This window comes from Ruegeria sp. HKCCD4884 (genome assembly GCF_013110855.1).
Lineage (GTDB): Bacteria > Pseudomonadota > Alphaproteobacteria > Rhodobacterales > Rhodobacteraceae > Ruegeria.
Genome location: NZ_WVRJ01000004.1, coordinates 173015 through 228019 on the forward strand (window position 1 = coordinate 173015; position 55005 = coordinate 228019).

63 protein-coding genes (2 of these 63 only partly in view) are annotated in these 55005 nt (G+C 58.0%); 34 read left to right on the forward strand and 29 right to left on the reverse strand.

Annotation, left to right across the window (positions count from 1 at the left end; translation table 11 throughout):
* Nucleotides 1–225: the 5' end (the start) of an AzlC family ABC transporter permease gene (locus GS636_RS07885; RefSeq protein ID WP_171669070.1), read on the reverse strand. 489 nt of this gene lie to the left of the window's left edge; the window shows 225 of its 714 coding nt (coding positions 1–225); the start codon lies at nucleotides 223–225; the stop codon falls past the left edge of the window.
* Nucleotides 226–274: 49 nt separating this feature from the next.
* On the opposite strand from GS636_RS07885, the gene GS636_RS07890 reads away from it, so the two are divergent.
* From GS636_RS07890 to GS636_RS07910, 5 genes are read left to right on the forward strand one after another with little or no spacing between them, the layout of a single operon-like run.
* On the forward strand, nucleotides 275–1165 hold the full coding sequence (locus tag GS636_RS07890) for a formate dehydrogenase accessory sulfurtransferase FdhD (RefSeq protein ID WP_171669188.1): 891 nt from the start codon (nucleotides 275–277) through the stop codon (nucleotides 1163–1165).
* On the forward strand, nucleotides 1158–1814 hold the full coding sequence (gene mobA / locus GS636_RS07895; RefSeq protein ID WP_171669071.1) for a molybdenum cofactor guanylyltransferase MobA: 657 nt from the start codon (nucleotides 1158–1160) through the stop codon (nucleotides 1812–1814). The genes GS636_RS07890 and mobA overlap by 8 nt, the downstream gene beginning before the upstream one ends.
* Nucleotides 1811–2302: a molybdopterin-guanine dinucleotide biosynthesis protein B gene (mobB, locus tag GS636_RS07900; RefSeq protein ID WP_171669072.1), complete on the forward strand. Its 492-nt coding sequence runs from the start codon at nucleotides 1811–1813 to the stop codon at nucleotides 2300–2302. Before mobA ends, mobB begins: the two co-directional genes overlap by 4 nt.
* A gap of 20 nt (nucleotides 2303–2322) precedes the next feature.
* Nucleotides 2323–4368 carry a gephyrin-like molybdotransferase Glp gene (gene glp / locus GS636_RS07905; RefSeq protein ID WP_171669190.1) on the forward strand — a complete coding sequence of 682 codons (2046 nt, stop codon included), beginning with the start codon at nucleotides 2323–2325 and terminating at the stop codon, nucleotides 4366–4368.
* Nucleotides 4365–4958 carry a GNAT family N-acetyltransferase gene (locus GS636_RS07910; protein WP_253762692.1) on the forward strand — a complete coding sequence of 198 codons (594 nt, stop codon included), beginning with the start codon at nucleotides 4365–4367 and terminating at the stop codon, nucleotides 4956–4958. The genes glp and GS636_RS07910 overlap by 4 nt, the downstream gene beginning before the upstream one ends.
* On the opposite strand, the gene GS636_RS07915 is transcribed toward GS636_RS07910, so the two are convergent.
* The 3 genes from GS636_RS07915 to GS636_RS07925 form a co-directional block, all read right to left on the reverse strand.
* A complete protein-coding gene (locus GS636_RS07915; protein WP_171669073.1) occupies nucleotides 4955–5950 on the reverse strand; it encodes a hypothetical protein in 996 nt (331 codons plus the stop codon). The genes GS636_RS07910 and GS636_RS07915 overlap by 4 nt on opposite strands.
* A gap of 14 nt (nucleotides 5951–5964) precedes the next feature.
* On the reverse strand, nucleotides 5965–6435 hold the full coding sequence (gene greA, locus GS636_RS07920; RefSeq protein ID WP_171669074.1) for a transcription elongation factor GreA: 471 nt from the start codon (nucleotides 6433–6435) through the stop codon (nucleotides 5965–5967).
* 234 nt (nucleotides 6436–6669) lie between these two features.
* Nucleotides 6670–7050: a VOC family protein gene (locus GS636_RS07925; RefSeq protein ID WP_171183909.1), complete on the reverse strand. Its 381-nt coding sequence runs from the start codon at nucleotides 7048–7050 to the stop codon at nucleotides 6670–6672.
* A gap of 83 nt (nucleotides 7051–7133) precedes the next feature.
* On the opposite strand from GS636_RS07925, the gene soxR reads away from it, so the two are divergent.
* From soxR to GS636_RS07945, 4 genes are all read left to right on the forward strand, one after another.
* On the forward strand, nucleotides 7134–7589 hold the full coding sequence (gene soxR, locus GS636_RS07930) for a redox-sensitive transcriptional activator SoxR (RefSeq protein ID WP_171647400.1): 456 nt from the start codon (nucleotides 7134–7136) through the stop codon (nucleotides 7587–7589).
* Between the two features lie 136 nt (nucleotides 7590–7725).
* Complete coding sequence (locus GS636_RS07935; protein WP_171669075.1) at nucleotides 7726–9375, forward strand: electron transfer flavoprotein-ubiquinone oxidoreductase; 1650 nt, start codon at nucleotides 7726–7728, stop codon at nucleotides 9373–9375.
* 146 nt (nucleotides 9376–9521) lie between these two features.
* A complete protein-coding gene (locus GS636_RS07940; RefSeq protein ID WP_171669191.1) occupies nucleotides 9522–11192 on the forward strand; it encodes a tetratricopeptide repeat protein in 1671 nt (556 codons plus the stop codon).
* On the forward strand, nucleotides 11182–12003 hold the full coding sequence (locus tag GS636_RS07945; protein ID WP_171669076.1) for a 4-(cytidine 5'-diphospho)-2-C-methyl-D-erythritol kinase: 822 nt from the start codon (nucleotides 11182–11184) through the stop codon (nucleotides 12001–12003). The genes GS636_RS07940 and GS636_RS07945 overlap by 11 nt, the downstream gene beginning before the upstream one ends.
* Here GS636_RS07945 and GS636_RS07950 read toward each other — a convergent pair.
* Complete coding sequence (locus tag GS636_RS07950; protein ID WP_171183916.1) at nucleotides 11996–12994, reverse strand: polyprenyl synthetase family protein; 999 nt, start codon at nucleotides 12992–12994, stop codon at nucleotides 11996–11998. The two genes, GS636_RS07945 and GS636_RS07950, sit on opposite strands and share 8 nt — an antisense overlap.
* 56 nt (nucleotides 12995–13050) lie before the next feature.
* Between GS636_RS07950 and GS636_RS07955 the strand changes: the two genes are divergently transcribed.
* From GS636_RS07955 to GS636_RS07965, 3 genes are all read left to right on the forward strand, one after another.
* Nucleotides 13051–13266 carry a DUF2007 domain-containing protein gene (locus GS636_RS07955; RefSeq protein ID WP_152456800.1) on the forward strand — a complete coding sequence of 72 codons (216 nt, stop codon included), beginning with the start codon at nucleotides 13051–13053 and terminating at the stop codon, nucleotides 13264–13266.
* Nucleotides 13263–14027, forward strand: a complete 765-nt coding sequence (locus GS636_RS07960) for a tRNA1(Val) (adenine(37)-N6)-methyltransferase (RefSeq protein ID WP_171669077.1) — start codon at nucleotides 13263–13265, stop codon at nucleotides 14025–14027. The genes GS636_RS07955 and GS636_RS07960 overlap by 4 nt, the downstream gene beginning before the upstream one ends.
* Nucleotides 14028–14158: 131 nt before the next feature.
* Nucleotides 14159–14323 carry a YdcH family protein gene (locus GS636_RS07965; protein ID WP_083445267.1) on the forward strand — a complete coding sequence of 55 codons (165 nt, stop codon included), beginning with the start codon at nucleotides 14159–14161 and terminating at the stop codon, nucleotides 14321–14323.
* On the opposite strand, the gene GS636_RS07970 is transcribed toward GS636_RS07965, so the two are convergent.
* From GS636_RS07970 to GS636_RS08015, 10 genes are all read right to left on the reverse strand, one after another.
* The gene (locus tag GS636_RS07970) at nucleotides 14320–15186 is read right to left on the reverse strand and encodes a DMT family transporter (RefSeq protein ID WP_171669078.1); all 867 of its coding nucleotides are present in this window, start codon (nucleotides 15184–15186) and stop codon (nucleotides 14320–14322) included. The two genes, GS636_RS07965 and GS636_RS07970, sit on opposite strands and share 4 nt — an antisense overlap.
* Entirely contained in the window at nucleotides 15183–16130 is a 948-nt protein-coding gene (locus GS636_RS07975) for a transcriptional regulator GcvA (protein ID WP_171669079.1), read from the reverse strand. The genes GS636_RS07970 and GS636_RS07975 overlap by 4 nt, the downstream gene beginning before the upstream one ends.
* A 298-nt stretch (nucleotides 16131–16428) precedes the next feature.
* Nucleotides 16429–17151 (reverse strand): acetoacetyl-CoA reductase, encoded by a 723-nt coding sequence (gene phbB, locus GS636_RS07980; protein ID WP_171093728.1) that lies wholly within the window; start codon nucleotides 17149–17151, stop codon nucleotides 16429–16431.
* 187 nt (nucleotides 17152–17338) lie between these two features.
* Nucleotides 17339–18514 carry an acetyl-CoA C-acetyltransferase gene (locus GS636_RS07985; RefSeq protein WP_171093726.1) on the reverse strand — a complete coding sequence of 392 codons (1176 nt, stop codon included), beginning with the start codon at nucleotides 18512–18514 and terminating at the stop codon, nucleotides 17339–17341.
* 188 nt (nucleotides 18515–18702) lie between these two features.
* Complete coding sequence (locus tag GS636_RS07990) at nucleotides 18703–19536, reverse strand: EAL domain-containing protein (protein ID WP_171669080.1); 834 nt, start codon at nucleotides 19534–19536, stop codon at nucleotides 18703–18705.
* A gap of 111 nt (nucleotides 19537–19647) precedes the next feature.
* The gene (locus GS636_RS07995; RefSeq protein WP_171669081.1) at nucleotides 19648–19836 is read right to left on the reverse strand and encodes a hypothetical protein; all 189 of its coding nucleotides are present in this window, start codon (nucleotides 19834–19836) and stop codon (nucleotides 19648–19650) included.
* Nucleotides 19837–19928: 92 nt separating this feature from the next.
* Nucleotides 19929–20900, reverse strand: a complete 972-nt coding sequence (locus GS636_RS08000; protein ID WP_171183929.1) for a sterol desaturase family protein — start codon at nucleotides 20898–20900, stop codon at nucleotides 19929–19931.
* The gene (locus GS636_RS08005) at nucleotides 20897–21283 is read right to left on the reverse strand and encodes a hypothetical protein (RefSeq protein WP_171093718.1); all 387 of its coding nucleotides are present in this window, start codon (nucleotides 21281–21283) and stop codon (nucleotides 20897–20899) included. Before GS636_RS08005 ends, GS636_RS08000 begins: the two co-directional genes overlap by 4 nt.
* Before the next feature lie 59 nt (nucleotides 21284–21342).
* Entirely contained in the window at nucleotides 21343–21672 is a 330-nt protein-coding gene (locus GS636_RS08010) for a hypothetical protein (RefSeq protein WP_171179097.1), read from the reverse strand.
* A gap of 90 nt (nucleotides 21673–21762) precedes the next feature.
* On the reverse strand, nucleotides 21763–22329 hold the full coding sequence (locus GS636_RS08015) for a TlpA disulfide reductase family protein (protein ID WP_171669082.1): 567 nt from the start codon (nucleotides 22327–22329) through the stop codon (nucleotides 21763–21765).
* A 21-nt stretch (nucleotides 22330–22350) separates the two neighbouring features.
* On the opposite strand from GS636_RS08015, the gene argH reads away from it, so the two are divergent.
* From argH to GS636_RS08040, 5 genes are all read left to right on the forward strand, one after another.
* Nucleotides 22351–23739: an argininosuccinate lyase gene (argH, locus tag GS636_RS08020; RefSeq protein WP_171183934.1), complete on the forward strand. Its 1389-nt coding sequence runs from the start codon at nucleotides 22351–22353 to the stop codon at nucleotides 23737–23739.
* Entirely contained in the window at nucleotides 23739–23936 is a 198-nt protein-coding gene (locus GS636_RS08025; protein ID WP_171093711.1) for an argininosuccinate lyase, read from the forward strand. Before argH ends, GS636_RS08025 begins: the two co-directional genes overlap by 1 nt.
* Nucleotides 23937–24023: 87 nt before the next feature.
* The gene (locus GS636_RS08030; RefSeq protein ID WP_171669083.1) at nucleotides 24024–24179 is read left to right on the forward strand and encodes a hypothetical protein; all 156 of its coding nucleotides are present in this window, start codon (nucleotides 24024–24026) and stop codon (nucleotides 24177–24179) included.
* A 61-nt stretch (nucleotides 24180–24240) separates the two neighbouring features.
* Nucleotides 24241–25506, forward strand: a complete 1266-nt coding sequence (gene lysA, locus GS636_RS08035; protein WP_171669084.1) for a diaminopimelate decarboxylase — start codon at nucleotides 24241–24243, stop codon at nucleotides 25504–25506.
* A 91-nt stretch (nucleotides 25507–25597) separates the two neighbouring features.
* On the forward strand, nucleotides 25598–28090 hold the full coding sequence (locus tag GS636_RS08040) for a TIGR02302 family protein (RefSeq protein WP_171669192.1): 2493 nt from the start codon (nucleotides 25598–25600) through the stop codon (nucleotides 28088–28090).
* 2 nt (nucleotides 28091–28092) lie between these two features.
* Here GS636_RS08040 and GS636_RS08045 read toward each other — a convergent pair whose 3' ends face one another.
* Entirely contained in the window at nucleotides 28093–28818 is a 726-nt protein-coding gene (locus tag GS636_RS08045) for a zinc-ribbon domain-containing protein (RefSeq protein WP_171105495.1), read from the reverse strand.
* Between the two features lie 181 nt (nucleotides 28819–28999).
* On the opposite strand from GS636_RS08045, the gene GS636_RS08050 reads away from it, so the two are divergent.
* Genes GS636_RS08050 through GS636_RS08065 form a run of 4 tightly spaced genes read left to right on the forward strand, consistent with a single transcriptional unit; the run spans nucleotide 29000 to nucleotide 31905 of the window.
* Nucleotides 29000–29677, forward strand: a complete 678-nt coding sequence (locus tag GS636_RS08050) for an ATP-binding cassette domain-containing protein (RefSeq protein WP_171093705.1) — start codon at nucleotides 29000–29002, stop codon at nucleotides 29675–29677.
* On the forward strand, nucleotides 29674–30573 hold the full coding sequence (locus GS636_RS08055) for an ABC transporter permease (RefSeq protein ID WP_171183941.1): 900 nt from the start codon (nucleotides 29674–29676) through the stop codon (nucleotides 30571–30573). Before GS636_RS08050 ends, GS636_RS08055 begins: the two co-directional genes overlap by 4 nt.
* Entirely contained in the window at nucleotides 30573–31313 is a 741-nt protein-coding gene (locus GS636_RS08060) for a 1-acyl-sn-glycerol-3-phosphate acyltransferase (protein WP_171183943.1), read from the forward strand. Before GS636_RS08055 ends, GS636_RS08060 begins: the two co-directional genes overlap by 1 nt.
* Nucleotides 31300–31905, forward strand: coding sequence for a pyridoxamine 5'-phosphate oxidase family protein (locus GS636_RS08065; protein WP_171669085.1), 606 nt, complete (start codon nucleotides 31300–31302; stop codon nucleotides 31903–31905). Before GS636_RS08060 ends, GS636_RS08065 begins: the two co-directional genes overlap by 14 nt.
* Nucleotides 31906–32041: 136 nt before the next feature.
* Here the strand turns inward: GS636_RS08065 and lpdA are convergent, their stop codons facing one another.
* From lpdA to mdh, 10 genes are all read right to left on the reverse strand, one after another.
* Entirely contained in the window at nucleotides 32042–33430 is a 1389-nt protein-coding gene (gene lpdA, locus GS636_RS08070) for a dihydrolipoyl dehydrogenase (RefSeq protein ID WP_171669086.1), read from the reverse strand.
* 69 nt (nucleotides 33431–33499) lie between these two features.
* Nucleotides 33500–33910 (reverse strand): MAPEG family protein, encoded by a 411-nt coding sequence (locus GS636_RS08075; protein WP_171669087.1) that lies wholly within the window; start codon nucleotides 33908–33910, stop codon nucleotides 33500–33502.
* An 85-nt stretch (nucleotides 33911–33995) separates the two neighbouring features.
* Nucleotides 33996–34265, reverse strand: coding sequence for a hypothetical protein (locus GS636_RS08080; protein ID WP_171669088.1), 270 nt, complete (start codon nucleotides 34263–34265; stop codon nucleotides 33996–33998).
* A 2-nt stretch (nucleotides 34266–34267) separates the two neighbouring features.
* On the reverse strand, nucleotides 34268–35779 hold the full coding sequence (odhB, locus tag GS636_RS08085) for a 2-oxoglutarate dehydrogenase complex dihydrolipoyllysine-residue succinyltransferase (protein ID WP_171669089.1): 1512 nt from the start codon (nucleotides 35777–35779) through the stop codon (nucleotides 34268–34270).
* Between the two features lie 3 nt (nucleotides 35780–35782).
* Nucleotides 35783–38740: a 2-oxoglutarate dehydrogenase E1 component gene (locus tag GS636_RS08090; protein WP_171669090.1), complete on the reverse strand. Its 2958-nt coding sequence runs from the start codon at nucleotides 38738–38740 to the stop codon at nucleotides 35783–35785.
* Nucleotides 38737–39276 (reverse strand): DUF805 domain-containing protein, encoded by a 540-nt coding sequence (locus GS636_RS08095; protein WP_171183952.1) that lies wholly within the window; start codon nucleotides 39274–39276, stop codon nucleotides 38737–38739. Before GS636_RS08095 ends, GS636_RS08090 begins: the two co-directional genes overlap by 4 nt.
* A gap of 41 nt (nucleotides 39277–39317) precedes the next feature.
* A complete protein-coding gene (gene sucD / locus GS636_RS08100) occupies nucleotides 39318–40199 on the reverse strand; it encodes a succinate--CoA ligase subunit alpha (RefSeq protein ID WP_171669091.1) in 882 nt (293 codons plus the stop codon).
* Between the two features lie 13 nt (nucleotides 40200–40212).
* Nucleotides 40213–41040: a glycosyltransferase family 25 protein gene (locus GS636_RS08105; RefSeq protein WP_171669092.1), complete on the reverse strand. Its 828-nt coding sequence runs from the start codon at nucleotides 41038–41040 to the stop codon at nucleotides 40213–40215.
* Nucleotides 41041–41137: 97 nt separating this feature from the next.
* Nucleotides 41138–42331 (reverse strand): ADP-forming succinate--CoA ligase subunit beta, encoded by a 1194-nt coding sequence (gene sucC, locus GS636_RS08110; protein ID WP_171183956.1) that lies wholly within the window; start codon nucleotides 42329–42331, stop codon nucleotides 41138–41140.
* Between the two features lie 309 nt (nucleotides 42332–42640).
* The gene (gene mdh, locus GS636_RS08115) at nucleotides 42641–43603 is read right to left on the reverse strand and encodes a malate dehydrogenase (protein ID WP_171669093.1); all 963 of its coding nucleotides are present in this window, start codon (nucleotides 43601–43603) and stop codon (nucleotides 42641–42643) included.
* A 161-nt stretch (nucleotides 43604–43764) separates the two neighbouring features.
* Between mdh and GS636_RS08120 the strand changes: the two genes are divergently transcribed.
* Nucleotides 43765–44520, forward strand: coding sequence for a sulfite exporter TauE/SafE family protein (locus tag GS636_RS08120; protein WP_171669094.1), 756 nt, complete (start codon nucleotides 43765–43767; stop codon nucleotides 44518–44520).
* Here GS636_RS08120 and GS636_RS08125 read toward each other — a convergent pair whose 3' ends face one another.
* Nucleotides 44521–44826, reverse strand: coding sequence for a hypothetical protein (locus GS636_RS08125; RefSeq protein ID WP_171669095.1), 306 nt, complete (start codon nucleotides 44824–44826; stop codon nucleotides 44521–44523).
* Between the two features lie 169 nt (nucleotides 44827–44995).
* Here GS636_RS08125 and GS636_RS08130 point away from each other — a divergent pair, with 169 nt between their 5' ends.
* The 12 genes from GS636_RS08130 to GS636_RS08185 all read left to right on the forward strand — a co-directional run bounded on the left by GS636_RS08130 (nucleotide 44996) and on the right by GS636_RS08185 (nucleotide 54137).
* Nucleotides 44996–45853: a CoA ester lyase gene (locus GS636_RS08130; RefSeq protein WP_171093673.1), complete on the forward strand. Its 858-nt coding sequence runs from the start codon at nucleotides 44996–44998 to the stop codon at nucleotides 45851–45853.
* Nucleotides 45854–45859: 6 nt separating this feature from the next.
* The gene (locus GS636_RS08135) at nucleotides 45860–46414 is read left to right on the forward strand and encodes an NnrU family protein (protein WP_171669096.1); all 555 of its coding nucleotides are present in this window, start codon (nucleotides 45860–45862) and stop codon (nucleotides 46412–46414) included.
* A 12-nt stretch (nucleotides 46415–46426) separates the two neighbouring features.
* The gene (locus GS636_RS08140; RefSeq protein WP_171093669.1) at nucleotides 46427–46633 is read left to right on the forward strand and encodes a DUF1737 domain-containing protein; all 207 of its coding nucleotides are present in this window, start codon (nucleotides 46427–46429) and stop codon (nucleotides 46631–46633) included.
* Nucleotides 46633–47661, forward strand: coding sequence for a MaoC family dehydratase (locus GS636_RS08145; protein ID WP_171669097.1), 1029 nt, complete (start codon nucleotides 46633–46635; stop codon nucleotides 47659–47661). The genes GS636_RS08140 and GS636_RS08145 overlap by 1 nt, the downstream gene beginning before the upstream one ends.
* Before the next feature lie 54 nt (nucleotides 47662–47715).
* Entirely contained in the window at nucleotides 47716–48378 is a 663-nt protein-coding gene (locus GS636_RS08150) for a DUF1194 domain-containing protein (RefSeq protein WP_171669098.1), read from the forward strand.
* Between the two features lie 215 nt (nucleotides 48379–48593).
* Nucleotides 48594–48980, forward strand: coding sequence for a succinate dehydrogenase, cytochrome b556 subunit (gene sdhC / locus GS636_RS08155; protein WP_171669099.1), 387 nt, complete (start codon nucleotides 48594–48596; stop codon nucleotides 48978–48980).
* A gap of 13 nt (nucleotides 48981–48993) precedes the next feature.
* Nucleotides 48994–49365: a succinate dehydrogenase, hydrophobic membrane anchor protein gene (gene sdhD / locus GS636_RS08160; RefSeq protein WP_050604070.1), complete on the forward strand. Its 372-nt coding sequence runs from the start codon at nucleotides 48994–48996 to the stop codon at nucleotides 49363–49365.
* Between the two features lie 18 nt (nucleotides 49366–49383).
* Complete coding sequence (gene sdhA / locus GS636_RS08165; RefSeq protein ID WP_171620958.1) at nucleotides 49384–51189, forward strand: succinate dehydrogenase flavoprotein subunit; 1806 nt, start codon at nucleotides 49384–49386, stop codon at nucleotides 51187–51189.
* 95 nt (nucleotides 51190–51284) lie between these two features.
* A complete protein-coding gene (locus tag GS636_RS08170) occupies nucleotides 51285–51911 on the forward strand; it encodes a sulfotransferase (RefSeq protein WP_171234941.1) in 627 nt (208 codons plus the stop codon).
* A gap of 31 nt (nucleotides 51912–51942) precedes the next feature.
* Complete coding sequence (locus GS636_RS08175; protein WP_152456842.1) at nucleotides 51943–52722, forward strand: succinate dehydrogenase iron-sulfur subunit; 780 nt, start codon at nucleotides 51943–51945, stop codon at nucleotides 52720–52722.
* Between the two features lie 122 nt (nucleotides 52723–52844).
* On the forward strand, nucleotides 52845–52985 hold the full coding sequence (locus GS636_RS08180; RefSeq protein WP_171093657.1) for a hypothetical protein: 141 nt from the start codon (nucleotides 52845–52847) through the stop codon (nucleotides 52983–52985).
* Between the two features lie 288 nt (nucleotides 52986–53273).
* Complete coding sequence (locus tag GS636_RS08185; protein WP_171669100.1) at nucleotides 53274–54137, forward strand: DUF1989 domain-containing protein; 864 nt, start codon at nucleotides 53274–53276, stop codon at nucleotides 54135–54137.
* A gap of 33 nt (nucleotides 54138–54170) precedes the next feature.
* Here the strand turns inward: GS636_RS08185 and deoD are convergent, their stop codons facing one another.
* Nucleotides 54171–54881, reverse strand: a complete 711-nt coding sequence (gene deoD / locus GS636_RS08190) for a purine-nucleoside phosphorylase (protein ID WP_171093653.1) — start codon at nucleotides 54879–54881, stop codon at nucleotides 54171–54173.
* An 18-nt stretch (nucleotides 54882–54899) separates the two neighbouring features.
* On the reverse strand, nucleotides 54900–55005 hold the 3' end of the coding sequence (locus GS636_RS08195) for an H-NS family nucleoid-associated regulatory protein (protein ID WP_171093651.1). It continues 212 nt past the right edge of the window; the window shows 106 of its 318 coding nt (coding positions 213–318); its start codon lies off the right edge, out of view; it ends in the stop codon at nucleotides 54900–54902.

Genomic DNA, 55005 nt, shown 5'->3' on the forward strand with positions numbered 1-55005 from the left:
CAACACGATTATTGTTGGAGTTTGATCCTGTAAAAGTTGCAGCGCCGTGAACTGGGCGGCTCCGGCAAAAACGGTCGCCGAAAAGGCGATGGTTTGAACAATATCCAACCCGGCTTCGGTCGCGAAAACGCCGAACAACAGACCAAACGGGACGGCGACAAAGACAAAGGGCGTCCCGTCCCGAAAACCTTTCCAGAAGTACGACTTGGATGTGGCAGTGGCCATGGCTAAATCCTATGGTGACGCATGCAGCAGTAACTGTCTTGAGAAGGGGTTGCAATTGGCCACGGAACTCGACCTGTCAGACTATCTTATCGCGCCCGATCCCGGCGCCGCTCGCCTGACCCGTGCGGTTGTGGGTGTGGACCAGAACGGCGAGGTCAGCCAGATCTCGGTGGTCGAGGAACGCCCGTTGACGATCTTCCTCAATTCTCAGGAAATCGTGACGGCTATGACGATTGGTGACTATCCCGAATATCTGGCGCTGGGCTTCCTGCGCAATCAGGGGATGCTGCTTGCGGATGATCAGATTACCCGTGTGGAGTATGACGACGAGCTTGAGACCGTTGTTGTGCGAACAGCGCGCGAGACATCATACGAAGACAAGCTGAAGAAAAAGACCCGGACCAGCGGCTGCGCCGTCGGAACGGTGTTTGGCGACATGATGGAGGGGCTTGAGGACGTGCAGTTACCGCAGGTTCAGGTGCGAACCTCATGGCTCTACGATCTGGCCTCTAAAATCAACCGCACGCCGTCGCTGTATCTTGAGGCGGGGGCAATTCACGGCACGGTCCTGTGTAATGAAAACCGCCCGCTGGTCTACATGGAGGATGTGGGCCGCCACAACGCCGTCGACAAGATCGCGGGTTGGATGTTGTCCGAAGGCGAGGGTGCGGCGGACAAGATCCTTTACACTACAGGTCGCCTGACATCCGAGATGGTGATCAAAACAGCTATGATGGGTATCCCTGTATTAGCGTCTCGTTCGGGTTTCACCGCTTGGGGCGTCGAGATCGCGCGCGAGGTTGGGCTGACCCTGATTGGCCGGATGCGCGGACAGCGCTTTGTCTGCCTGTCGGGCGAGGACCGCCTGCTGCGCGACGTGGATCCGTCAACCGTTGCGGTCGAAGACAAGAAGCATCGTCGGAAGAGTGCCAATGAGTGACGTGGAAGAAAAGCCTTTGGGCGTCATCCTCGCAGGCGGGCTGGCGACCCGGATGGGCGGCGGTGACAAGGGCCTGTTGCAGATCAATGGGCAAAGCTTGCTCTCACATGTGATTGACCGTTTGTCCCCACAGGTCAGTGGGCTGGCTCTGAACGCCAACGGCGACCCCGAGCGGTTTTCCGATCTGAACCTGCCTGTGCTTCCTGACACAATCGAAGGGTTTGCGGGGCCTTTGGCCGGGGTTTTGGCCGGGCTCGACTGGGCGGCAGAGCAAGGCGCGGACAGCATTGTGACCGCTGCTGCTGACACGCCGTTCTTCCCACGCGATTTAGTGGTGCGGCTGCAAGATGCAGCAGCGGGGCAAGTACACCCTCTGGTTCTGGCCACAACCCCGCGCACCGGGGACGAGGCGCTGAAATCCGGCGGTGGCAAGCGGGTTAACCGGCATCCAACCTTTGGCCTCTGGCCTGTCGCGCTGCGCGACGATCTGCGGGTGGCGCTGACGGACGGGCTGCGCAAGGTGGTGCTGTGGACCGATAAACATGATGGGCGAGAGGCTTTGTTCGACGCCGACCCGTTTGACCCGTTCTTCAACGTCAACACGCCGGCAGATCTGGATCGCGCCCGAACATTGTTGGAGCAGGCATGAGGGTCTTTGGCGTCACCGGCTGGAAGAATGCTGGCAAAACCGGACTGATGGAACGGCTGGTGGCCGAGATCACAGGCCGGGGCGTTACTGTGTCGACTGTCAAACATGCGCATCACAATGTCGATGTGGATCAACCCGGCACCGACAGTCACCGCCACCGCGTCGCAGGGGCCAGTGAAGTTCTGCTTGCCTCAGGTCAGCGCATTGCCGTGATGCAAGAGCTGCGCGGCACGCCAGAGCCCCCTTTGGCCGATCTTTTGGCCCGGCTTTCACCGGTTGATCTGGTGCTGATTGAAGGTTTCAAGCGCGAAGACCATCCAAAAGTTGAAGCTTTCCGCGCTGAGGCGGGCCATGCGCTGATGGCCCCAAAGAACAAGACTATTCGGGCCGTGGCCAGCGACACTCCGCTAGATCTGGACCGCCCGGTTTTCGACTTGGACGACACTGCCGGAATTGCCGACTTCATCCTCAAAGAGGTCGGTTTGTGAGCCTGTTCCAGACTTTTGCCATGGTGGATTGGTCTGGTGGAAACGACACCGGGCCGACCCCGCGCAAAGATGCGATTTGGGCCAGCATTGTGCGCGAAGGGCACGTTTTGCAACCCGAATACCTGCGCAACAGGGAGGTCGCCGAACAGTGGCTTGAGACTCTGATCCGTACCGATCTTGAGGCCGGTCGCCGCCTGTTTCTGGGGTTCGATTTCCCGTTTGGCTATCCGGCAGGGTTTGCCCGGGCGGTGACGGGTTCGGACGACCCGCTGGTTTTGTGGGACTGGTTCGAGCGGCATATTGAGGATACGCCCAAGGCGAATAACCGATTTGATCTGGCAGGCCGGATCAACTTGAAATTTGGCGGAAAAGGCCCGTTCTGGATGAACGGTTTGCGTCGTGACATCGACGGTCTGCCACGCAGAAAAGCGGACTATTCTAATCCTTTCCCGGACCGCCGCGATGTAGAAACCTTGGCCAGGGGTAGCTTTACCTGCTGGCAGATGGCAGGTGCGGGGGCTGTTGGCGGGCAGGTGATGATGGGGCTTCCGGTTCTGAACCGCCTCCGCCACCTTTTCGGGGGAAAGATCGCGGTCTGGCCGTTTGAAACACTGGATAAGCCAGTTGCTTTTGTGGAAATCTGGCCCTCGCTCAACTTAGGCAAACCTCCGAAGGGAAGGATCAAGGATGCCTGGCAGGTCGAACAGGTCGCCTTGACTCTGTCACGTTTGACAGAGCAGGAGTTGGATGCGCAATTGAATGTCTCAGCGGCAGAGGAAGGTTGGATATTGGGTGTAGCTCAGGACAAGCCGAACATAGCCCCGCCGCCATTGCGAAACGATTGTTTCGCGTTGCCTGCCGGGGTGGAGTGGACACCTGTAGACGAGGCGTTGGCCTATCTGCGCGACAGATTGCATCTGATCACGTCAGTGGAAACGCTTGAGCTGTCCAAGGCAAGTGGCCGCATTCTGGCCGAGGATGTGATCGCCCAACGCTCAAATCCGCCCCAGCCCAACACGGCAGTGGATGGGTTCGGGTTTGCGGGCCCCGTCCCGGAAGGCGCTCAGGTCATGCCGTTGATTGATGGGCGCGCGGCGGCAGGGATTCCGTTTGATGGTCACGTGCCCGACGGCCTGGCCTTGCGTGTCCTGACGGGCGCAGCACTGCCTGATGGTGTGGATACGGTTATTCTGGAAGAGGATGTCACGGTCAAAGACGGGCATATTGCCTTCCGCGGTCCGCTGAAAAAAGGCGCGAACACGCGGCGCGCGGGTGAAGATGTGATGGCAGGTGATGTGGCTTTGCCCGCCGGGCGTCGGTTAACTCCTGCCGATCTCGCGTTGCTGTCTGCTGTGGGTATCGCGCAGGTGAATGTGCGTCAGCCGCTGCGTGTGGCGGTGATCTCGACCGGTGATGAATTGATCGAACCCGGAGAAAGCGCAGGTCCGGGACAGATTTTCGATGCCAACCGCCCGATGCTGCTTTCGTTGATCGAACGCATGGGATTTGTGCCTGTTGACATAGGGCGTGTTGCAGATGACCGGAATGCTTTGCGGGAACGGTTGGATCAAGCCTCAGCACAGGCTGATGTGATCCTGACCAGCGGAGGCGCATCAGCAGGCGATGAAGATCATGTGTCTGCCTTGTTGCAAGAGGCGGGGGCGATGCAGCACTGGCGGATCGCGTTAAAGCCGGGGCGCCCGCTGGCTTTGGGTTTGTGGTCAGGCGTGCCGGTGTTTGGCCTGCCGGGCAACCCGGTTGCTGCCATGGTCTGCACGTTGATCTTTGCGCGTCCTGCACTGGGCTTGATGTCAGGCGAAGGCTGGACGGAACCGCAAGGATTTGACGTTCCTGCCGCGTTTGAGAAACGCAAAAAACCGGGCCGCCGTGAATACTTGCGCGCCCGGATGCGGGATGGGCGGGTCGAAGTGTTTCATTCGGAAGGCTCGGGCCGGATCAGTGGCCTCAGCTGGGCCGAAGGGCTGGTCGAAATCGAGGATGGCGCGCGGCAGATCAAACCGGGCGATACCGTGCGTTTCATACCGTATGGGAGCTTTGGTATTTGAGCATCGCGATTTCATCCGGCTTCGCTGATCACGAACGCGCGCAGGCAGCGGCGCTGTTCTGGCAGGCGTTTTCGGCCAAGCTGCATAAGGTCATGGGGCCAGAAGAAAAAGGTTTGGCCTTCTTTGAAATCGCTTTGAACCCGAATTTCGCGCTCGTCGCGCGCGATGACGCGGGTCATATGTTGGGGCTGGCGGGGTTCAAAACGCGCGACGGCGGTTTGGCTGGTGGCAGGATGTCTGATCTCGCCGGAACCTATGGCTGGTTCGGGGCCGTGTGGCGCGCCTGCATATTAAGCCTTCTGGAACGTGAACTGAAACCGGGAGTGTTTCAGATGGATGGCATATTTGTCGCTGCTGATGCCCGTGGCAAAGGTGTGGGTACGGCCCTTTTGAATGCCATTAAACAAGAGGCTCGCGATCAGGGCATGTCCGAGGTTCAGCTGGATGTGATCGATACCAACCCGCGCGCCCGGGCCTTGTACGAGCGCGAAGGGTTTCGGCCAGTGGGTGAGGAAAAAACCGGGCCGCTCAAATACCTCTTCGGCTTTAGCAGCGCGACCAAGATGTCTTGGCCTGTGGCACATTCCTAGTCGAAGGTTCCTGCCACGCGACCCAGCAACATAAAGGCCCTTGCAGTACGCGTTTCACCCAGCGCGCTGAGTTCCGCGTCGCTTGCGGTGGGTTCAAACTCGGCCATCATCTTGTCAAAACGACGCAGGAAATGATGGGCAGCGTCGCGGAAAATCGGGTCCTGTTTCATCCGTGCTGCTGTCAGCGCCAGTGAGGACCTGTCGCGGACACCTCCTAACGCGGCCACTGCGCGGCCGCGTGTGCCTTGGGCGAATTGGCGCCAGATTTCTGGCCGGGCCATGTCGGGACGCAGGTCATCCATATAGATGCCTTCCTGGCTGAGCAGAGTCAGAACGTCCTGCGAGGCTTGTACAAGCTGCGCTGTCTTGCGGTCTTTCAGCGCGACACGCAATGCGTTGAAGCCTTCGGTGTCATCCTGCGTTTCCGGGAAGTTCAGAGCACGGATGAAAATGGCTGTGCTGAGCGGCGGCGCGATGTCTTCCGCAGGTGTTCCCAGCTCCAGCGAGGTTTGGTCGCCAGGGGCAGAGGCCTGCGTCGCACTGGCGGTCGGACTGGTGCGCTTGGTTGAAAACGTCGCCAGCGCGTTTTCCGTTTTCCGGGTGGCCGCTGCGATTTCGTCCAGCTTTTTGCTCACAGCTGGCTCATAGGTGCTCGAGGCCCGCTGCTGCTGCGCCACATAGGCCTGCCGGATGGCATCAATCGCAGTTTGCAGCCGTGCGCTTTCTTCGCGCATGACCCGGCTGGCACGCATTGCCGTGGCCGCAACCCAGATCATGGCCACGGGCATAAACACCGCCAGAAAGGTGACGATGAACCCACCGCTTTGACCCTGTTCCGGAAGCACCAGGAAGACAACCGACACCACCAGCCAGATCAGGCTGAGCACCAGTGCGGCAATCTCAATTTCAGTCAAAGCCGGTGCCTTTGGGCGATCATAGATGCCCAGCGAGGTCGGTTTTTCAGTTTCCGGGTCAGGTTTGGGCCCCGACATTACATGCGCTCCGGTCAGGCGTACTCGATACTCAGAATTTCATAAGAACGCACGCCGCCGGGTGTGCGCACTTCAACACTGTCGCCTTCGTCCTTGCCAATCAGGGCACGAGCGATGGGGGACTTGATGTTCAGCAGGCCGGCTTCAATATTGGCTTCGTACTCGCCAACGATCTGCCAGGTTTTCTCTTCATCAGTGTCTTCGTCGACCAGGGTCACCTTTGCACCGAACTTCACTGCCCCAGACAGCTTTGCCGGATCAATGACATCGGCCAGCGACAGAATGCCTTCCAGCTCTTTGATGCGACCTTCGATGAAACCCTGCTTTTCACGGGCCGAGTGATACTCGGCGTTTTCCTTCAGGTCGCCCAACTCGCGTGCCGAGGCAATCGCTTCGATGATCGCCGGGCGTTCAACGGATTTGAGGTTCTTCAGCTCAGCCGCAAGCGCGGCATTGCCCGCAGGCGTCATCGGGATCTTTTCCATACTCTCTACGTCCACGTATAAATTGAGTCGCCCCGCCGCACGGAAGCGTCGGGGCGAATGTAGGGTTGGCAGTTACCTGACCCAAATACTGCGTGAATTGCAAGAGGGGACAGCAGTTGCAGCGATCAATTCGCGACTTCGCGCCGTCGTGTGGATTTTGGCTGCGGTCTGTGGCGATGATCAGGGTGCCGGGATCTGTGCCATCGCTGCGAAGGGGTGCAAAGCCACATCATCTCAATCATATTGTACAACCTCGAACTCGATACCGTTATCGTCACGGAAGTAGAACCTGCGCCCCGGTTCGTAATCTGCGTGGTTATGAGGCTCAAACCCTGCTTTTCGAACTTTGGCTTCGGTCGCATCGATATCTTCCACCAACACGCCCACATGATTGAGGCCGCCAACAACGTCATAGCTGCTGTTGGCCAGGGGTTTGGGGTCTTGCGGCGCATACAGCGCCAGATATGTATGCGTACTGCCCACATGGACAGTGTAGCCACCCAAGGTTGCCGGCCCTTCCCAGCGGGTTTTCCAGTCAAAGACCTGCTCCATCCATGCGGCTGAAGCCTGCGGGTCGCGGACAGTGAAGTTGGTGTGTTCAAGCGTTGCCATCATGGGATCTCCTGTTTTTAGGCTTGTCCCGACTCAAGCTAATTTCTAAACCTAACTTTAGGTCAAGGTATTTTTTTGAGGATGTGATGGCTGTTTCAGAAGGGCTGGCAATCGGTGCACTGGCCCGGCGTACCGGGCTGGCGGTGTCAGCTATCCGTTACTATGAGGCGCAGGGCTTGATCTCGCCATGGCGCAACTCGGGCGGACAGCGGCGCTATCAGCGCGCAGATATCCGACGGTTGAGCTTTGTGATGATTGCGCAGCAATTTGGTCTGACCCTGCCCGAAATCCGCGAGGTGCTGTCGGGTCTGCCTGGAAACCGCACCCCAACGCCGCAGGATTGGAAGGCCATAAGCGTGCAGTTGCGCGCTCATCTGGATCAGCGAATCGATACGCTGACGCGGTTGCGCGACAATCTGGATGGGTGCATCGGGTGTGGGTGTCTCAGCCTGCCAAAATGTGCGCTTTACAACCCCGATGACCGGGTAAAATCCAATGGTAGCGGTCCCAGGTATCTGATGGGGGACACACCAGAGGCTTGAAGTGTCGAATAGCGGCATTGTTACGCCGTGTTTCGATTGACCAAGGTCTTTGCAACCATGTAATCAGCCGTGAAACAAAATTGCGCCGACCGCATGTAGAAAGCGCCAATTCGGAAAGTTAGCTAAGGAGCCCGCGATGGCCGAGATTGAACGCGAAGCGATGGAATACGACGTGGTGATCGTGGGTGCAGGCCCCGCGGGCCTGTCGGCGGCCATCCGTCTGAAACAGCTGGATGCCGACCTGAACGTCGTGGTTCTGGAAAAAGGCTCGGAAGTTGGCGCGCATATCCTGTCTGGTGCGGTGCTTGACCCCTGTGGTCTGGACGCGCTGATCCCTGATTGGAAAGAAAAGGGCGCACCGCTGAACGTGCCTGTGCACGAAGATAACTTCTACATGCTGGGCGAAGCTGGCAAGCTGCGTATCCCCAACTTCCCGATGCCGCCGCTGATGAACAACCACGGCAACTACATTGTCTCGATGGGAAATGTCTGCCGCTGGATGGCGGAACAGGCAGAAGAGCTTGGCGTTGAGATTTTCCCGGGCATGGCGTGTTCGGAACTGGTCTATGGCGAAAATGGCGAAGTCAAAGGCGTTGTCGCCGGTGTCTTTGGTCTGGAAGCTGACGGCTCGTACGGGCCTAACACTGAGCCGGGCATGGAGCTGCATGGTAAATATGTCTTCCTGTCGGAAGGCGTGCGCGGCTCGCTGTCCAAAGAAGTTATTGCCAAATACGATCTGCAAGCTGGCAAAGAAGTGCAGAAATACGGCGTTGGCATGAAAGAGATCTGGGAGATCGACCCGGCCAAGCACAAAGAAGGTTCGGTCACGCACACAATGGGTTGGCCGCTGGGCAGCAACGCGGGTGGTGGGTCGTTCATCTATCATCTTGAAAACAATCAGGTCTATGTCGGTTTCGTGGTTCACCTGAACTACAAGAACCCGCACCTGTATCCCTACATGGAATTCCAGCGCTTCAAGCACCATCCAATGGTGGCCGACCTGCTGAAAGGCGGCAAGCGCGTGGCCTATGGTGCGCGTGCGATCACCGAGGGCGGCTATCAGTCGATGCCTAAGCTGGTGGCACCGGGTGTGGCGCTTCTGGGTTGCTCGGCGGGCATGGTCAACGTGCCGCGCATCAAGGGTAACCACAACGCGATGCTGTCAGGTAAGGCTGCGGCAGAGGCCGCGTTCGACGCCATCAAGGCCGAGCGTTCGGGTGATGAGCTGGCCGCATACGAGACCGAAGTGCGCGATGGTCCCATTGGCAGCGACTTGAAGAAGGTCCGCAACGTCAAGCCGATCTGGTCGAAATGGGGTCTGACCGCATCGCTGATGCTGGGCGGTCTGGACATGTGGACCAACACGCTGGGCTTCTCGCTGTTCGGGACGGTCGGACACGGCAAGAACGATGCAGACTCGACCGAAGATGCCAGTAAGCACGCGCCCATCGACTACCCGAAGCCTGACGGTGTGCTGTCATTTGATCGCTTGACCAACGTGTCTTTCGCGGCGACCAATCACGAGGAAAGCCAGCCCTGCCACCTGCGCCTGGCCGACCCCGAAGTGCCGGTCAAGGTCAACCTGCCCAAGTTTGACGAACCAGCGCAGCGCTATTGCCCAGCTGGCGTTTACGAGGTGGTCGAGGATGAAACGGCGGGCCCGCGATTCGTCATCAACTTCCAAAACTGCGTGCATTGCAAAACCTGCGACATCAAGGATCCAAGCCAAAACATCACTTGGACCACGCCGCAGGGTGGGGACGGTCCGAACTATCCCAACATGTAAGCAAAAAACTGGGCACTGGCAGGGTCGTGAAGGCTCTGCCATTGCCTCTTGCCAGCCAAAGCCCTAGCTTGTTTGTCAGTCAACGATAGCAAGGCAGGATTTCGGTGGTTTCCCTGGTTCGTCGCGCGGCTCTGTCCGTGCTGCTCATGTCGTCGGTCGCAGTCCCGGCATTCTCAGACTCGGGCGCAGGGTCGTATCTGGCCGGGCGGCAGGCAATTTACGAAAGTGATTATACCGCTGCCGAACGGTATTATGCACAGGCGCTGAAGTTCGATTCACAGAACCCGTTGCTTTTGGAAAGCGTTGTGGTGGCACGCCTTGCGCTGGGCGAGATTGAACGCGCCTTACCTGTTGCCGAGCAGATCGAAGAAGCGAACCTGCCCAGCCAGGCCGCGCGCATGGCGATTGCGGCCAATTTAGTTGCAGATGGCAAGTATGACGTCCTTTTAACGCGCAATCCGGAAACTCAGGGCGTTGGACCGCTGGTGGACGGGTTGATGGTCGCCTGGGCCCATTTGGGCCAGGGTGAAATGACCAAGGCGATGCAGCAGTTCGATACGGTAGCCACGCAAGACGGCCTGAAAGAGTTTGCGTTGTATCACAAGGCCATGGCATTGGCCTCGATCGGCGATTTTGAAGGGGCCGAGGCCATCTTTGCAGACAATGACGGTGCGGTGGCGCGTTTCACGCGTCGGGCGGCTTTGGCGCGAGCCGAAGTGCTGTCCCAGCTGGATCAGAACGAAGACGCCCTTCAGTTTCTTGAGGACGTCTTTGTTGCTGGTAGCGACCCGACCATCGAAACCTACACCAGCCAGCTGGAGGCGGGCGAAACACTCCCCTTCACCCATGCCCGCTCGGCGCGGGATGGCATGGCCGAGATTTTCTTTACCGTTGGTGCCGCGCTGAACTCTGAGGCGTCGCCGGACTACGTTCTGCTCTATACACGATTGGCCAGTTTTCTACGCCCTGACCACGTGGATGCCATTCTGTTGAGCGCCGATCTTCTGGATCAACTGGAGCAATATGATCTGGCGGTTGCGGCGTATCGTTTGGTTCCAGCAGACAGCAACGATCATCACGCGGCCGAGTTGGGTCGGGCCGAAGTACTGGACCGCTCAGGCAAAACCGATGCCGCCGTTGAGGTTTTGCAAAACCTTGCAGCACAAGACCCTGACCTTCCGGGTGTGCACGTGGCTTTGGCCGATCTGCAGCGACGTCAGGAAAACTATCAGGCGGCAGTGACGTCTTATGACACGGCAATCGGGCTGACGGACAACGCAGCGGGCGGCAACTGGTTCTTGCACTATGCCCGTGGCATCAGCCATGAGCGGCTGAAGCAGTGGGATCAGGCCGAAGCTGACTTCCGACGCGCACTTGAGTTGAACCCTGATCAGCCGCAGGTTCTGAACTATCTGGGCTATTCGCTTGTCGAGCGTAAAGAGAAGCTGGACGAGGCACTGGACATGATCCAGCGCGCCGTCGCGGCCCGCCCGGACAGCGGCTACATCGTTGACAGCTTGGGCTGGGTCCTGTTCCGTCTGGGTCGTTATGACGAAGCTGTTGAGCAGATGGAACGCGCCGTTGAGCTGATGCCTGTCGATCCGGTGGTGAACGACCATCTTGGCGATGTCTACTGGGCCGTAGGCCGTGCGCGCGAGGCTGAATTCCAGTGGAAACGGGCGCTGTCCTTCATTGATCCCGAAGATACGGATGGCGAAGCAGACCCAGAGCGCATTCGCCGCAAGATCGAAGTTGGGCTGGATGCCGTTTTGGCCGAAGAAGGTGCAGAGCCTTTGAAGGTCGCTAATGGAAATTAAGGCGTTTGCGCCAGCCAAGATCAACCTGACCCTACATGTGACCGGCCGCCGGACAGATGGCTATCACCTGTTGGATTCATTGGTGGTTTTTGCTGATTTGGGCGATCAACTGACGTTCAAACCCGGCCCTGCATTGTCCATGAATGTGCGCGGCGAGTTTGCCGATGGCGTCCCCGCGGACAGCCGCAATCTGGTGTGGAAAGCTGCCGAAGGTGTGGGTTGGACCGGGCATATCGATCTCAGCAAATCCTTGCCCCACGGAGCGGGCATTGGGGGCGGCTCGTCAGATGCTGCGGCCACGCTTGGGGCTTTGGCTGGGCAGGGTTATGACGCTCCGCCGGATCTGCCCCTGTCACTTGGGGCAGATGTGCCCGTCTGTCAGGAAGGCCGAGCGATCAGAATGCAGGGCGTTGGTGATCAACTGGGTGCTGTAAACCTTCCGCCCTTGCCCGCGTTGTTGGTCAACCCGAATGTGCATGTGCCAACGGGGGCCGTTTTCAAGGCACTGGCCAGCAGAGACAATCCGCGGATGCCTGAGCATATCCCTGAGTTTAAAAACGCCACCGACTGCGCCTTGTGGCTAAGTGATCAGCGTAACGACTTGGAAGTGCCTGCAATCGGCGCTGCGCACGAGATTGAACAGGTTCTGGACACAATGCAAACGACAAATCGCGCCCTCATCGCGAGAATGTCGGGGTCAGGGTCAACCTGCTTTGCGCTGTATCCGACGATGAAAGACGCGCATTTCGCAGCCTATGAGATCGGCGCAGCGCATCCTGATTGGTGGTGCCGCGCCACTCAGCTTAATTGAGACGCGAGACCACGTAGTCTGCCAGTTCACGCAGCAGGCTGCGAATTTCGTGATCCGGCAACACATCCAGCGACGCCTTGGCCTTGTTCGCCCAACCCAAGGCGTCCTGCCGGGTCTCTTCCAGCGTGGCGTATTTGCCCATCAAGCGCAGCGCATGATCCAGATCGCCCTCCTGTTGACGGCCTTTTTCAATCGTCCGCTCCCAGAATGCGCGCTCGTCCGGTGTTGCTTGGGCCACGGCTTTGATCACCGGTAGGGTCAGCTTGCGCTCGCGGAAATCATCGCCCACGTTCTTTCCGGTTGCTTTGCTGTCGCCCTGATAGTCCAGCAGGTCGTCTGCGATCTGGAAGGCAATCCCCAATGAATCGCCGTAATCGAACAGAGCTTTAACTTGTTCTTCCGAAGCGCCAGCGATCACACCACCCACTTCGGTTGCGGCGGAAAACAGGGCGGCTGTCTTGCCGCGAACGACCTGCAGATAGACGCTCTCATCCGTACGCAGATCGGTAGCTGCTGTCATCTGCAGCACTTCGCCTTCGGCAATCGTGGCCGAGGCGTTGGCCAGAATGTCCAGCACCCGCAGCGAGCCGGTTTCGACCATCAGCTGGAAGCTGCGTGAAAACAGGTAATCGCCGACCAGAACGCTGGATTTGTTGTCCCACAGCAAATTTGCAGTGGGACGACCGCGCCGTTGGGCGCTTTCGTCTACCACATCGTCATGCAGCAGCGTCGCGGTATGGATAAATTCGACCGTGGCCGCAAGCCGCACATGGTGATCACCGGTATACCCAAACAAGCGCGCCGCCGCCAATGTCAGCATCGGACGCAGTCGCTTTCCGCCCGCTTCCACAAGATGTTGTGTCACCTCTGGGATTCGTGGCGCATGGTCCGACGCCATCCGCGTGCGGATCAGGCCGTTCACGGCCTCCATCTCGCCCGCCAACAATTCGGCGAGGCGCTCATGCGGTTTTGAAATCATGTCGACGGTCATCAAACTCCTGATACAAGGCTCGACTTCCGCCTCGCCTTGCCCTTACATCCATCCCCATGAAAGAACTATTGCGCAGTACCGATCCGACAATCCTGGCCTTTGCATCCGCTCTTCTTGAAGGCGAGGATATAGACTGCTTTCAGATGGACGTAAATATGAGCATCCTCGAAGGTGGTATCGGAATCTTTCCGCGCCGCCTGATGGTGCGGTCCGAAGATCTGACTCGCGCCGAACGTGTGATGCGCGATAACGAGATTCCGCTGGGCCGATGACCCGCTTTGAAGACAAAGAACTGACCCGTAACGATTTCCTGGGTGGCCGGGTTCGACTGCTGCAACCCGAAGCCGGTTATCGCGCTGGCGTAGACCCCGTTTTTCTGGCCGCGTCAGTGCCTGCCCGGACCGGCCAGTCGGTGTTAGAGCTGGGCTGTGGCGCGGGGGCCGCTATTCTGTGCCTGTCCGCTCGGGTGCCGGGTCTTAAGCTGACCGGGGTCGAGTTACAGCCCGCCTATGCAGATTTGGCGCGTCGGAACGCAGAAATGAACGGTGTAGATCTGGATTTGGTCGAGGCAGACCTGACAGCTTTGCCAACAGCCATTCGGCAGCGTCAGTTCGATCACGTCATTGCCAATCCCCCCTATTACCGGGCCGGAGCACATAGTCGCGCCAACGACACCGGCCGCAGCATCGCGTTGGGGGAAGACACACCTTTGCAGGACTGGATTTCAGTGGCGGCCAAACGTCTGGCTCCGCAAGGGTATCTGCATATGATCCAAAAGGCAGATCGCCTGCCGGATATGATAGTGGCCTGCACGGGCAGGCTGGGGTCGGTTGAAGTGTTGCCTCTTAGTGCGCGTACAGGTCGTGAGGCCGAACTGGTGATTTTACGGGCGCGCAAAGGCGGTCGTGCGGCATTTCGCCTCCACGGCCCTTTGATTCTGCACAAGGGTGAACGCCATGAAACGGATGGTGAAAGCTATACCGAGCAGGTTTCTGCGGTGCTTCGGCAAGCCGCCCCATTGCCCCGGTTCTGACGTCAATCGGCAATGACCAGCCGATTTTGTCGGATTTATTACAGATTCTGTGCTTGTGCAGCGTGACAGGGTGGAAACGATGTGGTCAACTTCTTACGTGAACTACAGACACGTAAACAAGGAGGATCGCAATGAGCGTGAGCGCACATCTGACGGAACTGAAGAAAAAGCACGAATCTCTCGGTCTCGAAGTGGAACAAGCCCAACGCTCGCCGGGCATTGATGATCTCCATATTGCTCAGTTGAAGAAACAAAAGCTTAAACTGAAGGAAGAGATCGAACGCCTGTCTGCCTAAGACTTCAGGCTGGCGCGGGCCGCGATCAAGGCCCCGCCGGTGATCAGCAAGGCCGCGATCGCAAGCCCCCAGGACGGGGCGGCGATCCCGGCCACAACCAAAGCCAGCGTTGACAATAAAGGGGCCGCGTAAGACGAGGTTCCCAGCATTTGAATGTCGCCTTGCTTGACACCGATGTCCCACACATAGAATGCAAGCCCAACAGGCCCAAGGCCAAGCGCCAGAACCGAGGCCCAGCCAAGGGGTGTGACCGGAAACGCTGTGTCTTCCAAAAACACGTGCAGCAGGCCAGACGCCACTGCGGCTGCAAGGCAAAACACTGCGACCGAACTAGTGGGCGTGTCGCCCAGCTTACGAGACAGAACGGAATAGCCTGACCATGTCAGAGCGCAGAGCAGGGCCAATGCATATCCGGGCAGGTGTTGGGCCTGAAAACCAGCGCCGCCGCCACCTGCGATGATTACGGCCGCACCTGCAAAGCCAAGACAGGCCCCGATCATATGCCCGATGCGTAGATGCTCGCCGGGTAGCAGTCCCGACATGAGCACGATGAGCAAAGGCCAGAGATAGGCGATCAGACCAGCCTCGGCAGCCGGGGCCATGCGCAGGGCAGAAAAATAAAGGGCGTGATACCCGAACAGACCCAAAGCACCAAACAAGTAGGTGGTCCAGGGAACGCGTTTCAAACTGCTCAACCCGCCCGTGGCAGCGGCCCAGATCAATCCAAGTGTGCCACCAATCGTAAAACAGATTGTGTTCAGCAATAGGGGCGGCGTGGGAGCAGAACCGACCGTGAATAAAGCCAGCAAAGCCCACAGCAAGACGGCCACAAAACCGATAGCCGTTGCGCGCATTTTGGTCATCGGTTGGAAACCTCTTCAATCGGTATGATCTTGAACTCATCCGATATATGCGCGGTTTTTTCAATCTCGGTCAGGAACCAATCGCGAAACGCTGCGATCTGAGGTTTCTTCTCGGCCCCTGGTAGGCAAAGAAACCGGAACCGCCCCTGTGTTTCCAAAGCCACCTTGAACGGCGCGACCAAGCGGCTTTCGGTCAAGTCCTTGAGGATCATTGCGCGTCGTCCAAGCGCCACGCCGACACCAGCGACGGCGGCATCAATCGCGTGATCGGCATTTGAAAAATGCGCGCCGTGAGTCGGGGTGAAATCGACTCCTACAGCACGGAACCAAGCTGGCCAGTCGCAGGGCGGGGTCAGGAAATTGATCGAATCGTCATGGATCAACGGGGCGTGCCGTAGGCTTTCCGGAGTGGCGAATTGTTCTGCCAGTTCCGGTGTCATGACCGGGGTTAGCCATTCCTTTCGCACAGGGACGGAATACAGCCCTTCGTCCGCGGAATTGCCAAAGCGGATGGCGACATCCACATCGTCCCGCTCAAGGTCCATATTGCGCAGAGTGGCCGAGAACTTCAGATCGATCTCAGGGTGTGCGCGGGCAAACTCGTAAAGCCGCGGTGCCAGCCATTTGGCTGTCAGCGCGGGACCGGCGGTCACAGTCAGGCTGGTGTCATCTTCCTGCCTGCGCACGGCGCGCCACGCGGCTTGCAATGTAGCAAAGCCTTCGGCAGCACCGGGTGCCAGAGCGCGCCCGGCCTCTGTCAGCTCTACGGCCCGATTCAGGCGGCGAAACAACGGTCGGCCCAGATGTTCCTCAAGCGACTTGATCTGAAAGGACAGGGCCGCTGGCGTTACATGCAGCTCTGCCGCGGCTTTTGCGAAAGACATATGCCGGGCCGCGGCGTCAAACGCACGGAGCGCGGTAAGCGGGGGAAGATAGTCGCTCATAGTGAAGTAAATCTTAACTGAACACCCAAGAAAGCTCGTTTGTAGCTTTACCACGTAACCCTCATATTCATCTCAGGTCAAACAAAACTGATTTGAATAGGAGACAGCCATGATCGAGATGACGACAAATCCCGCCGCCCAGATGGCGATCCTGCGCGCCCACCAAGAACGCAGCCGTGTGGTTTGGCAGTTTTGGAAACGTATTTTCGGTTCCCGCTGATCGCAGCGCGCGCGATCTTACGGGATAAAAAAGGGCCGGTCCAAAAGGACCGGCCCGTTTTTTCTTCTGATAAATGGATCAGACGAAGAACTGCGCACCGTTGGCCGAGATGGTCGAGCCGTTAATGAATTGGGAATCGTCCGAGGCCAGGAACGCCACACAGCGTGCGATTTCTTCGGGCTCACCCAAACGACCTGCTGGGATCTGGCCGATGATGGATTCGCGGACCTTTTCTGGTACGGCCATGACCATTTCAGTTGCGATGTAGCCGGGGCAGATCGCGTTTGCTGTGATACCCGCGCGCGCACCTTCCTGCGCCAGGGACTTTACGATGCCCAGGTCGCCAGCTTTGGTCGCGGCATAGTTCACCTGAGCAAACTGACCTTTCTGACCGTTGATCGAGCTGATGACGATGACGCGGCCAAATTTACGCTCGCGCATACCGGGCCACACAGGGTGAACTGTGTTGAACACGCCGGTCAGGTTGGTGTCGATCACGTCTTTCCACTGATCGGGTGTCATTTTGTGGAACGGTGCGTCACGTGTGATACCCGCGTTGGCGACAACGATGTCGATGGGGCCAACCTCGGCTTCGACTTTTTCGATGCCAGCTTTGGATTCGTCATAGTCGGCGACGTTCCACTTGTAGGTCTTGATACCGGTTTCTTCGGTGAACTTCGCGGCGGCTTCGTCATTGCCTGCATAGGTGGCGGCAACATTGTATCCTTCGGCTTTGAGCGCCTTGGAAATTGCTGCGCCAATGCCGCGGGAACCGCCGGTGACGAGTGCTGTACGTGCCATTTATGACTCCTTCAATTTTAGTCGTCTTGGTAATGCTGTTACTCTGAGAGGTGATCGTGCGCAATATTGTTTCGTCGTGGAATTGGTTTTTTCGGGTGACAATATCGTCGCATCCAAGGGGTATGAGCCTTTTGTAACAAAAAAGGGCGTCCGACGGACGCCCTTTGATATTTAGGTTTCAGTGCACTTAGTCGCGCTCCACACACAGCGCGACACCCATGCCGCCACCGATGCAGAGGGTCGCCAGACCCTTCTTGGCGTCCCGGCGCTTCATTTCGAACAGAAGCGTGTTCAGGACACGGCAGCCCGACGCGCCGATCGGGTGGCCAATGGCGATAGCGCCGCCGTTGACGTTTACGATCGACGGATCCCAGCCCATGTCCTTGTTCACGGCGCAGGCTTGCGCAGCAAAGGCTTCGTTGGCCTCAACCAAATCCAGATCGTCAACCGACCAGCCTGCCTTTTCCAGCGCCTTGCGCGAGGCGTAGATCGGACCAACACCCATGATCGACGGGTCCAAACCGGCGGTTGCGTAGGACGCGATGCGGGCCAAAGGCTCAATCCCACGTTTCTCGGCATTTTCAGCGGACATCAGCAGGGTCGCCGCCGCGCCGTCGTTCAGGCCGGAAGCGTTCGCCGCAGTAACCGAACCATCCTTGGTGAAGGCTGGGCGCAGTTTGGCCATGGCTTCCATGGTTGCGCCGTGGCGGATGTATTCGTCCTTGTCCATCACGATGTCGCCTTTGCGGGTCTTGATGGTGAAGGGCACGATCTCATCCGCGAACTTGCCTGCCTTCTGGGCGGCTTCGGCCTTGTTCTGTGAAGCAACAGCAAATTCATCCTGCATGTCGCGGCTGATCTGCCATTTTTCGGCAACGTTCTCGGCCGTTTGACCCATGTGATAGCCGTTGAAGGCGTCCCACAGACCGTCGCGGATCATGGTGTCGATGTACTTCATGTCACCCATCTTGTGGCCTGCGCGCAAAGCGGCGGCGTGGGGCGAAAGGGTCATGTTTTCCTGGCCACCTGCGGCAACGATCTCGGCGTCACCCAGCTGGATGTGCTGGGCACCCAGCGCGACAGCGCGCAGACCCGATCCACACACTTGGTTGATGCCCCAGGCTGCGCTTTCCTGCGGCAAACCGGCATTGATGTGCGCCTGGCGTGCAGGGTTCTGGCCTTGGGCGGCTGTCAGAACCTGACCCATGATGGTTTCGCTAACCTCGCCTTTGTCCACGCCGGCGCGTTCGACAACAGCTTCCAGGACGGCGGCGCCCAGATCATGTGCTGGGGTGTTCGCAAACGAACCACTGAAGCTGCCGACACCTGTACGTGCGGCGGATGCGATTACTACGTTGGTCATATGATCAGTCCTTTACCGTCATGGGCCAGCGGAATTTCTGACGGCGCAGGTCGAGAGGAGCCCCCCGAAACAAGAGCGCCCCGTGTTCCCCGCTCAAGTACTCATGCAATAGCGTAATGCTGCACTTGCAGCAACGGACAGCTTGTCTCAGCGTTGAAAATGCACGATTTTTGCCGACTAACCCAAGGTCAACTTCCTGTTTTTGAAACGCTTTCCTGTTTCCAGGGGGCAGCGACACTTGGCGCGCCAAACAGGTAGCCTTGCAGGCAATCCACGCCGCTGGAGGTCAAAAACGCGGCGTCGTCCTGTGTTTCAACCGATTCGGCGGTGATCAGAATTTCAAATTCACGGGCGACAGCGATCAAAGCGCGCACCAGTGTCTGATTGTCGGGGTTGTTGCTGATCCCCCTGACAAACTGCCCATCAATCTTGGCAGCATCGAACAAAAACTCGCGAAAATGGCGAAAGCAAAAATTACTGGCACCGAAATCGTCCAATGCAAAGGCAATGCCGCGATCCTGCAAGCGGTCCATGAAATCGATGACCAGTTCCGGCACTTGCATGGCCGAACTTTCCGAAATTTCAAGGATTAGCCGTTCGCCCAGTGCAGCGTCACGCTTTAAGAACCGATCCAGGGTCGCCGACCACCTGGAATACCCGATCGAGCGGGCGGACATATTGATCGAAAGCCTAATCTCGGGGTTTCTCACCAGTGTTCGCAACCCAAACTCCAGCGCAACGCAATCCAGATCCCGGCCAATCGGGGTGTTTTCGAGTTGTGGCATGAACTCGCGGGCGGGAATAACCCGCCCTGTTTCGTCCAGCACACGAATGAACCCTTCATAAAACGCAACGCCATTAGGAGCGTTTGCCTGCACGACCGGTTGAAATGCCAGCTTGCACTGTTTGTGCTTCACCGCTTCGGTTGCCATCTGCACAATAGAACGATCGCGAGTCGACACCGCAGCGTTCAACGGGCTTTCTGACCCATCGGGCAAATTCGCGTGTTTCTTGTTTTCCATAGCGCCGATTCCCATCAGCCCGTGACAGACGGTATGTCCGGGGCAGGTGTTTCGACACAGTTTCGGGGTAAACAGATGAATCTGCGGTTAAGGAGCCAGCAGATTCAGGATTTATCGAGAGATGTTCCAAGCGCGGGCAAGGGACGACGCTGCGCTCAGTACCGCTCCGATTGCGCCTGTAACCATCAAAGCAAAGCCCAAGGCGATCCATGCCGGTGCAGTGCTGTTCAACGCTGTAATCATCGCGAGCAAAAGACCGGACAAACCGACATAGGTTGAAATGACTGCCAAACGGTTCATGCCGACCCTCGTTCACTCTTTGATTACAGATGAGTGTCGATATGGCCCCCAAAGCCCGAATTTCAAGAGCGAAGGGTGCGCGCTCGCTGGTGTCAGACCTGCTCTGCCTGTCCAGTGGGCAGTTTTTCATCGAAACGCTCAAACCCGGGCGTTCCGCGATCTTCCGGGTGACGGACCAGGTGTTTGGCTTTGATCTGTTCCGAGCTGTCGCGGCTGCCATCGTGGCTATATCCCGGCGGGGCAAAGCAATAACCAAGCCGTTGACGTAGTGTCAGACCGGGCTGGGTCGCGTCACGCCAGATTCCGACCCATTCGTGAAAGGCGACGCGCAACGGGTTGAATGTGCCGATATTGTGAACAAGTCCGAAATCGACACGGTCGTTTTCCTGCTCTGGAACAAAGGTTCCGAACATCTTGTCCCAGATGATGAAGACGCCCGCATAGTTGCAATCCAGATAGCGTGCATTCCGGCCGTGATGGGCGCGGTGGTGACTGGGGGTGTTCATAACGGCCTCGAACCAGCGGGGCATCTTTCCGATGGCCTCGGTGTGAATCCAGAACTGATAGATCAGGTTCAATCCACCGACAAACAGGACCATGGCCGGATGGAACCCGATCAGGATCAATGGCGCGCGCACGACCATCATCAGCGTAAAGGTATAGGTCCAGGGCTGCCGCAAAGCGGTGGTCAGGTTGTAATGCTGTGAGCTGTGGTGATTGACGTGGTTTGCCCAAACCCAGCGGATGCGGTGGCCAAAACGGTGCACCCAGTAGTAGCGGAAATCGTCCAGCACAAAGCACAGAATGATCACCGGGATCGACGTGCCGAGATCCAGCGGTGTGATCTGCCACAGCCACATGAAAAAGCCATACGCAATGAAGCCCAGCAGAAACCCAGACGCGATATTACCTGCGCCCATGATGAGCGAGGTTACTGCATCACGCGTTTCGTATCTCCCGCCTTTGCCTTTGACGGCGATCCACAAAAATTCCGCCAAAATCGCGGCCACAAAAAAGGGAACCGCCCACTGAACGGCATCGGGGAAACTGATCTGGTCGGTCATTCGGGCTCCATCAGGTGACGCCAGTGGGCGCGCTCTATTTCGTCCAGGTGGATAAGAGTGCCGGGGGTGCCGAAGTCGTGAAACTGGATTTCAAAGCCTTCGGGGTGTTCGATCCAATCGAAATCCAGCAAATGCCGGGCCACAGTGTCGGCACCGAAGGACCACAGCAGCCCTGCGCCGGTTTCGGTACGCACCAGTGCCGCGTGGCGGTCATTCGAGATCGTGACATCAATGATGGTGTCGTCCGGTGCATGCCGCAGCCATTGCGCGCGTGCGGTTTCGGGGGTCAGCACAAAAGGTTCTGAGCGGCCCGTCAGATGCAAAAGCAATGTGATTCCGGCGATTCCTCCGACCACCAGAACCAATAGTATTTCCAACGGCATCCCATCCTCCTGCGGACACCCTGCAAAGACGCGTTGGGGCTGTCAAAGGTGGCGTTGCGTCAGGTGCGTTCCAGACGTTCCAGAATTTCGTACTGAACAACACGTTGGACAAAGGGCACAAGACCATCTGGGCCTGATGCCCGATCCTTGAGGTGGATGCATATATCCGGACGACGGGCGGCAATGATGCCAACCATCTCTCCGCGAATCGTATCATCCAGACCTGCGCCCAAAATGGCGCAGGTGATCCGAGGTTCGGCATCCAACTGCTTTCGAACTTCGTCGGTGTCATGCGCGCCCAGCCATTGAATCGGCAAGTGATCCAATTGTCTGGCCACATCGCCGATCACGTTTGGCAGCTTCCCAATCAAAAGAACCACCGGTTTCATCGCAGCCTCCTTCCCACAAGGTTACAAACGAAAACCGACCCATTTGGGCCGGTTCAAGTGTAGCACAAACAAGGGAAAGCTGCGCAGGCGTCAGCTATTGGCTTCCACAAGCGTCGAAATAATTGCTTTGGCGCTGTCCGAATTCCATTCAGCATCGCCGATCAGGCGGGCAATTTCCTGACCTTCAGGGTCCAGGATGACTGTAATGGGCAGCGCGATCACGCCGAATTCCCGTGCAGCAGCTGAGCTTGGGTCCTGATGACGCGGGAGGTTTTCGATGCCATTTTCTTCAAAGAACTTGGTGATCCCGGCAGGAGAGTTGCGACCGGTGGCTAGTGTCAGGACTTGAAACTTGTCGCCTCCGAACTCTTCCTGAAGCTCCGCGATCTGTGGCATCTCTTTGCGGCAGGGCGCGCACCATGTGGCCCAGAAGTTTAGCAGCACGTATTTGCCTTCGTAATCCGCAAGCGTACCGACGCCACCATCATCTTCCAGTTGGAATTCAATGGATTTGGCGGGTTTGGGTTCCTTATGCAGGATCAGGCGTTTCAGGCTGTCTTCCCGCAGGAGGGCAAGCGTTTCCGCATCGGTCGCCAAAGCGGCGTTTGCACCCAGCGCAAGGGCCATATAAAGGGGGATCAGACGAAATAGGCGCATATCAACTCCGGGTTTTCTTACATGACCGATCAATCCTCGAACCAGATGTGGGGCGGCCGCTTTGCCGCCGGTCCAGACGCGATCATGGAGGCAATCAACGCCTCGATCGGGTTCGATCAGCGGATGGCAGCCCAGGACATCGCAGGCTCGCGCGCCCATGCCGCCATGCTGGCTGCCACAGGCGTCATAAGTGATAGTGACGCCGAGGCTATTCGGGAAGGGCTGCTCACCGTTTTGTCAGAAATCCAGAACGGGGAGTTTCAGTTTTCGACCGCACTGGAAGACATTCACATGAATGTCGAGGCGCGCCTGAAAGAGGTGATTGGTGAGCCCGCTGGCCGTTTGCACACAGGCCGTTCGCGCAATGACCAGGTGGCGACCGATTTCAAACTTTGGGTACGGGATCAATTTGACGCGGCGGAATCGGGCCTTTCGGCCCTGATCCGCGCGCTTTTGGCGCAGGCCCAGGCCGGGGCCGATTGGGTGATGCCCGGTTTCACGCACCTGCAAACCGCGCAGCCGGTGACATGGGGCCACCATATGATGGCCTATGTCGAGATGTTTGGCCGTGACTTGTCCCGCGTTCGCGACGCCCGTGCGCGCATGAATGAATCTCCGCTGGGTGCTGCGGCACTGGCCGGAACGTCGTTCCCCATTGACCGCCACATGACGGCCGAGGCGCTGGGCTTCGACCGCCCTGCCGCAAACTCGTTGGATGCTGTCAGCGACCGCGACTTTGCCTTGGAGTTCCTTTCGACCGCGTCGATCTGCGCCGTCCACCTGTCTCGTTTTGCCGAGGAGCTTGTGATCTGGTCGTCTGCTCAGTTTCGTTTTGTGACGCTATCCGACCGCTTCTCGACTGGCTCGTCGATCATGCCGCAGAAGAAGAACCCTGACGCGGCCGAGCTGATCCGCGCCAAGGTCGGGCGTATCTTTGGGGCCAACACGGCGCTGATGATGGTAATGAAGGGCCTGCCGCTGGCCTATTCCAAGGACATGCAGGAAGACAAAGAACAGGTCTTTGACGCTGCCGATAACTGGATGCTGGCGCTGGCTGCGATGGAAGGCATGGTGAAGGATTTGACCGCCAACAGGGACAGCCTGGCAGCGGCTGCGGGGTCCGGTTTCTCGACCGCCACCGATCTAGCTGACTGGTTGGTAAGGGTTCTGGGCCTGCCATTCCGAGATGCGCACCATGTAACCGGGTCGCTGGTGGCCATGGCCGAAAGCAAAGGCTGCGATCTGCCTGATCTGACGCTGGAGGATATGCAATCGGTTCACGCAGATATCACCGATGACGTCTATTCTGTTCTTACCGTGCAAAACTCGGTAAACTCGCGCCAGTCTTACGGCGGCACGGCCCCTGATCAGGTGCGTGCCCAGATCGAACGATGGAAGGCAATGGTGTGATGACAGCTGTTCGTGTGGTGGCGATCGTGGTGTCCGGCCTGATACTGGCCGGATGCGGGGCCGATGGTGAGCCGTCGCAGCCCACAGCAGTTCAACCAACGGCCAGCGCCACGATTGGGGTTGGTACCAGCGGGACCTATGTTGCAGGGGGCGTTGGCCTTAGCCGTGGGCCGCTGGGTATTTATCTAGGGTTCTGAACCCTTTTGCATTGTACACTCGGGCCCAATACCCCAATTAGGGCGCGTGCAAAAACGCGCTGATCCTCTCAATGAAAAGACACTGACATGAGAACAGTTGGACTGATTTTGGCATTTGCGGCGCTGGCGGCATGTGAACCCTCATCCGCGCGACGCCCCGAACCTTCGGCAGAACCCAAGCAATCTGGCAGCGGTATTTCAATCTCTGGCTACGGCCGTGTAGGTGTTTCCACCACAAATTAACAAGGACGCTGAGTGCGGAATCCATTGATCCGAAGTCGCCTTCTGGTCTAAGCGCGCGGGTATGGATCATTTTCTCTACCGCGACGGCGCGCTTTTCGCCGAGGATGTCCCTGTTTCCGAAATCGCTGCAGCGGTCGGAACCCCTTTTTACGTCTATTCGACGGCGACACTGCTGCGGCACTTCAAGCTGTTTGATGATGCGCTGGACGGCACCGATCATCTGGTCTGCTACGCGATGAAAGCGGCCAGCAACCAGGCCATTTTGAAGACTCTGGCGCAAGCGGGGGCGGGAATGGATGTGGTCTCGGGCGGTGAGTATTTGCGCGCCAAAGCTGCAGGCGTTTCAGGCGACAAGATCGTCTTTTCGGGTGTCGGTAAAACGGCGGACGAGATTCGCACCGCGCTGACAGGTGGAATCCGCCAGTTCAACGTTGAGTCCGAGCCAGAGATGGACGTGATCAACGCGGTCGCACTGGAGCTGGGCGTAGTGGCACCAATCACTGTTCGGGTGAACCCGGACGTGGACGCCAAGACCCACGCCAAGATTGCGACCGGCAAGTCCGAGAACAAGTTTGGCATTCCGATTGCACGCGCGTCCGAGGTCTATGCACATGCCGCCAGCCTGCCGGGGCTGGAGGTGATCGGGATCGACGTCCATATCGGCTCGCAATTGACCGAACTTGAGCCGTTCGAGTTGGCCTATTCCAAGGTTGCTGAACTGACCGAACAGTTGCGCGCTGAAGGTCACAACATCCGCCGCCTCGATCTTGGGGGCGGGTTGGGCATCCCCTACACCCGCTCGAATGAAGCGCCGCCGTTGCCGGTGGAATATGGCGCCCTGATCAAGAAAACACTCGGCCATCTGGGCTGCGAGATCGAGATCGAGCCGGGCCGCCTGATCGCGGGCAATGCTGGGTTGATGGTCAGCAAGGTGATTTACGTGAAGTCTGGCGAAGGTCGGGATTTCCTGATCCTGGACGGGGCCATGAACGATCTGATCCGCCCGGCGATGTACGAGGCGCATCACGACATCGTTGCGGTACAGGAACCGGCGGCCGGGGTTGAACAGCAACCCTATGACATAGTGGGCCCCGTGTGCGAATCGGGGGATACCTTTGCCAAGCAGCGCAATATGCCGCCCTTGGAATCAGGGGATCTGATCGCCTTCCGCAGCGCAGGCGCTTACGGAGCGGTTATGGCCAGCGAATACAACACCCGTCCCCTGATCCCCGAAGTTTTGGTCAATGGTGATCAATTTGCAGTCATTCGTGAACGGCCAAGCTTTGACGAAATCATAAACCGCGATACCATACCTTCGTGGCTCTGATGCGATAACCGCGCGGGCCCAAGCCCGGAGGCCCGCCGTGACCAACAGATCAAACCTGCCCATTCCGCGCCTGTCCTTGTGGTTGACCCACATGGGCATGGTGGCTGAACAGGTATTGCGTGCGTTCTGGCCGCTGTTCTCGATCTTGATGGTCCTGCTTGCGGCGCTGATGCTGGGTCTGCAAGACCAATTTGCCGTTGAGGTCGTTTGGGGCGCGGGCGCGCTGTCGTTGATTGCGATCGTTGTGGCGGGTGTTTGGGGGTTGAGAAGAGTTAGCCTACCGTCTCGTGCAGATGCGCTCATGCGGTTGGATGAGACGCTGCCCGGTCGCCCGATTCAAGCCTTGATGGATGATCAGGCGATTGGGTCCACAGATCAGGACTCGGTCGCACTGTGGCAGGCCCACAAAGACCGGATGGCGCAGCGTGCCGCAACTGCTGCACCCGCCAAACCCGACCTGCGGCTGGCGTCGCGTGATCCTTACGCGCTGCGCTATGCAGCGTTGTTGGCTTTTGTGGTGGCGGTTCTGTTTGGCTCTTTGTGGCGCGTAGGTTCGGTGGCCGATATGGCGCCCGGAACAGCAAATGCGGGGCAAGGCCCAACCTGGGAAGGTTGGGTTGAACCCCCAAGATACACCGGCCTGCCAACGCTGTATCTTGCGGATCAAGCCGATACAGAGCTGTCAGTCCCGAAAGGCAGCCGCATTACCTTGCGGATGTATGGTGAGGTCGGCGCACATAGCCTGACCGAGAACAGTTCGACCTTGGGGACTGAGGCTGCAGTCGATCCCGAACAGGAGTTCGTGGCTGAACGTTCTGGTCAAATGCGCATTGATGGCCCTGCAGGCCGCGAATGGGCCGTGCAGGTCATCGACGATGCAACACCAAAGATCGCCGTTGCCGGATCTGCCAAGGCCGAGGCAGGCGGGCAAATGAAGCTGCCATATGTCGCAAGCGACGATTATGGCGTGGTCTCGGGATCAGCCCGGATCGAACTGGATCTGGCGGCGGTGGATCGCCGTCATGGCCTGACGATCAAGCCTGAGCCGCGAGAGGTGATTGAGATCGAATTGCCAATGCCGATCACCGGTGACCGTGCGGATTTCAGCGAAGATCTGATCGAAGATTTTTCGCAACACCCCTGGGCCCATCTGCCAGTGAAGATCACATTGATCGCCGTGGATGCGGCAGATCAGCAGTCGGCGTCCGAGCCATTTATGACCGCCTTGCCAGCCCGTCGATTCTTTGACCCGCTGGCGGCAGCGGTGATCGAACAGCGGCGTGATCTGCTCTGGTCGCGGTCCAATGCGCCGCGCGTGGCGCAGCTATTGCGGGCTGTCTCTCATCTGCCAGAGGATCTGTTCCGGTCGGACACTGCTTACCTGCGCTTGCGGGTGGCCTTACGGCGGCTGGAAGCCTTCCAGACCTACGGAGCGCTGAACCCGGAGCAGCAGGAAGAGATCGCGCAAGCCCTGTGGGAGCTTGCCGTGTTGATCGAGGATGGCACCTTGGCGGACGCATTGGAACGTATGCGTCGCGCACAAGAGCGTTTGACCGAAGCGATGCAAAACGGGGCCAGCGACGAAGAAATCGCCGAGCTTATGCAAGAGCTTCGTGAAGCGACGCAAGATTACCTGCAGCAGCTACAACGTCTTGCTCAGCAGAATGGTCAGGAAGGCGAAAACCAGCCCGGACAGAGCGGTGAATCCCTGCAGATGACGCAGGACGACCTGCAGCGCATGATGGACCGCATTCAGGAACTGATGGAGCAAGGTCGGATGGCCGAGGCCCAGCAGGCGCTGGAAGAGTTCCAGCAGATGATGGAAAACATGCGCGTGACCCAGGGCCAGGGGCAAGGCCAACAATCCGAAGGACAGCAGGCGATGGAAGGTCTGGCTGAAACCCTGCGCGAACAGCAGGGTCTGAGCGATCAGGCGTTCCGCGACTTGCAAGAACAGTTCAACCCCGGTGCGCAATCCGGTGAAAGTCAGGGCAATGAAGGCCGCAATGGCGGGCTTGGCCGGGGGCAAAGCCACGAAGGCCAGGGTGGTCAGGGCCAAGGCTCGGATCAGGCCGGAGAGGGCGAGCAGGGGCAGGGATCACTGGCGGACCGTCAGCAGGCCCTGCGCAATGAACTGAACCGCCAGCAGCAAAATCTGCCCGGCGCCGGTACAACTGAAGGCGACGCGGCCCGGGATGCGCTTGGCCGCGCCGGTCGCGCCATGGACGAGGCGGAACAGGCCCTGCGCGGGGATGATCTGGCCGAAGCCATCGATCGTCAGTCCGAAGCCATGGAAGCGCTGCGCGAGGGGATGCGTTCACTAGGAGAGGCCATGGCCCAGAACCAGCAAAACCAGCCGGGTCAGGGTACACAGGAAGGCGAGGCGCAAGCCAACAATCGCGATCCTCTGGGCCGCAACCCGGGGGCCGGTGGTTCGATCTCAACTGACGAAAACCTGCTGCAGGGCGAAGACGTTTATCGCCGGGCGCGCGAGTTACTGGACGAAATCCGCCGCCGGACCGGAGAAACGGACCGCCCCGAGATTGAGCTGGAATACCTCAAACGTCTGTTGGAGCGGTTTTAACTTTAGTTCTGAGCGCCAGCCTGAGCTTCAAGCCAGATGCGGGCCTGATCCACCAAGGACACATATGAGCTGAGCAGTGGGTCAGCCTGTGGCACGGCTTCGCCGATCTGCTGCGCGTTGCCGTAGATCAGGTACAGAACCACGCCGATGATCAGCATCAGCGCAAATCCGCGAAGGAACCCGCCTGATTTGCGCGGGGCGGGTCCTGCGTCTTCTGTCTCATCCGTGCGCATACTGGAATTGATCGCCTCGACATCCGGAAGCGCATCTTTTTGACCAGCGTCAACAGCGGTTTCCGAGGCGGCTGGTCGCTTGGGCTTGACCTTGGGCTCTGGCGGTTGATCCAATCCCAAATCGGGCTGGCTTTCCAGGTTGCTGCCTTCCTGCGCACGCAACTCCGCCTCACGCTCGGCTTCTTCTTTAAGAATATTGGCAACTGACGGATCGACGTTGCCCGTAGATGCCGAAGTGTCCGCAACGTCAGAGGTGACCGCTTCTGTGGTCTCAGGCTCTTCTGTCGGCTGATCCGCCGCTTCAACCTGTTCCTGTTCCTGTTCCTGTTCCGGCGCTTCCGCGTCTTCGACTGGCGCGGTTACAGATCCTTCAGGGTGCTTCGGCTGAAACCAGGTCTGATCGCAGTTGGAACACTGCACGTCACGACCTTCCTCGGGGATAACCTCGTCAGGAACTTCGTACTGCGCACCGCAATTCGGACATGTAAGACGCATGCTGCCTCCCCGGCCGGGCGATGGGCCGATAATAGTTTTTTCAGGGATGATATTCGGTTAAGACCCGTCAGCAAAGGGCGTTTTCGGTTTCATGGGCCAAGTGTCACCAATTGGACTCGGTAGAGCCATTGAATCCGCCACCCTGCTCGGGCAAGAAGAGCGGCAAATAAAGGGGGCACGTGTGATCGAGCTGGAAAATGTCAGCTACACCTACGGTGGCGGCGAATTGCTGAGCGACGTCTCGGTTCAATTGCAGCCGGGATCGTTTCACTTTCTGACCGGCCCGTCCGGCGCGGGCAAAACAACGCTGCTCAAACTGTGTTATGGGGCCCTGCTGCCAACCTCGGGGCGTCTGAGCGTATTTGATCAGGACATTTCCTCACTTGACCGGGATCAACTGGCTGTGCTGCGTCGTCGTGTCGGTGTCGTACATCAGGATTGTCAGTTCCTGGACCATATGACGCTTGCGGAAAACGTCGCTTTGCCGCTGATGGTGTCCGGGCGCTCTGAAACGTCAGAACAGGACAATCTGAACGAATTGCTCAGTTGGGTGGGGCTTGGCGCGCGGCTTGAAGCACACCCGCCTGAATTGTCCGGAGGCGAACGTCAACGCGCTGCCTTGGCCCGTGCTGTCATCCTGTCGCCCGATGTCGTCTTGGCGGACGAGCCCACGGGCAATGTGGATTGGGAAATGTCCCAACGTCTGCTGCGCCTGCTGATCGAGTTGAACAGGATGGGCAAGACAGTATTGATCGCAACCCATGACATGAGCCTGATCCGAGCCGCCAAAAGTCAGGTTCAGGCACGCGTGCTGCGGATTTCTCAGCGCAAGCTGCATCTGGCGGGGGCCGACCTATGACCAGAGCTGAGGTAAATACCCTGCTGCGTGGCGATTCGCGGGCGAACCGTGTCGTTCCGCCAACCGGATACACCGCTCATCTGACTTTGTTTGTTGCCGGGGCGATGGCATTTCTGGTGGTGTTTGCACTGGCGTTGGCGCTTGCGTCTGGCCGGATTGCCGACCGTTGGGCCTCGGAACTGGCGGGGGCCGCAACCCTGAGGATCAATGCCCCTGCAGAGCAGCTTGCTGCGCAGACTGAAGCAGCCTTGTCGGTGCTCAGCCAGACACCTGGCGTCGCGTCTGCTCGCGCCTTAAGCGCCGAGGAACAGGCCGCGCTTTTGTCGCCGTGGTTCGGACCGGACCTGCCTTTGGACAGTTTGCCCATCCCGCAGCTCATCGAAATCACCGAAGGTGAACCGGGAATGGATGTTATGGGGCTACGTTTGCGTCTGGGAGCCGAAGTGCCGGGCGCGGTGCTGGATGATCATACGCGATGGCGTGAACCTCTTGTCGAGGCGGCTATGTCGCTACGGCGTTTGGGGTGGATCTCGATCCTGCTGATCGGGGGGGCGACGGCGGCAATGATCACACTTGCGGCAAATGCGTCTCTGGCGGCGAATGCTCAGATCATCGAGGTGTTGCGTCTGGTTGGCGCACGCGACAGATTTATCGCCGGGGCTTTTGTCCGGCGCTTTACCTATCGCGCCTTTTTCGGCGCCTTTGTTGGGACCTTGCTGGGTATGACGGGCGTTTTGTTGCTGCCCGAAGCCTCGGATGCCGGCGGCTTTCTGAGCGGGGTGGGCTTTCAGGGCACCGATTGGGTGCTGCCCATTCTCATCCCCATTCTTGGCGCGGCTGTCGCCTTTTTCGCCACCTGGGCTGCGGCCCGACGCAAGTTGAAGGAGCTTTCCTGATGTTCAAAGCCGTTCAGTGGGTGCGCTCTTTGGTCTTCATGATCGTGATCTACGCCTGGATGCTGATCCTTGGCATTGTATTTCTGCCTTACGCCCTGTTCTCGAAACGCGGGGCTCTGAGGGCGTGTAAAACGTACGCACACAGCACCATGTGGCTGGCCCGTTGGATGGTGGGTATTCGGTGTGAGGTTCGGGGCACCGCGCCAACCAATGAAGTGGTCGTGGGTGCCAAGCATCAGTCGTTCCTTGATATCATCATGATCTTCAGCGCTATTCCCCATGGGAAGTTCATCATGAAGCGTGAACTCCTGTTTACACCGGTCATCGGAATGTATGCCCGTCGGCTTGGCTGTATTCCGGTCAATCGCGGCAAGCGCGGCGCAGCGGTTGCGAAGATGGTAAAGGACGTGGCGAAAGAGTTTTCAGAACCTGGGCAACTGGTGATCTACCCTCAAGGCACGCGCGTCGCACCAGGGGTTAAGAAACCGTACAAGATCGGTACAGCCGTTCTTTATGAAGGTCTCGGAGTTCCCTGTGTGCCAGTGGCTACAAATGCCGGAGTGTTTTGGCCCCGGACCGGGGTCATGCGCAAACCCGGCCTCGCGATCGTGGATTTTCTTGAGCCAATTGAACCCGGGGTTGAGCGCGACGATTTTCTTGGTCGATTGGAAGATGTGATTGAAACACGCTCGAATGAACTGATGCGCGAAGTGGGGTTTGATCCTGATGGACACCATTGACGACATTGCAACGCTGGAAACCCACTATGGGAAACCCGGCGCACCATCTTTGCGTAAGGTCGTTCGTCATCTGACACCATTTTATCGCAAATGGATTATGGCATCGCGCCTTTGTGTGCTCAGTACCGTCGGTCCAGAAGGCGTGGACGGCAGCCCGCGTGGCGATAATGGCCCGGTTGTGCTGGAATTGGACCCGCGAACACTGGCCATGCCAGATTGGCGTGGCAACAACCGTTTGGATTCCCTGCGGAACATCGTGCGCGACCCACGTGTTTCATTGATGTTTTTCGTACCCGGATCGAACACAGTCATTCGATTGAACGGAACCGCAAAACTCACGGCTGACGAAGAGCTACGCGCCCGGTTTGAAAAACATGGCAAGCGCCCGGCGACCGTTATTCTGATTGAGATCAGCGAAATTTACAGCCAATGCGCGCGCGCTTTGATGCGGGCTCGAACCTGGACCAGCGAGGATGAAAGCGCGCAGCTTCCAACCGTGGGCGAGCTGCTTGCCGAGGCATCCGGCGGCGACGAAGGTGGCGCAAATTATGATGCGGAATGGCATGGGCGCGCCCGGAAAACCATGTGGTAACAGCGGTTCTGCCCCGCCACACCTGCCCTGGAAAACTATGAGCCAGACAAAGTCGGGATCCCCCGCTTCATCTGGCTCAAAATACCTCGGAGCGCGAGGCAGAGCCTCGCAAAACTCCGGTTTCACAAGTATCGGATCAGGAGTGGATTGGTCCGTCACCGCAGGCCAGTGCGGCTTCGCGCACGGCCTCTGAATAGGTTGGGTGCGCGTGACAGGTCAGGGCCAAATCTTCTGCCGAAGCGCCGAACTCCATCGCAACGCAGACCTCATGAATCAGATCACCCGCAGCCGGGCCAATGATGTGAGCGCCAAGAATGCGGTCTGTTTCCTTGTCGGCGAGGATCTTCACAAACCCGTCCGAGGCAAAGTTCGCCTTGGCGCGCCCATTGCCCATGAACATGAACTTGCCGACTTTATAGGCGCGTCCTTGTTCCTTCAGGGTTGCTTCAGTCTCACCCACATTTGCGACTTCGGGCCAGGTGTAGATTACGCCTGGAATAACGCCATAGTTCACATGACCATGTTTGCCTGCAACCTGCTCGGCTGCGGCCATGCCCTCGTCTTCAGCTTTGTGCGCCAACATCGGGCCTTCGGTGACGTCGCCAATGGCATAGATGCCCGGCACGTTGGTTTGCCAGTCGGAACCCACCTTGATCTGGCCGCGTTGGGTCATCTCAACACCCAAGGCGTCCAGCCCCAGACCGTCGGAATAAGGCTTGCGCCCAGTGGCGACCAGAACGGTATCGGCATCGATCACGTGCTCGCTGTCATCCTTGAGCAGCTTGTACGTCACCTTGGCCTTGGTCTTGGTCGCTTCGGTCTTTTGCACCGCAGCACCCATCACAAAGTTCAGGCCCTGCTTCTTCAAGATGCGCTGGAACGTCTTTTGCACTTCGGGGTCCATGCCTGGTGTGATTTCCTTGAGGAACTCGATCACCGTAACCTCGACCCCCAGACGGCTGTAGACCGAACCCAGTTCCAGTCCGATCACGCCTGCGCCGATGACGACCATTTTCTTCGGGATCTTGCCTAGCGATAGTGCGCCGGTTGAGGTCACGACAACCTTCTCGTCCACTTCTACACCCGGCAGCGAGGAAGGTTCGGACCCAGACGCAATGATGATGTTCTTTGTTTCATGCACCTCATCGCCAACCTTGACCTGACCAGCGGCAGGGATCGATCCCCAGCCTTTCAGCCAGTCGATCTTGTTCTTCTTGAACAGGAATTCGATGCCCTTGGTGTTGCCCTCGATCACCTCGTCCTTGTAGGCCTGCATCTGCTTCCAGTCGACCGAAGGTGCTTTGCCCTTAAGACCCATCTTGGCAAAGTTATGCTCGGCCTCGTGCAGCTGGTGCGAGGCGTGCAGCAACGCCTTAGACGGGATACAGCCCACGTTCAGACAGGTGCCGCCCAGCGTATCGCGCCCTTCGACCACGGCGGTTTTCAGACCAAGCTGAGCGCAGCGGATGGCGCAGACATAGCCGCCGGGACCGGCGCCGATTACGATAACGTCATAGTTTGCCATGGAAGATCTCCTTGAGAATTCGGGCTGTTGCAGGGCAGGAACCTCTGAACAGGATATGGGTTGGCGGTCTCATAGCAAAACCACCAAAAGCATGAGGGTTGTGGCCAGAAACCCGAAGAACCAAATGACGCTGCGCCACGGTTTCCAACCGAAATAATATGCCGGAACATACAGCACGCGCGCGGCCAGATAGGTCCAGGCGCAGGTGGCCGTCAGTGCGTTTTCCTTGCCTGAAACGGTTACGACAACACAGGCAATGGCAAACAGGATCAAGCCTTCGAAATGGTTGTTGAGGGCACGATAAAGCCGCGCTGTCCCATCCGAGAACTGATCTTCTAGCGTCCCGCCCAATCTGGCCCTGTCACGGGGTGACATGGTTTTGCCCGGACCCAATTCCAGATTTGCAGGGACTGCCATAAGAACAAACTGCAGAACCTGTAGAAGGGCGGCCATGGTCAGTGCTGTCAGTTCTGCGTTCATTGCAAGACGCCGTGTTGAGTACGTATGAGTTCTGTGGCGGAGCGTATGCAAAAGGTGTGTCACCCCTGATGCTCCGCCATCGTGTTCAGACGGGTGTCAGAACTTTTGTGTGAATATGGGCCACGCCGCCACGTTCATGGTGCATGGCGAGCTCTTCTGACTCGATAAAATTCTGCGCGCGCTCCAAATCGGTGATTTCGAACAATGCCACCGCATGATCTTTCTGCTCAGGGTCGCGCCAGATGTGGAGGTCTCGGATACCCGCAGCCTCCCTCATCGGTTTGTCTTCCTGGAATACCTTCAGCCAGACATCAAAATCGGCCACATCGGCCTGCCAGAGTACATGTGTCGCCATGATTACAGATCCATCAGCAGGCGGCGTGGGTCTTCCAGCGCCTCTTTCACGCGAACAAGGAAGGTCACCGCGCCTTTACCATCGACGATCCGGTGGTCATAGGACAGCGCCAGATACATCATCGGGCGGATCTTGATCTCACCGTTGATGACCATCGGACGATCCTGAATCTTGTGCATCCCCAGAATACCCGACTGCGGGGGGTTCAGGATCGGCGACGACATCAGCGAGCCATAGACACCACCGTTCGAAATGGTGAACGTGCCGCCCTGCATTTCAGCCATGGACAGTTTACCGTCGCGGGCGCGCTTGCCCTTTTCGGCAATGGCTTTTTCGATCGCGGCAAAGGACATGCTGTCCGCATCACGGATGACCGGAACCACCAGACCTTGCGGTGTGCCAGCGGCGACGCCCATGTGGACGAAGTTCTTGTAGACGATGTCATTGCCGTCAATCTCGGCATTCACCTCGGGCACTTCTTTCAACGCATGGCAACAGGCCTTGGTGAAGAACGACATGAAACCAAGACGCACGCCATGTTTCTTCTCGAACTGGTCCTTGTACTGGTTCCGAAGGGCCATCACCTCGGTCATGTCCACCTCGTTATAGGTGGTCAGGATCGCGGCCGTGTTTTGCGCATCCTTAAGACGCTTGGCGATGGTCTGACGCAGACGGGTCATGCGAACGCGTTCTTCGCGGGCCTCGTCTTCAGCCGCAACCGGTGCTCGTGGAGCCTGAGCGGCCGGGGCCGGTGCCGTCGGTGCTGGCGCCGGAGCCGCGGCCGTAGCGACTGCTTTTGCCACGTCTTCCTTCATGATGCGACCATCGCGACCGGTACCAGTGATCTGATCTGCTGACAATCCGGCTTCGGCCATCGCTTTTTCAGCAGAGGGTGCATTCGCCACGTCCTTGCCGGTGCTTGCGGCTGCCGGGGCCGCTGCTGCCGCCTGAGCAGGCGCAGGTGCCGCGCCCGCGGCAGCGCCAGAGATTACGGCCAGTTTGGCGGTTGCATCCACAGTTGCACCCTCCGGCGCAACGATTTCAGCAAGAACACCCGCAGCCGGAGCCGGAACCTCGACCGAGACTTTATCGGTTTCTAATTCACACAACATTTCGTCCTGCGCGACGCTGTCGCCAACCTGTTTGAACCAGGTTGAAACGGTGGCTTCCGTGACGGATTCTCCAAGTGTAGGAACCATCACATCAACAGACCCACCCGCAGCAGCTGGCGCGGCAGCAGGGGCCGCTGCTGCAGCCGGGGCAGCAGCCGCGCCTTCGCCAGCCGTGATGGTGGCAAGCAGAGCATCAACGCCAACGGTGTCGCCTTCGGCGGCTACAATCTCTGCCATCACACCCGCAGAGGGAGAAGGCACTTCCACTGTGACCTTGTCAGTTTCCAACTCACACAGCATCTCATCCACGGCGACCGCATCGCCGGGCTTCTTGAACCATGTGGCAACAGTGGCTTCGGTGACCGACTCGCCAAGCGTGGGAACACGAACTTCAATCGTCATCGCTTACTTTCCTTTAATGCTCAGCGCTTCGTTCACCAGCGCTTCTTGTTGGGCTTTGTGTTGGCTGGCCAAACCCGTCGCGGGCGAGGCCGATGTTGCGCGACCGGCATAGACCGGACGTTTGTGTTTTGCGCCGATCCGGGTCAGAACCCATTCGATATTAGGTTCAATGAACGACCAGGCACCCTGGTTCTTGGGTTCTTCCTGACACCAGACCATCTCGGCCCCTTTGAAGCGCTCAAGCTCGTTGATCAACGAATGTGCAGGGAAGGGGTAATACTGTTCGATCCGCATCAGGTAGATGTCGTCGATGCCGCGCGCGTCACGTTCTTCCAGCAGATCGAAATAGACCTTGCCCGAGCACATGACGACCCGCTTGATCTTGTCATCCGCTACCAGCTTGGTGTCCGAATTCCCTTTTTGCGCGTCATCCCACAGCACCCGGTGGAAGCTGGAACCGGTTGTGAAATCCTCGGCGGTGCTGACGGCCAGTTTGTGGCGCAGCAGCGATTTGGGTGTCACAAGGATCAGCGGCTTGCGGAAGGTGCGATGCAGCTGACGCCTCAGGATGTGGAAATAGTTTGCGGGCGTCGTACAGTTCGCCACGATCCAGTTGTCCTGACCGCACATTTGCAGGAACCGTTCCAGACGCGCGGATGAGTGTTCGGGGCCTTGCCCTTCGAACCCGTGCGGCAGCAGTGTGACCAGACCGGACATCCGCAGCCATTTCGATTCACCTGAACTGATGAACTGGTCAAACATGATCTGCGCGCCGTTGGCGAAGTCACCAAACTGCGCTTCCCACAGGGTCAGGGCATTGGGTTCAGCAAGCGAATAACCGTATTCAAACCCAAGCACCGCATATTCGGACAGCATCGAGTCAATCACTTCGTAATGCGACTGACCTGCGCGAATGTTGTTCAGCGGGTAATACCGTTCTTCGGTTTCCTGATGGATGAATCCCGAATGGCGTTGGCTGAACGTGCCGCGCGTGGCGTCCTGGCCTGACAGACGCACCGGGTAGCCTTCGGTCAACAGCGATCCGAAGGCCAGTGCCTCACCGGTGGCCCAATCAAAGCCCGTGCCGGATTCAAACATCTGCTTCTTGTGGTCCAGCAGACGACCGACGGTTTTGTGCAGGGCAAACCCGGCCGGGGCACGGGTTAGCGCGCCGCCGACCTCGGCCAGAGTCTCGGGCGTGATCGCTGTCTCACCGCGCATGTACTCGTCTTTGTTCTTGTCCAGATGTGACCAGCGCCCATCCAGCCAGTCGGCCTTGTTGGGTTTATAGTCTTTTCCGGCTTCGAACTCGTCGTTCAGGTGTGCCTGGAAGGCGGCCTTCATGTCCTCGATCTCACCCTCGGGGATCAGGCCGTCTTTGACCAAACGCTCAGTGTACAGGGACAGCGTGGTTTTGTGCGTTTTGATCTTTTTGTACATGATCGGGTTGGTGAACATGGGCTCATCGCCCTCGTTGTGACCAAACCGGCGATAGCAGAAGATATCCAGAACTACATCTTTGTGGAACTTTTGACGGAACTCGGTCGCCACCTTGGCGGCATGTACCACCGCCTCGGGGTCATCCCCGTTCACGTGGAAAATCGGCGCTTCAACCATCAACGCGATATCCGTCGGATAAGGGCTCGAGCGCGAGAAGTGCGGCGCAGTGGTAAAGCCGATCTGGTTGTTTACCACGATATGCATAGTGCCGCCGGTCTTATGACCGCGCAGACCAGACAGACCAAACCCTTCGGCCACGACACCCTGACCGGCAAAGGCCGCGTCGCCATGCAGCAGGATGGCCATGACCTTGGTGCGATCCGTGTCACCAAGCTGATCCTGTTTGGCGCGAACCTTGCCCAGAACCACCGGGTTCACCGCCTCAAGGTGCGAGGGGTTGGCGGTCAGTGACAGGTGCACAGAATTGCCGTCAAACTCACGGTCGCTGGATGCGCCGAGGTGGTATTTCACGTCGCCTGAACCATCCACATCCTCGGGCTTGAAGCTGCCACCCTGGAATTCGTTGAAGATGGCGCGGTATGGTTTGCCCATCACGTTGGCCAGAATGTTCAGACGCCCCCGGTGCGGCATCCCGATGACGATGTCGCTGAGGCCAAGCGCACCACCGCGCTTGATGATCTGCTCCATTGCAGGGATCAGCGCTTCACCGCCGTCCAGACCAAAGCGTTTGGTGCCCATGTATTTGACGTGCAGGAATTTCTCAAAACCCTCGGCCTCAACCATCTTGTTCAGGATCGCCTTGCGGCCTTCCTTGGTGAACGCGATTTCCTTGCCGTAACCTTCGATCCGCTCTTTCAGCCAAGCGGCTTCTTCGGGGTTCGAGATATGCATGTATTGCAGCGCAAAGGTGCCGCAATAGGTCCGCTTCACAATCTCGACGATCTGCCGCATCGAGGCCACCTGAAGCCCCAGAACGTTGTCGATAAAGATCGGCCGGTCCATGTCGGCGTCGGTAAAGCCGTAGGTCTTTGGATCCAGCTCTGGGTGATTGGATGCCGCGCGCATCCCCAGCGGGTCCAGATCTGCGGCCAGATGGCCCCGGATCCGATAGGCCCGGATCAGCATCAGGGCGCGCAGGCTGTCCAGCACGGCGCGTTTGATCTGGTCATCGCTGACCTCAACACCCTTGTCAGCCGCCTTGTCCTTGATCTTCTTGCCCGCCGCTTTGGCGTCAATCTCGGCCCATTCCCCGGTCAGCGCGCCTGTCAGATCATCGGCAGGCATGGGCGGCCAGTCGGTCCGCGCCCAAGAAGGCCCTTCGGCCTCGCGCTGCACATCCGGCGCGGCGTCACCCATAGCCTTGAAAAACTCAACCCAGGCCGCGTCTACGGCACCAGGGTTCTTGGTGTATTGGGCGTAAAGCTGCTCCAGATATTCGGCATTGTGCCCCTGCATGAAGCTTGAGGCATGAAAGGCAGAGTTGGGCGAGTGTTCGGTCATTGGGCTACCTCATATGGGTTGGGACCGTATTGGTTGGTGCCTGGTTGGCTGGGGCGGGTCAGCCACCACAGAACCAGGAGGGGCGACACAAAAAGAACGATAAGTGTCGGAATGACGATCAGCAATGTTGCGCGGGTAAACAATATGTCGAGCGTTCCGCCATGGAACTGGCTGGCAATACCAATGCCAAAGATCAGAACCGCAAAGGCGCCAAGGATCAAAAGGACCGGCAGTAAGGCGTAAAGCCCGCTGCGCCCGGTGTCATGCATCCGCCGCCATGCGACGGCCAGATGGGGGAAAAAGACGATCAGGCCGACAATGCTCTGGACCGGTTGGCTGGACGTGGCGGTGACGGATTTCACCTCATCGCTTTCGGTGACCGAGACCTGCGTGAAGAACTGCCAGTCGATGATCCCGGCGATGAAGCCCCAGATCACGACGAACAGGAAAAAGAACCAGTATTCGGGCCGCGATGCACGGCCCGAAAAAGTGAAGAATTTGGAGAAACACGTTCTGACAGCCTCACTAAAGGTCATGTGTTCCGTTCCTCCCCGATTAGACAGCCGAAGCTGCTATATCAGCCAATCGCTTCCAGCACAGCTTCACCCAGCTGCGCCGGGCTTTCGGCTACGACAATACCGGCCGAGCGCATGGCTTCGATCTTGTCCTCGGCACCGCCTTTGCCACCGGCGACAATCGCGCCGGCGTGACCCATGCGGCGGCCCGGAGGAGCCGTGCGGCCTGCGATGAAACCGGCGGTCGGCTTTTTGCGGCCCTTCTTGGCCTCATCCGCCAGGAACTGCGCCGCTTCTTCTTCGGCCGAGCCACCGATCTCACCGATCATGATGATCGATGTGGTTTCGTCATCGGCCAGGAACCATTCCAGCACGTCGATATGCTCGGTGCCTTTGATCGGGTCGCCGCCGATGCCCACGCAGGTGGACTGGCCCAGACCGACATCGGTGGTCTGTTTGACGGCCTCATAGGTCAGGGTGCCCGAACGCGACACAACGCCGACCGAGCCACGCTTGTGGATGTGGCCGGGCATGATACCGATCTTGCAGGCGTCGGGCGTGATGACACCGGGGCAGTTCGGGCCGATCAGGCGCGACTTGCTGCCTTCCAGCGCGCGCTTCACCTTCATCATGTCCAGAACCGGGATACCTTCGGTGATGCAAACGATCACCTCCATCTCGGCATCAATCGCTTCGAGGATCGAGTCAGCCGCGAAGGGCGGGGGCACGTAGATTACCGAGGCGTTGGCTTCGGTCACATGCTTGGCCTCGTGGACCGAGTTGAACACGGGCAGGCCCAGATGCTCCAACCCGCCTTTGCCGGGGGTCACGCCGCCGACCATCTTGGTGCCATAGGCAATGGCCTGTTCGCTGTGGAATGTGCCCTGCGAGCCGGTAAAGCCCTGACAGATCACTTTGGTGTTTTCGTCGATGAGGACTGCCATTTTGTCCCTTTCTCTAGGCGGTGTTGGATTGATTGGGTTCAGTCGCCGGCAGAACCTGCGGCGCATAGGTAATTTTTTCGAGCGTGGCACGACCCAAGGCCAGATTGGCCGTTGTGCGTAGACCGCTGCTGATTTCAGCAATGCCGCGTCGGATCTTTTGACGAACCAATGGCCAGCCTTTCGGTCGGCTGCGCGGCGCGCCCATGTTGTATTCACCGGGCGCTTCGTTGCCCTGTTCGACCATGGCCGGGATCACCTGATAGATGTTGATCTGACGGGCCGCTGGTGAGGCTGACGGGTTGAACAACAGCCCGTCCAACGTGATGTCATAGGGTTTCTGCGCCAGAAAATGCTGTGCCGCCTGTCGTGTCAGCGCGTATGCCGCGCCTCCGGGATGGCGTGACCGCATCAGGCGCAGCTCGCGCCCCAGATGGATCAACCGCTTGCGCCCAAGAGCGACATAGAGCTTGGTGCTACGCCAGCGTTCGAACCGCACAATATCGGCATCTGCGGGCCACCAGGAGGGGTCATTCAACCAATCGGCCAGTTCCGGGCTCAGGAACACGTCATCCTCAAGGATCAACGCCTGTTCCGCGCCCGAGGCGATCAATGCTTCCCACGCTTTGGCATGGCTGAGGGTGCAGGCCATATCCTTGGTATGGAAATAGCCCCACGGCCCCTCGGCCTTGCACTCGCGCAGGAAATCATCACGGGTGGCGGCGTCGCAATCAACAGCATTAACGCGCGTCGCCGACAGGCCTGCCTTTTGCAGTTCCTGCTCCATCAAACGCGCCCGCCCTGTGGCGCGTTCTAGACCTATGAGGAAGATGGGGATGGTCATCAGATCGATTGCTTCTTTCGATTCCTCTCAACAAAAAACACTTGCTGAGTTGTTCGCGCCGTGGAGCGGGCTTTAAGCCAACCCCACCGCAAGCAGCTTAACCCTTAACAGCCTTCACGATCTTCTCGGCACCGTCTTTCAGGTTGTCTGCCGCGATCACGTCCAGGCCAGAGGTGTTGATGATCTCTTTGCCTTTCTCGACATTCGTGCCTTCCAGACGCACGACCAGCGGAACCTGCAGGCCGACCTCTTTCACCGCGGCGACAACGCCCTCGGCGATGACGTCACAGCGCATGATGCCGCCGAAGATGTTAACCAGAATGCCTTTGACCTGCGGGTCCGAGGTGATGATCTTGAACGCCTCGGTCACTTTCTCTTTGGTGGCACCGCCACCCACGTCGAGGAAGTTGGCAGGCTCGGCCCCGTACAGCTTGATGATGTCCATGGTGGCCATCGCCAGACCGGCGCCGTTCACCATGCAGCCGATCTCGCCATCCAGCGCGATGTAGTTCAGATCGTACTTGGAGGCTTCCAGTTCTTTGGGGTCTTCCTCGGTCGTGTCGCGCAGCTCGGCGATGTCGGGGTGGCGGTAAACGGCGTTGCCGTCAAACCCGACCTTGGCATCCAACACTTTCAGGTCGCCGCTGTCCGAGACGATCAGCGGGTTGATCTCCAGCATCTCCATGTCCTTCTCGACGAAGGCGTTGTAGAGCTGGTTCATCAGTTTGACGCATTGCTTGACCTGAGCGCCTTGCAGGCCCAGCGAGAACGCGATGCGGCGACCGTGATAGGGCTGATACCCCGTCGCAGGGTCAACCGAGAAGGACAGGATTTTCTCGGGCGTCGCGGCAGCCACTTCTTCGATGTCCATGCCGCCTTCGGTCGAGCAGACAAACGAAATGCGGCTGGTCTGCCGGTCTACCAAAAGGGCCAGGTACAGTTCACGTTCGATGCCCGAACCGGCTTCGATATAGATGCGGTTGACCTGCTTGCCTGCGGGGCCGGTCTGATGCGTGACCAGTGTGCGGCCCAGCATCTTCTTGGCTTCCTCGGCGGCTTCTTCGACCGATTTGGTCAGACGCACGCCGCCTTTTTCACCGGCGTCGGCTTCTTTGAAGGAACCCTTGCCGCGTCCGCCTGCGTGGATTTGCGCTTTGACCACCCAAAGCGGGCCGTCCAGTTCGCCGGCTGCGGTTTTGGCTTCCTCGGCGCGCAGCACGGCGCGACCATCGGAGACCGGAGCGCCATAGCTGCGAAGAAGAGCTTTGGCCTGATATTCGTGAATGTTCATCGAAATTGTCCCGTCTGACTGCGTTTAACCGTTATAGGGGTGTCTAGCGGTCAAGTTTAAAGGGTTTTTTGATGTCCAATGGATTTTTAGCGAAGATTTTCGCTATTTGTGATCACGGGTTTTTAGGGTGTGATCACAAAAATAACCAGCGAATGAATTGATTCGAAAAATCTGAACTAGGACCGAAAATCACATTCAAAAAAAGGGATTTGCGACGTTTGCGCCAACATGAGCGACCCGGGTCAACGCAGTTCAAAAGAAAACCGGCCCAAAAACGGGCCGGTCTTAAGTTCCAATCTGAACGCAGTTTTACGCCAGTGAGCTGTCGATGCCTTTGCAGGCGTCGATCAGGCCCTTCACAGCGTTGACCGAGTTGTCGAAACCGGCCTGCTCGTCTTCGTTCAGCTTGATGTCGACGATACGTTCAACACCACCTGCACCGATCACAGTTGGGACGCCAACGTACAGACCATCAACACCCAGCTCACCACTGCAGTAGGCAGCGCAAGGCAGAACGCGTTTCTGGTCTTTCAGAAAAGCTTCGGCCATTTCGATTGCCGAAGTAGCAGGCGCGTAATAAGCGGAACCTGTTTTCAGCAGGCCAACGATTTCCGCGCCACCGTCACGGGTGCGCTGAACGATGGCGTCCAGTTTTTCCTGCGTGGTCCAGCCCATTTCAACCAGATCGGGCAGCGGGATGCCGGCAACTGTCGAATAGCGCACCGAAGGCACCATGGTGTCGCCGTGGCCACCCAACACAAATGCGGTGACGTCACGCATCGAGACGTTGAATTCTTCCGACAGGAAGTGTGCGAAGCGCGCCGAGTCCAGAACACCAGCCATGCCGCAAACCTTGTTGTGCGGCAAACCCGAGAATTCGCGCAGAGCCCACACCATCGCGTCCAGCGGGTTGGTGATACAGATCACGAACGCGTCGGGTGCGTGCGCGGCGATGCCTTCACCCACCGACTTCATGACTTTCAGGTTGATGCCCAGCAGGTCATCGCGGCTCATGCCTGGCTTGCGGGCCACGCCAGCGGTCACGATGCATACATCCGCTCCGGCGATATCGGCATAATCGCTGGTGCCCTTCATCGAGGCGTCAAAGCCTTCGGATGGGCCGGACTCGGCAATGTCGAGCGCCTTGCCCTGCGGCAGTCCGTCAGCGATGTCAAACAGGACTACGTCACCCAGTTCTTTGACAGCTGCAAGATGCGCAAGCGTGCCGCCGATGTTCCCCGCGCCGATCAGCGCAATCTTGGGTCTGGCCATTTGGAATATCTCCGGTCGGTTTTGAAATCGCGGTCGTGCTAGTCGCTAAAACGGCAATAGGCAAGGGTTCTGCGACGTGGCATACAACCGCATACCGTTTGCGGATCCATGTGTGATTGCGCTAAAGGGCCTTTGAGACAAGCCAAAACCGGGATCGGTGCATGTTCGAATTGAACCTGATGTTTTTTGCTGTGGCGATCCCTGCGGTGATATTTGCAGGTATCTCAAAGGGCGGTTTCGGCTCGGGCGTGGCCTTTGCGTCTTCGTCGATTCTGGCGCTGATCCTGGAACCCGGACAGGCTCTGGCGTTGATGCTGCCGATCCTGATGGTCATCGATGTGGCCACGTTGGGGCCCTATTGGAAGCGGTGGAATTGGCCGGATTCCCGTCTGCTGATCTTGGGCGCAGTACCAGGCGTCGCACTGGGCGCTTGGCTGTATAGGGCAACGGATGACGACCTGTTGCGACTGCTGATCGGTGGCATTTCGGTTGGGTTTGTAATCTGGCACATTGCACAGACCAGAGGCTGGGTGCGTGGATTTGCCAATCGCCTGCCACCGTCGGCCGGGCTTTTTGCCGGGCTGGTCGCAGGCTTCACCAGTTTTGTCAGTCATGCAGGAGGTCCGCCCGCGGCGGTATACCTGTTGTCACAAAAACTGTCGAAGACCGAGTTTCAGGCCAGCACTGTGCTGGTCTTTTGGATCATCAACATCGCGAAATTTGTGCCCTACGCCTTTTTGGGCCTGTTCACGTGGCACACGGCATTGGCCGACCTGTTATTGACACCCTTTGCCATTCTTGGGGCCTGGCTTGGCGTTCGGGCGCATTTTATGATGTCCGAACGCGTGTTCTTTGGAATTGCCTACGTTTTGTTGACCTTAACGGGCAGCAAACTTATCTGGGCCGCGCTTACGTAATCAGGCATTCGGTGGCAAGGCGTCCGCGACTTCCTCATAAGCCTGACCGGAGGTCACCAAGCACGTGACCCCGTTTGGCAAGGTCACCGTGATCGTCCAACTGCCGCTTTCGCTCGAAGCGAACAGCTCCATAACCGCGCCTTGCCGGGCCAGCCCAAGGCCCCGGCGCGTTTCGCCATAAGTTTCATGAAGCCGTGTCAACACGTCCTCTCGCGGCGCGCAGTTCTGGCCCGCAGCCTGTACCTGTTGTGCCGCCAGAACCATGATCCCCAGACCCATTGTCAACTTGAACAGTGTCTTGTCCATCCCTTACCCCTTCGATTCCATCTGTTGCTCAGGGTGGGGCCGAGGTGGCGAAATTCGGTTAAGGCAAAGCACGTTGCGTCGCTTTTGCTGCGCTGCGGCAAATTTCTTCTTGAACTTTCCGGCAAAAAATGCCCCATTCCGCGCAACTTTATTTCAATGGGAGTGGTCCATGGATCCTCGTCAGCGCCCCTATCGTTCGGTTCTTTACATCCCAGGTTCCAGAGACCGGGCTCTGGACAAGGCACGGACCCTTCCTGTGGATGCGATCATCTTTGATCTGGAGGATGCCGTCGCAGCAGATGAGAAGGACAACGCGCGCGAGACGCTCAAGGCAGCCTTGGCCACTGGTGGTTACGGGGCGCGGGTCAAGATCGTGCGGATCAACGGATTGGACACCAAATGGGGTCGTGCCGACGCCGAGGCTGTGCGTGACATGGATGCTGACGTTGTTCTGTTGCCCAAGGTAAACTCGGCGGCCGACGTGGATGCACTTGCAGCGATCACCGGAGATCTGCCGATTTGGGCCATGATGGAAACACCGCGCGGGATGCTCAACGCGGCAGAGATTGCCGCTCATCCTCTGATGGCTGGCTTTGTCATGGGCACCAATGATCTGGCGAAAGAGCTGCAAACCCGTTTCCGCCCCGACCGCCTACCACTTATGACGTCATTGGGTCTGTGCCTGCTTGCTGCCAAGGCCGAAGGTCTGATCATCGTTGATGGCGTGTACAACGCGTTCAAAGACGGTGACGGTCTGGCCGCTGAATGTGCGCAAGGCCGCGATATGGGCTTCGATGGCAAGACACTGATTCATCCTGCGCAGGTGGAAATCACAAATGCCGCCTACGCGCCGTCTGACGACGAGATCGATTTGGCCCGCCGTCAGATTACGGCTTTTGAAGAAGTCGAAGCACAGGGTCAGGGTGTTGCTGTTGTGGATGGGAAGATTGTTGAAAATCTGCACGTTGCAACGGCCCGCGAAATTCTGGCAAAAGCAGAGGCGATTTCAGCTTTGCAAGCGGGGTAAGCCAGCATGGGCTTTGTTCTTTTAATTCTCGGCGTGGCGCTGTGGTGGGCGGCGCATCTATTCAAGCGCGTGGCGCCTGAACGCCGGGCCGCGATGGGCGACGGGGGTAAGGGTGCCGTTGCTTTGGCCCTGGTCGCGTCGATTCTGTTGATGATCTTCGGCTACCGAATGACAGATTTCATCTTTGTCTGGGCGCCGCCGACCTTTCTGATCCACGTCAACAACCTGTTGGTGCTGATCGCGATCTACATGATGAGCCCTGCTGGAACAAAAGGCCGTTTGCTGAACAAGCTGCGCCATCCGATGCTGGGCGGCTTCAAGCTGTGGGCCTTTGCGCATTTGCTGGTGAACGGCGATCTGGCTTCGATCATCCTGTTTGGCGGGCTTTTGGCATGGGCCGTGGTCGAGGTGATCGTGATCAACAAGTCCGAACCCGAATGGAGCCCGGCTGAACCCGGAACTTACGGTAAGGACGCGATGTTCTTTGTGGCCTCGATCGTCCTGTTGGGGATTATCGGCTATATCCATGGGCTGGTCGGCCCGTCTCCGTTCGGCTCATAAGGACCTCAGGCAATGGCAAAACTCTATCGTTTGTTGACCGAAGAAGACACGTCTGCCTTCTGTCACAAAGTGTCGGACGCGCTGGCCAAAGGGTGGGAACTGTATGGCGACCCGTCCTATGCCTTCGACACAGCAAACAACGTGATGCGTTGTGCGCAGGCTGTGACCAAAGAGGTCGAGGCCGACTATTCCCCCGAAATGAAACTGGGACAGCAGTGATGGCAAAGACAAATCCGGGACGTTTTTTCGAGGACTACGCCGTCGGACAGGTGCTGCAACATGCCGTACCGCGCACGGTGACCGAAGGAGAGCGTGGTTTGTATCACGCGCTCTATCCCGCGCGTCATGCGCTGTATTCCTCGGATGAATTTGCTCGGGATTGTGGTTTGCCGGAAAGCCCGATCGATGATCTGGCGGCCTTCCATTTGGTGTTTGGCAAAACGGTGCCCGATGTTTCGTTGAATGCAGTTGCCAATCTTGGTTATGCCGAAGGGCGTTGGCTAAAGCCCGTCTATGCAGGCGACACGTTGCGTTCGGTGTCCGAGGTGATCGGGGTCAAGCAGAACTCGAACGGGAAAACCGGTGTTGTCTGGGTACGTACCCGCGGGCTGAACCAGTTGGACGAGTTGGTCATCGAATACGTTCGTTGGGTTATGGTGCGCAAAGCAAATGTCGATGCACCTGCGCCTGAGACAGTTGTTCCCGAGTTGAAGAAGGCTCTTGATCCTCAGGACCTTATCGTGCCCGAGGGCCTTGATTTCTCGAACTACGATTTTGCGTTGGCTGGTGAGCCGCATCGCTGGGGCGATTATGACATCGGCGAGACCATCGACCACGTGGACGGTGTGACCGTTGAAGAGGCCGAGCATATGTTGGCCACGCGCTTGTGGCAGAATACCGCCAAAGTGCATTTCGACCTGACGTTTCGACCTGAAGGCCGCCTGATCTATGGGGGTCATGTCATTTCGATGGCGCGCACCCTGTCCTTTAACGGTTTGGCAAATGCGCAGATGATCGTTGGCCTGAATGGTGGCGCGCATGCCAACCCTTGTTTTGCAGGTGATACCATCAAAGCGTGGTCCGAGGTTCTGGACAAGGCCGAGACTGGCGTACCCGGCGTGGGGGCGATCCGGTTGCGTCTGGTCGCCACCAAAGGAGGCGCACCATTCGCGTTAAAAAATGACGAGGGTCGGTACGTGTCGGACGTACTTCTGGACCTCGATTATTGGGCACTGATGCCGCAATAGGCGAACTGACAGTTATGTGAATGCAATGCGTGCAAGCCGTGCTAGGTTTGCACCATGCAAACCCTTGGCGCGATAGTGGCCAGTCTGTTTCTGGCAGCCGCAGCCCAAGCCTGTGATCTGGCTTTGGCCTTGGCCGTAGATGTGTCTGGCTCGGTCGACGGCAGCGAGTACCGCATCCAGATGGACGGTCTGGCCGCTGGACTGCGCGACCCGATCGTATCCGAGGCATTGGTCCGCGGTCAGGCGCAGTTGATGCTGGTGCAATGGACCGGGTCGTCGCGTCAGCGGATCACGATCCCCTGGACTCGTATCGACAGTTTCGCAGCTTTGGATCGGTTTGCGGAACAGGTTTCTGAGGATCCGCGCATCTGGCGGAACTTTTCAACCGCGATTGGGGAAGCGCTTCAGACAACGCTCGACTCCTTCGAGCCTGTGTCCCACTGCACCCGACATCTGATCGATTTGTCCGGCGACGGGGTATCCAATGAAGGCGTCGAGCCGACGCAAGTTCACGCCGCCCTGCGGGACAGAGGCGTTGTCGTCAACGCCCTGGCCATTGAGGAGAGTGAGCCGGACCTGACAGCATATTTCTTTGAGAATGTCATTGTGGGTGAAGGTGCATTTGTAGTTTCAGCAGCCGGATTTGCCGATTACCCGGAACGAATTCGCAGAAAACTGTTGCGCGAAGTGACGCAGCAAACCGCAGGGCTTAAGTGACGCGTCAAAAGATTCGTGATCACATCCTTTTGCCTTTGAAATCGCTAACATTGATGAAGGGGAATGTCATATGTGATCACGACATTATTTTGTGTGATCACATATTGGGAATATCCGCCGGTTTGAGCCGAATTTGCTGTATTTTGCAGCCGCAGCACGTGACAGTGTCGCAAAAAACAGTAAAACGTTCGGTAGCCAACCGAAAAGGAGCCGCCATGGCCGATGTAAATCGGGGCAATCGCCCACTTTCGCCGCATCTGTCGATCTATCGTCCACAGCTGACGTCGGTCACATCTATCCTGACCCGTATCACAGGAAACGCCTTACTAGTCGCGGGCCTGCTGATCGTTTGGTGGTTCCTGGCCGCTGCCACATCGCCCGAAGCGTTTGCCATAGCGAACGGGGTAATCACCTCGATGATCGGGGATCTGGTGATGGCTCTTTCCGTTTGGGGCCTGTGGTATCACGCGCTGGCCGGTGTGCGGCACCTGATCTGGGACAATGCGCTTGGCTTGGACCTTCCAACAGCGACCAAACTGGGTTGGGCCGTTGTCATCGGGTCGGTTGTGTTGACCCTTCTGACCCTTGTCATCGTCGCGTGATTGGAGGACTGAGATGCGTTATCTGACCGACCGCAAACGCGCCGCTGGCCTTGGCTCGGCGAAATCCGGCACCGCCCATTTCTGGGCCATGAAAGTCAGCTCGGTGGCGCTGCTGATCCTCGTGCCTTTGTTTGTCTTCACGTTTGGCCCGGTTCTGGGTCAGCCGTTTGATGTGGTTCTGGACTACTATTCACGGCCCTTCCCTGCGATTGTTGCAGCGCTGACGCTGGCGGTTGGCTTCAAACACTTCGCAGATGGCGCGCAGGTGATGTTGGAAGACTATGTTCACGGCACGCTTGAAAAGGTCCTGATCATTCTGGTGACCTGCCTGTCATACGGCGCAGCAGCGGCTGGCATCTTCGCCATCGCACGTATTGCCCTTTAATTCCCGGAGCTGAAAGAAATGGCTGCATACGAATACGAAACGCATGATTATGACGTGGTCGTTGTCGGCGCCGGTGGGGCCGGTCTGCGGGCAACGTTGGGTATGGCAGAACAGGGGTTGCGCACCGCGTGCGTGACCAAGGTTTTCCCAACCCGATCGCACACAGTGGCGGCTCAGGGTGGTATCGCGGCGTCCTTGTCGAACATGGGTCCCGACCACTGGCAGTGGCACATGTACGATACTGTCAAAGGGTCTGATTGGCTGGGTGACACAGACGCGATGGAGTACCTCGCGCGCGAAGCGCCCAAAGCCGTGTACGAGTTGGAGCATTATGGCGTGCCCTTCAGCCGCACTGAAGAAGGCAAGATCTATCAGCGCCCGTTCGGCGGTCACACAACCGAGTTTGGTGAAGGCCCCGCCGTGCAGCGGACCTGCGCTGCCGCCGACCGGACTGGCCACGCGATCCTGCATACGCTGTACGGTCAGTCGCTGAAGAACAACGCCGAGTTCTACATCGAATATTTCGCCATCGATTTGATCATGTCCGAGGATGGGCAATGTCAGGGCGTCGTCTGCTGGAAGCTGGACGACGGCACGATGCATGTCTTCAACGCCAAAATGGTTGTTCTGGCGACCGGCGGCTATGGCCGCGCCTATTTCAGCGCGACTTCGGCCCATACCTGTACCGGTGACGGTGGCGGTATGGTGGCCCGCGCAGGTCTGGCCCTGCAGGATATGGAGTTCGTGCAGTTCCACCCGACCGGCATCTACGGCTCGGGCTGTCTGATCACCGAAGGTGCTCGGGGCGAGGGTGGATACCTCACCAACTCGGAAGGCGAACGGTTCATGGAGCGTTATGCGCCTCAATACAAGGACCTCGCGCCTCGTGACTATGTCTCGCGCTCAATGACGATGGAGATCCGAGAAGGTCGCGGTGTCGGCGCGGAAGGGGATCACATCCACCTGAACCTGTCGCATTTGCCTGCTGAAGCTCTGGCAGAGCGTTTGCCGGGTATCTCGGAAAGTGCAAAGATTTTTGCGGGTGTCGACGTGACCAAGGAACCAATCCCGGTTCTACCGACCGTTCACTACAACATGGGTGGCATTCCGACCAACTATTGGGGTGAGGTTCTGAACCCCACCGCCGACGACCCAACGGCTGTTGTCCCCGGCTTGATGGCCGTGGGTGAAGCGGGTTGTGCCTCGGTCCACGGTGCGAACCGTCTGGGATCTAACTCGCTGATCGACCTCGTGGTGTTTGGCCGCGCCGCCGCGATCCGCGCTGGCAAAGTCGTGGATGCCGAAGCGCCGAACCCGGTTCTGAATCAGGCGTCGGTCGACAAAGCCTTTGATCGGTTCGATGCGGTCCGCAATGCCAGCGGCTCGGTCCCGACGGCAGAATTGCGGCTTGAGATGCAGAAAACCATGCAAGCCGATGCCGCTGTGTTCCGTACGGCCAAAACTATGGCCGAGGGCGTTGAAAAGATGACGGCGATTGCCGCTAAGATGGACGATCTGCAAGTCACTGACCGGTCTCTGGTATGGAACAGCGATCTGATGGAAACGTTGGAACTGGCCAACCTGATGCCCAACGCGTTGGCGACCATCGTCGGTGCTGAGGCCCGTAAGGAATCCCGTGGTGCCCACGCGCACGAGGACTTCAGCGAACGTGACGATGAAAACTGGCGCGTTCACACGGTCAGCCGGGTTGAGGGCAACGCAGTTGAGCTGAGCTATCGCCCGGTCATCGTTGATCCGCTGACGACCGAGGACCAAGGCGGTATTAGCCTGCAGAAAATCGCGCCCAAAGCGCGGACGTTCTAGGGGCAGGGAAAGCAGGCAATGACGCACAAGCGCCAAATACCCGTGATCCTGATGCAGGCAATCAGCCTGCGGATGGCGCGTGCGTGGTGCTTGTCATGACGGTCGAAGTTTTGAAGTCGGGGTCAAGCGATCCAAAGATAATCCTGATCGGGTTGAATCGCTGTGCGACGACCTCGTTTCATAAGCTGTTCCATAACAGCGGAATCCCATCCGTGCATTGGGAAGATGAGCAAGGCCAAAACCTTGCGCATCGCATGATGACCAATATTGCCATGGGGCGCAGGCCCTTGGATGGGTTCGGCGCGGTAAGGGCCTTCACCGACATTGCCTTTGTCAATTCGCGCTTCATGCTGGACGGTTCGCGTTTCTTTCGCGAGCTGCACGCGGCTTATCCAAGCGCATACTTTTTGCTGAATACGCGCAATCGCGAGGATTGGATCAACTCAAGGGCCAGCCATTCCAGTGGCGGCTATCTGGAGCGATGCTGCAAGGCCAACGGACAGACAGCTAATGAGGTGAAACAGGGTTGGGCGCATATGTACGATGTGCACCACACCGAGGTCGAAACCTATTTCGACGGAAATCCTCGCTTCCTGCGCTATGATATCGACAAAGATGACCCACAACGCGTTGCGGACTGGCTCTCGCCGGATTTCGACGTGAACATTGCCCACTGGGGGCATTATAATCGAGGGGCGTCTGATCGCGCCCGGACAGGCTGAAAGGCGGCCTTGTGCTGAATGGAGAATTGACATGGTTCAACTGACCCTGCCCAAGAATTCCCGGATTACCACCGGCAAGACCTGGCCCAAGCCGGACGGTGCCACCAATGTGCGCAAGTTCCAGATCTATCGCTGGAACCCCGATGACGGTCAGAACCCGCGTGTTGATACCTATTTCGTCGACATGGATACATGCGGCCCGATGGTTCTGGACGCGCTGATCAAGATCAAGAACGAGATCGACCCAACGTTGACCTTCCGCCGGTCTTGCCGCGAAGGCATCTGTGGCTCTTGTGCGATGAATATCGACGGGATCAACACGTTGGCCTGCATTTACGGCATGGACGAGATCAAGGGCGACGTGAAGATCTATCCGCTGCCGCATATGCCAGTGGTCAAGGACCTGATCCCTGATCTGACCCATTTCTATGCGCAGCATGCTTCGATCATGCCTTGGCTGGAAACCAAGACCAACCGTCCCGCGAAGGAATGGAAGCAGTCGATTGAGGACCGCAAGAAACTGGATGGTCTCTATGAATGCGTGATGTGCGCCAGCTGCTCAACCTCGTGCCCCAGCTATTGGTGGAACGGTGACCGGTATCTTGGCCCCGCCGCGTTGCTGCATGCGTATCGCTGGATTATCGACAGCCGCGATGAGGCCACAGGCGAACGTCTGGATGAGCTGGAAGATCCGTTCAAGCTGTATCGCTGTCACACCATCATGAATTGCGCCAAGACCTGCCCCAAAGGTTTGAACCCGGCCAAGGCGATTGCTGAAATCAAAAAGATGATGGTCGAACGCGCTGTTTAAGCGCCACTGCGTTTTGCGTTAAGCGCATGTCAAACTTGCAAATTTAGGCGATGCAGCCCCGGCTGCGTTGCCTTATTTTTTTGAGCAGGGAGGAGTGATGAGATTAAGTCAGGATCACTCCAATGAGCAAAGACACTTCCAAACAAAAAACCGACGCGAAAGAAGCGTTGGAACTGCTTGAGCAGGCATGGGCGTATTACGTGCCAGAACCCGTGAAAGCTGACAAAGAGCCTGAGTTGTTCGAATACGCAAACGCAGCCTGATACGGGCCGAAAGACTTGAATTACGACGGCTAATCGGCAAAGCAAGGCAATGCCTGTTCTTCTGCTTCTGCTGGCGGCCGGTGTATTCGGCTATTTTGTCTGGCGCGCACGTCATTCTACGCTGACGCGTAATTGTCGGTGGCGCCAGGACAAAAGCCATGGCGTCTGGCGGTGCAGCTTCTGCGGCGCTGAAATCACTTCTCAGGACCAGCCTTTGCAGTGTTCGAGGGCGCGCGACAATTAATTATCTGCTTTTCGCAGGCAGAGTTATGCGCCAGTCTGCATCGCATGACACGTTCTGAACGCCCTATCCCTGTTCCCGAAGATGCTGAGGCGCGTCGCGCGCTGGCCCCCGTAATCTGTTACCCGAACGACGCGTTACCGCGACCTGATGTGTCGTGGATGCGAACCCTGCGCCAAGGCGCAATCAAAACGGGCGAGGTTCTGGTTCCTCCGCGCGATGCGCGCTGTTTTGAGGTGCCGGCAGGGCACTTTTTTCGTATCACGTCCGTCGAAGGCCCTCAGGTCGGTGATTTGAACATATGGAATCGCAATGACCTGTCCGAGCGTTTCTATTCAGGTAAAACCCGCGCCCTGCATGGAACGCATCTGACCACCGGAGAACAGATGTGGTCCAGCTTTCCCCATCTGCGTCCTATGGCCACGATCGTTGAAGACACGCTGGAATGGTACGGGATCGACGCCTTTGGCGGGTCGGTCCATGACGTTATCGGTACGCGGTGCGATCCGTATACGGGCAACCTGTTGTCGGGTACGCAATACCACCACTGCTGCCATTCAAACCTGACCCGCGCGCTTGCGGACCATCTGGATCTTCCGCTGGCCGAGGCCGAACTTGCAGTGCATGACGTACTGAACGTCTTTATGTGCACCGGGTTTACGCGCGATACAGGTCAGTACTTTATGAAAGCCTCACCCGTGCGCCCGGGTGATTATCTTGAGTTCTTTGCCGAGATTGATCTGCTCGGCAATCTGAGTGCTTGCCCGGGCGGGGATTGTTCGTCCGAGCATTCCTCGGACACAGCTGCTTGTTTCCCGCTGCTGGTCGAAACATTCGCGCCGGCTGAAGGTGATTTGAAGGGATGGCAAAGCCCGGCGCGCAATGAATATGATGGCACGCACGGGCGATAAAACTGTCAGGCACCGAGTGGTGCCTGCCTATTGTCAGGTGTTCGGGAAAGCCGCCTGAAGGGCGATTTCCACCATGTCACCAAAGCTGCGCTCGCGTTCAGACGACGGCAGAGCTTCTCCGGTCAAAAGGTGATCGGAAACAGTGAGTACGGCCAATGCCCGGCATTTGTGGCGTGCCGCCAGAATGTACAGCTCTGCAGCTTCCATTTCGACGCCCAGAATGCCGTGACGCACCATCTGCTCGTTCAGATCCGGGCGCTCGTCATAAAAGACGTCGGAGGAGTATATCCCGCCAACATGCGTCGGTGTTCCTTTGGCCGCTGCCGCTGCTGCCGCCGCCTGCAACAAACCCCAGTCGGCGCAGGGCGCAAAGTTCAGCTCTTTCATGATGCCCCGCGAAGGGGTGCCGAGCGTAGTTGATGTCATTGCCAGAATGACATCACGCACTTTAACGCTGTCCTGCATGCCGCCACATGAGCCGATACGGATCAGAGTTTTAGCATCGTAATCGCGGATCAGTTCATTCACGTAAATGGAAAGAGAGGGCATCCCCATACCACTGCCCTGAATAGTAACAGGGTTTCCTTTCCATTTTCCGGTAAAGCCAAGCATTCCACGAACGTCATTGACCTGCTTTACATCTGTCAAAAACGTTTCAGCAGCCCATTTGGCCCGATAAGGATCTCCGGGCAAAAGAACCGTTTCTGCGATTTCGCCTTTTTCAGCGCCAATGTGAATGGTCATTTGTTCAATTTACCTTGATCAAATTTCCAGTTCGGAAATATCCGCACCAGCTTTTAAGGCGTCATGCACCCATTGAGGTTTGCGGCCGCGCCCCGTCCAGGTCTGTTCCGGGTTCGACGGGTTG

Coding starts and splice junctions, on each gene's coding strand:
- GS636_RS07975 (WP_171669079.1), bottom strand. CDS start 16,130: ATGAGCGACTATCTTCCCCCGCTTACCGCGCTCCGTGCGTTTGACGCC.
- lysA (WP_171669084.1), top strand. CDS start 24,241: ATGGATCATTTTCTCTACCGCGACGGCGCGCTTTTCGCCGAGGATGTC.
- mobB (WP_171669072.1), top strand. CDS start 1,811: ATGAGGGTCTTTGGCGTCACCGGCTGGAAGAATGCTGGCAAAACCGGA.
- GS636_RS08150 (WP_171669098.1), top strand. CDS start 47,716: ATGCAAACCCTTGGCGCGATAGTGGCCAGTCTGTTTCTGGCAGCCGCA.
- GS636_RS08075 (WP_171669087.1), bottom strand. CDS start 33,910: ATGAACGCAGAACTGACAGCACTGACCATGGCCGCCCTTCTACAGGTT.
- GS636_RS08040 (WP_171669192.1), top strand. CDS start 25,598: ATGGGCATGGTGGCTGAACAGGTATTGCGTGCGTTCTGGCCGCTGTTC.
- deoD (WP_171093653.1), bottom strand. CDS start 54,881: ATGACCATTCACATTGGCGCTGAAAAAGGCGAAATCGCAGAAACGGTT.
- odhB (WP_171669089.1), bottom strand. CDS start 35,779: ATGACGATTGAAGTTCGTGTTCCCACGCTTGGCGAGTCGGTCACCGAA.
- GS636_RS08080 (WP_171669088.1), bottom strand. CDS start 34,265: ATGGCGACACATGTACTCTGGCAGGCCGATGTGGCCGATTTTGATGTC.
- GS636_RS08010 (WP_171179097.1), bottom strand. CDS start 21,672: ATGAAACCGGTGGTTCTTTTGATTGGGAAGCTGCCAAACGTGATCGGC.
- GS636_RS08140 (WP_171093669.1), top strand. CDS start 46,427: ATGGCAAAACTCTATCGTTTGTTGACCGAAGAAGACACGTCTGCCTTC.
- GS636_RS07945 (WP_171669076.1), top strand. CDS start 11,182: ATGGAAATTAAGGCGTTTGCGCCAGCCAAGATCAACCTGACCCTACAT.
- GS636_RS08120 (WP_171669094.1), top strand. CDS start 43,765: ATGTTCGAATTGAACCTGATGTTTTTTGCTGTGGCGATCCCTGCGGTG.
- GS636_RS07915 (WP_171669073.1), bottom strand. CDS start 5,950: ATGTCGGGGCCCAAACCTGACCCGGAAACTGAAAAACCGACCTCGCTG.
- GS636_RS08055 (WP_171183941.1), top strand. CDS start 29,674: ATGACCAGAGCTGAGGTAAATACCCTGCTGCGTGGCGATTCGCGGGCG.
- mdh (WP_171669093.1), bottom strand. CDS start 43,603: ATGGCCAGACCCAAGATTGCGCTGATCGGCGCGGGGAACATCGGCGGC.
- GS636_RS08145 (WP_171669097.1), top strand. CDS start 46,633: ATGGCAAAGACAAATCCGGGACGTTTTTTCGAGGACTACGCCGTCGGA.
- argH (WP_171183934.1), top strand. CDS start 22,351: ATGACCGATCAATCCTCGAACCAGATGTGGGGCGGCCGCTTTGCCGCC.
- phbB (WP_171093728.1), bottom strand. CDS start 17,151: ATGGCACGTACAGCACTCGTCACCGGCGGTTCCCGCGGCATTGGCGCA.
- glp (WP_171669190.1), top strand. CDS start 2,323: ATGGTGGATTGGTCTGGTGGAAACGACACCGGGCCGACCCCGCGCAAA.
- GS636_RS08170 (WP_171234941.1), top strand. CDS start 51,285: ATGACGGTCGAAGTTTTGAAGTCGGGGTCAAGCGATCCAAAGATAATC.
- mobA (WP_171669071.1), top strand. CDS start 1,158: ATGAGTGACGTGGAAGAAAAGCCTTTGGGCGTCATCCTCGCAGGCGGG.
- GS636_RS07940 (WP_171669191.1), top strand. CDS start 9,522: ATGTCGTCGGTCGCAGTCCCGGCATTCTCAGACTCGGGCGCAGGGTCG.
- sucD (WP_171669091.1), bottom strand. CDS start 40,199: ATGGCAGTCCTCATCGACGAAAACACCAAAGTGATCTGTCAGGGCTTT.
- greA (WP_171669074.1), bottom strand. CDS start 6,435: ATGGAAAAGATCCCGATGACGCCTGCGGGCAATGCCGCGCTTGCGGCT.
- GS636_RS08095 (WP_171183952.1), bottom strand. CDS start 39,276: ATGACCTTTAGTGAGGCTGTCAGAACGTGTTTCTCCAAATTCTTCACT.
- GS636_RS08060 (WP_171183943.1), top strand. CDS start 30,573: ATGTTCAAAGCCGTTCAGTGGGTGCGCTCTTTGGTCTTCATGATCGTG.
- GS636_RS08135 (WP_171669096.1), top strand. CDS start 45,860: ATGGGCTTTGTTCTTTTAATTCTCGGCGTGGCGCTGTGGTGGGCGGCG.
- GS636_RS08175 (WP_152456842.1), top strand. CDS start 51,943: ATGGTTCAACTGACCCTGCCCAAGAATTCCCGGATTACCACCGGCAAG.
- GS636_RS08090 (WP_171669090.1), bottom strand. CDS start 38,740: ATGACCGAACACTCGCCCAACTCTGCCTTTCATGCCTCAAGCTTCATG.
- sdhD (WP_050604070.1), top strand. CDS start 48,994: ATGCGTTATCTGACCGACCGCAAACGCGCCGCTGGCCTTGGCTCGGCG.
- sucC (WP_171183956.1), bottom strand. CDS start 42,331: ATGAACATTCACGAATATCAGGCCAAAGCTCTTCTTCGCAGCTATGGC.
- sdhC (WP_171669099.1), top strand. CDS start 48,594: ATGGCCGATGTAAATCGGGGCAATCGCCCACTTTCGCCGCATCTGTCG.
- GS636_RS07955 (WP_152456800.1), top strand. CDS start 13,051: ATGAAAGAACTATTGCGCAGTACCGATCCGACAATCCTGGCCTTTGCA.
- GS636_RS07990 (WP_171669080.1), bottom strand. CDS start 19,536: ATGGAAAACAAGAAACACGCGAATTTGCCCGATGGGTCAGAAAGCCCG.
- soxR (WP_171647400.1), top strand. CDS start 7,134: ATGGCTGTTTCAGAAGGGCTGGCAATCGGTGCACTGGCCCGGCGTACC.
- GS636_RS08015 (WP_171669082.1), bottom strand. CDS start 22,329: ATGCGCCTATTTCGTCTGATCCCCCTTTATATGGCCCTTGCGCTGGGT.
- GS636_RS08185 (WP_171669100.1), top strand. CDS start 53,274: ATGACACGTTCTGAACGCCCTATCCCTGTTCCCGAAGATGCTGAGGCG.
- GS636_RS08005 (WP_171093718.1), bottom strand. CDS start 21,283: ATGCCGTTGGAAATACTATTGGTTCTGGTGGTCGGAGGAATCGCCGGA.
- GS636_RS07935 (WP_171669075.1), top strand. CDS start 7,726: ATGGCCGAGATTGAACGCGAAGCGATGGAATACGACGTGGTGATCGTG.
- GS636_RS08065 (WP_171669085.1), top strand. CDS start 31,300: ATGGACACCATTGACGACATTGCAACGCTGGAAACCCACTATGGGAAA.
- GS636_RS08125 (WP_171669095.1), bottom strand. CDS start 44,826: ATGGACAAGACACTGTTCAAGTTGACAATGGGTCTGGGGATCATGGTT.
- GS636_RS07985 (WP_171093726.1), bottom strand. CDS start 18,514: ATGACCAACGTAGTAATCGCATCCGCCGCACGTACAGGTGTCGGCAGC.
- GS636_RS07960 (WP_171669077.1), top strand. CDS start 13,263: ATGACCCGCTTTGAAGACAAAGAACTGACCCGTAACGATTTCCTGGGT.
- GS636_RS08045 (WP_171105495.1), bottom strand. CDS start 28,818: ATGCGTCTTACATGTCCGAATTGCGGTGCGCAGTACGAAGTTCCTGAC.
- GS636_RS07925 (WP_171183909.1), bottom strand. CDS start 7,050: ATGATGGCAACGCTTGAACACACCAACTTCACTGTCCGCGACCCGCAG.
- GS636_RS08000 (WP_171183929.1), bottom strand. CDS start 20,900: ATGACCGACCAGATCAGTTTCCCCGATGCCGTTCAGTGGGCGGTTCCC.
- lpdA (WP_171669086.1), bottom strand. CDS start 33,430: ATGGCAAACTATGACGTTATCGTAATCGGCGCCGGTCCCGGCGGCTAT.
- GS636_RS07995 (WP_171669081.1), bottom strand. CDS start 19,836: ATGAACCGTTTGGCAGTCATTTCAACCTATGTCGGTTTGTCCGGTCTT.
- sdhA (WP_171620958.1), top strand. CDS start 49,384: ATGGCTGCATACGAATACGAAACGCATGATTATGACGTGGTCGTTGTC.
- GS636_RS07950 (WP_171183916.1), bottom strand. CDS start 12,994: ATGACCGTCGACATGATTTCAAAACCGCATGAGCGCCTCGCCGAATTG.
- GS636_RS08030 (WP_171669083.1), top strand. CDS start 24,024: ATGAGAACAGTTGGACTGATTTTGGCATTTGCGGCGCTGGCGGCATGT.
- GS636_RS07965 (WP_083445267.1), top strand. CDS start 14,159: ATGAGCGTGAGCGCACATCTGACGGAACTGAAGAAAAAGCACGAATCT.
- GS636_RS08025 (WP_171093711.1), top strand. CDS start 23,739: ATGACAGCTGTTCGTGTGGTGGCGATCGTGGTGTCCGGCCTGATACTG.
- GS636_RS08105 (WP_171669092.1), bottom strand. CDS start 41,040: ATGACCATCCCCATCTTCCTCATAGGTCTAGAACGCGCCACAGGGCGG.
- GS636_RS08130 (WP_171093673.1), top strand. CDS start 44,996: ATGGATCCTCGTCAGCGCCCCTATCGTTCGGTTCTTTACATCCCAGGT.
- GS636_RS08180 (WP_171093657.1), top strand. CDS start 52,845: ATGAGCAAAGACACTTCCAAACAAAAAACCGACGCGAAAGAAGCGTTG.
- GS636_RS07970 (WP_171669078.1), bottom strand. CDS start 15,186: ATGACCAAAATGCGCGCAACGGCTATCGGTTTTGTGGCCGTCTTGCTG.